This window comes from Enterobacter cloacae complex sp. HYC080_NIDB (genome assembly GCF_056673325.1).
In genome coordinates this window covers 1,838,116-1,895,786 of record NZ_CP114212.1, presented here as the reverse complement: position 1 = coordinate 1,895,786, position 57,671 = coordinate 1,838,116, and the positions used below count along the sequence as shown (strand labels likewise).

Sequence of the window (57,671 nt, the reverse complement as noted above, 5' to 3'; positions counted from 1 at the left end):
CCGGGATCCTCGCCCGTCTGGCTGACGTGGTGGCGGCATTGATTGTTCGGGGCTGGGTTGAAGCAGGCTGTGGTAAAGCGACGGGCTGGGTGCAGGTCTTACGTGATCCGCGTCTGAGCCGGGCCATCTACGCCATGCACCAGCAGCCGGGCCTGAACTGGAGCGTGGCGGATCTGGCGAAAGAAGCGGGCACCTCCCGCTCCGTGTTCGCTGAACGGTTTCTGGCGGCGACGGGGACGACGCCGGCAAAATATCTCAGCGAGCTCAGAATGCGACTGGCTATTCAGTATATTCGCCATGAAAATCAACCGATTGAAACCGTCGCGCTGCGGCTCGGTTACGGGTCTCTGGCGGCGTTTAGCCGGGCATTTAAGCGCATCATCGGCCATGCGCCGGGCACGCTTCGGGAAGTCAGCCAGACCCCGGAAGAGGTCTGACCGACTGACAGGACATCAGAAATAGTATTTAAAGCGCACGCGACCACCGTAGCGATCGTCATTTTTATTGTCACCCTCTTTCGGGGAGGCATTGACCCATGACGCATACGCGCCCAGATAGATGTTGAAGTTTTTCATCTTCATGACGTTCGGGATCAGGTACGAGGTATGAATAGTATGGATGTCATACTCGCCCGGGTCGGTTATCCAGCAGTCGTTTTCACACTCTGCGTCAAACGTTGAGGTATTAAACTCGTCGATTTCGTTATGGGCATAGATGTAACCCAACTCAAAATTACGCCAGAGGGCATTAATAGCTGAGGTAAAGTCGGTTTCGCCCGTCGCGTCCAGATAAGCCGTGTTGAGATTCATGACCACTCCGTTTTCCGGATCGGTTTTGAGCCCGTCCCAGGTCATCGTGAACCCGTAGCCCGTTCTCTCTGACTGGTCTACCCAGCGCCCGGCATCGTCGCGATAGCCATAAGCGTTGTTGACCAGGTTGGTCTCCATGGCAACCGCGCTGGAAAACGGCCCATTCTGCCACGAGATGACCGGGCGCACGTAGGCCACATTTTTGTCGTTCTCAAGTTCTGCACCGTGATAACGCTGGTCGACATACAAATCGCTGCCGTCTTTAAACAGGGTATTCAGCTCAAAATACCAGTTATCCAGCGTCTTGTTCATCAGGAAGTTGCCCCCGCTGTCGGTTCGCCCGCGCCCCTCCTTCAGCATATAGATATAGCCATAGCCGTCGCTGTAGAGATCGTCTGCGGTATTCCCGGAGTATTCCACAAACGTATCCTGATTGAGCGGGAACATGTCATAGGCCTCAAAGCGTCCGACTTTTATTTCCCAGTCATTCTCAGTGCCAAAGAAGAATACCGCATCATCCAGGTACATTTTCCCGGCGAGGTCGCCGAGCGGCTGGACGGAGAACCCGGCGAAATTGCCGTTATCCATTTTACGATAACCATCAAAGCCTAATAAAATACGCCCATTAATATCCCAGCGTTCTTTATCGCCCGGCGCCCAGTCACTATTAGCACTTTGCTTAACAGACGTGAGGCTACCCGTTTTACTGGCGGCATCCATATTAAATTCCACATCACCGTAAAATTTAATATCACCAAACCCTGAGAGCGTCAGTTTTGGCGGAGCGGTTTTGCTCACCGGCTCTTCCGACTGCACCACAACGGCTGGCGAAGCCTGCTTCGCGACGGCCTGCTGCTGTTTAAGTTGCTGAATTTGCGCTTCCAGTTGCGCCAGCTTTTCTTCCACGTTCATCGAGGGTTGTGCCGCCAAAAGTGCGCCGGAATAGAATGCGCTTATCAGAATTACCGTTTTCTTTAATTGCATAGAATCCATCCTGATTATAAAAGTGAATACCCAAATATCGAGCACAGCCATTTCCACCAAATACCCTCAACGGTGCTATTATGTTTTTTCACAACGTAATTATGATTTTTAACTTGTGTGATCGGCACAGAGAAAACTTGCGGTAATGAAGAGAAGAAAGACCACCCGCTTCACACTCTTATTTCATTAGGTTTATGTATATTTTAACGTGCAATATATATGATTATTTAAAGGCATAATTCTTTTAATTTCATTTGCACAACAAATTTCTCCCGACAGGCCTGGACGGGCGAAGCGGTAAATTGTCTGGTTCTGCGCAAAATGGGATATTGAACACGCGAAGCGGGCGATATTCGTCTAAGGTTTTCAGGTGATTGATAACAGCGGTCACGCTGCTGAGCGAATACAGGAGACGAACAGATGATAAGACCTCGCACTTTACGCCCTGCTCTTTTGCACCTCGCGCTGGAAGGCGCGCTGCTCGGTGCGACGACATTGAGTTATGCTGATGAACAGCCTGCGTTCCAGAAAAATTCCCCCGATATTTTACTTGGCCCTCTCTTTAATGATGTGCAAAGTGCCAAACTGTTTCCCGATCAGAAAACCTTCGCTGATGCCGTCCCCAAAAGCGATCCGCTGATGATCCTGGCGGATTACCGGATGCAGCACACCCAGTCCAGCTTTGATCTGCGCCACTTTGTAGAGATGAACTTCACGCTGCCTGCGGAAGGCGAAAAGTATGTTCCGCCCGCAGGACAAAGTTTACGCGAGCATATTGACGACCTCTGGCCCGTACTGACGCGTACCACCGATAAAGCCAGTAATAAATGGGATTCCTTGCTGCCGTTACCGAAGCCTTACGTTGTGCCCGGCGGACGCTTCCGCGAGGTCTACTACTGGGACAGCTATTTCACCATGCTGGGTCTCGCGGAAAGCGGCCACTGGGACAAAATCAGCGATATGGTGGATAACTTCGCCTGGGAGATTGATACCTTTGGACATATCCCCAACGGCAACCGCAGCTACTACCTGAGCCGCTCCCAGCCGCCGTTCTTCTCCATGATGGTGGAACTGCTGGCGACGCACGACAGCGATGCGCTAAAGAAATATCGCCCGCAGATGGAAAAAGAGTACGCCTACTGGATGGAGGGCGTGGATTCTCTTCAGCCAGGGCAAGCTAACCAGCGCGTGGTGAAGCTGGATGACGGTTCGGTGCTCAACCGCTACTGGGATGACCGCGATACTCCGCGCCCCGAGTCCTGGCTTGACGACGTCAATACCGCCAAAAACAACCCTAACCGACCCGCGACTGAGATCTACCGTGATTTGCGCTCCGCAGCGGCTTCGGGCTGGGACTTTAGCTCCCGCTGGATGGACGATCCGCAAAAACTCGGCACGATCCGCACCACCAGCATCGTGCCCGTCGATCTGAACGCACTGATGTTTAAAATGGAAAAACTGCTCGCGCGGGCAAGCCAGGATTCAGGCGACAGCGCCGCGGCGAGTCAATACGAGGCGCTGGCAACCGCGCGTCAGAAAGCCATCGAGAACCACCTGTGGAATGATAAAGAGGGCTGGTATGCCGATTACGACCTCAAGAGTAAGAAGGTGCGTAATCAGCTTACCGCGGCCGCTCTCTTCCCGCTCTACGTGAAGGCGGCGTCGCAGGAGCGTGCCGATAAAGTTGCCGCGGCGACCTCCGCGCGCCTGTTGAAACCGGGCGGCATTACCACCACCACGATCAACAGCGGACAGCAGTGGGATGCGCCAAACGGCTGGGCTCCGCTGCAGTGGGTGGCGACGGAAGGGTTGCAGAATTACGGGCAGAATAAGGTGGCGATGGATGTCACCTGGCGCTTCCTGAAGAACGTGCAGCACACTTACGACCGCGAGAAGAAACTGGTGGAGAAATATGACGTATCAACAACCGGTACGGGCGGCGGCGGTGGCGAGTACCCGCTGCAGGATGGGTTCGGCTGGAGTAATGGCGTGACGCTGAAAATGCTGGATCTGGTCTGTCCGAAAGAGAAACCGTGTGACAGCGTACCGGAAAATCAGCCTGCGGCGAATGACGAGGCGGCGCCGGTAAAAGCTGCGGCGCAGTAAGGGAGTATTGCCGGGTGGCGGCTACGCCTTACCCGGCCTACGTTGGGTTTGTAGGCCCGGTAAGCGCAGCGCCACCGGGCAGTCAGAAGCTGTAGCTCGCTCCTAGCTGATACGTCCTGTCACGCCCAATCCAGCAGTTGGTTGCGTCGTAGCAGGTCAGCGTCTCTTTATTGGTGATGTTCTGCATACTCGCCTTAAGCGTCAGTCCCGCCAGCGAAGGCATGATTTCGCCCATCCGGTACGAGGCCGCCAGATCGTACTGCGTGGTGCCGCCCAGCTTACCCGCATCGTTAGCCGGTGAAATTTCCATAGGACCGGTGTAGCGTGCCCCAGCCCCCAGCATCAGCCCTTTCAGCGGCGTACTCTCGAAAGTGTAGTCCCCCCACAGATTGAAAGCGTTCTCCGGCACCTGAGTTGGACGTTTACCCTGGTATTTATCATCTTCGGTATTGATCGCATGGGTGTAGGCATAGTTGGCAATCAGCGTCAGGTTGTCCGTCGGCCGGCTGATGGCGGAGAGCTCTGCCCCTTTGGATTCCACTTCCCCGGTCTGACGATAATTCAGGAAGCCCGGATCGGAGGTGACAACGTTTTTCTGCCGGATGTTAAACACCGAGGAGGTAAAGGTGGTGGCGTATTCAGCCAGCAGATATTTTACCCCGCCTTCCACCTGCTTGCTGGTGGTCGGTTTGACGTCTTTTGCCGTGAGCGTTCCCTGCGGTGACACCGGTGCAAAACCTTCGGAATAACTGATAAACGGTGAAATACCGTTATCGAAGGCGTAAAGTGCGCCCAGACGTTTGGTGACGCGGTCCTGCGATACCCAGGCTTTATCCCCGTTTTTCAGGTAATCGGTGGTGACGGAGCGGTAATCGTCGTAGCGCAGGCTACCCAACAGATTTAAGCCACCGAATTCCACCTGATCCTGCAGGTAGTAACCGTTCTGCTGATAGCTGAGGCGATTCTTCTGGGCAGTGTAGAGCCCCAGTGCGCCTTCGCTGATTTGCGCATAGTCAGGATCGCGCATATCCATGCCTGGCGTGGCCGACGCGTAACGGTAGTGGAAATGCGAGTTCATCTTCTGATAGTCAAACCCGGCCAGCAGATGGTGCTGCCATTCACCCAGCGCAACGGTTTTCGTCACCTGGTTGTCGATGTTGAAGCTCTTAAGATCTTCATCGGTGGTGTAAGCAAAGCGGTTGAGCTGATAAACCTCACTCCCCGTTCCTGTCGCATAGACGCTGCGCTGGTGGGTATCGACGTCAAAATAGCGCGCTTTCTGGTTAAAGCCCCAGCCGCTGTCAAACTCGTGTTCAAAGCTATAGCCCAGCATCCACTGGCGCTGCTTAAACCCACTCCATTCATCTCCGGCGTAATCACGGCGATCGGCATATTTCGAGCGCAGATAAGACAGCGGGAGCGGATTTGACGGCGTCAGGCTCGGGGAGTTTTGCGCCAGCGCATCCAGCGTGAGACGGGTTTTGCTGTCGGGCTGCCAGGTGACGGACGGGGCGACCAGGTAATTTTCATACCGGGTGGTGTGCGGCTGATCGTCATTCTCCGTCGCCTTGCCCAGCAGACGGTAATTCCAGTCGCTGTCGGCTATCTGCCCCGTTGAGTCGAGATAACCCTCTTTCAGGTTGCGGTTACCGGTATTAAAACCGACCTCCGTTCGCGCTTCCCGCTGCGGTTTTTTACTTTGAATATTCACCAGCCCGCCCGGCGAACCACCGCCGTAAAGCACCGATGAAGGCCCTTTCAGGATATCGACGCTGTCAATCAACAGCGGATCGATACGAGCCTTGGTATTGCCGGTGACGTTATAGGGCAACTGCAATCCGTTATAGAACTCCTGATCGACGGTAAAGCCACGAATTTTGTATTCGCTCATGTAGGAGGTATTACCGCGCACCTCGGTTGAGACGCCCGGGGCATAGCGCAGGATTTCATTCACGGAGTTCGCATGACGCTTTTCAATTTCCGGGGCAGAAAGCGTATTGATGACCTGGGGCGTTTTACTTTCGGCAACGGCCGATTTCGTGGCGCTGTTCGTCCAGGCCGGCAGCGCGCTGCCCTGCTCTGAGCCCGTGACGACGATGGTAGATTCTTCGGCGAAAGCCTGGACCTGCAATGCCAGCGTGACGGCACCGGCCAGAGCGCATAACGTAAAACGTGAGGAGTTCATAATGTCGTCTTGTTGTTAGATGCAATACGGAACGACAATTATTATCATTTCGATTAACAAATCAAGATTCAGGCAAAAAAAACGGCCCTCCGCAGAGAGCCGCTATGTCATTTTAGGCTCGTCGCAGTAACCTGAATATGCCCAGCACAACAATGGCGCCGACGACAGCAACGAGGAAACTGTGCATGTCAAAACCACTGATGTTGCCTCCAAAGCCAAACATCGTCGCCAGCCAGCCGCCCACAACCGCACCAACAACCCCGAGAACACAGGTCAAAATGAAGCCGCCGCCATCGTTTCCCGGCATGATGAGTTTAGCGATAGCGCCAGCGATAAGACCAAAGATAATCCAGGCGATGATACCCATAGCGATGCCCTCTTTCAGGTTTAACGCATGTGCAGAAAACCTTCTGCGCAGCTAAGGTAAGTATAGGTCATCAGCATAAAATCATTTTCCTCTCACCGACTTATCTTGCGTGCAGCAATAAAAAAAACTCACCGGTTTGTATTAAGTTTGAGTGTGGATTGCCGATAACGCTCAGACAGTCTGTCATTAATCAAGGAGCCATCCGGCGTGAGTCATTACAGTGAGCAGTTCCTCAAGCAAAATCCGCTGGCTGTATTAGGGGTATTACGCGACCTGCAAAAAGGCGAAGTGCCGTTGCGCATCAGCTGGTCAAATAATCAGTTTATCAGCAAGATCCTTGACGTTTCGCAGGAGCGACTGATTGTAGACCTGGGCAGCCAGGAGTATGAAAACCGCGCTGCGCTCAGAGCGGAACATATTGCGGTGATGGCCGAAACCCATGGAGCCAAAGTGGAGTTTGTCCTGCCGCGACTGGAACTGAGCGAATATCAGGGACTTCCCGCTTTTGTGACCCCTCTTCCGGGCAACCTCTGGTTTGTCCAGCGTCGTGAATACTTCCGCATCAGCGCCCCGCTTCACCCTGCCTATTTTTGTAAGGCCAAAATGCCGGACAAAAAAGAGCTTCGTTTCCGTCTCTTTGACCTGTCGCTGGGCGGAATGGGTGCGTTGCTGGATTCAGCGAAACCGGACGGACTGGTAGAAGGCATGCGTTTTACCCAAATTGAGCTCGATATGGGCGGCTGGGGTCGCTTTTATTTCGATGCACAGCTGATTGCCATCAGCGAGCGCACGGTGGTGGACAGCAAAAACGAAACGATTACCACGCCGCGTCTGAGCTTCCGTTTCCTGAACATCGGGCCAGGCGCTGAACGCGAGCTGCAGCGTATTATCTACTCGCTGGAGCGTGAAGCACGGGAACGTGCAAATAAAGTCCTGTGAAAAAATCGGGCAGCGCAACCGCCGCCCGTTTGCGGCATTACATGGCATCCATCGCTTTCTGTACTTTCCAGATATAACGAGGCGCCTGTGGTGCCGGATGATTCTTCGCGACATGCTCGACGAACTCATCTTTGTCCATGCCGTTGATCTCGTCTATCGCCTCTTTGCGGTCAGAGGAGAAAGTTCTGAGCAGCGCCCCTGCACCGTTCACGTATGAGACCACCAGCGCGTATTGCATCACTTCCGGATCCTCGATGCCCTTCAGCACGCCATGTTCCAGAATGCTCAGATACGCGGTACCCATGGAAATGTTGCGTTCCGGGTTCTTCAGCTCGCTGGTCGACGGCTGTCCGCTCCAGCCCATGTAGCGGTAGACCTCTCTCCCCGCCGTTGAAGCCTTAAGCTGCATCAGTCCCACCGCGTTGGATTTGCTGACGAGCGTAGGATTACCGCCGGACTCCACCGCAATAATCGCGGTGATCAGACGCGGGCTCACGCCCCAGGCCTTCCCGGCTTGTTCACTGATTGGCATCCACTGCATAGCCCGTTTCACCGGCACTTCCGGGTTCCAGGGCGGGTTTTGATAATCATGTTTTGAACTACAGCCAGCCAGCAGCACAATCAAAAAAGCAAACCATCTCAATTTCACGTCATCTATCCTTATAGCCGGTCATCGCGGTGCGCCGCCCTTGAAGCAGGCAGCGTATACGCGGCATGATATAGACAATTAGTTTCTCATTCAGCAAGGAATTGCCATGTCTCAGTTTCATCTCATCGCGCCGTCGGGCTACTGCATTAACCAGGACGCGGCACAGCGGGGCGTTCAGCGCTTACTGGAATCTGGTCATCAGGTAGAAAATCAGACAATTATCCCCCGCCGCCAGCAGCGTTTTGCCGGAACGGAAGCGCAGAGGCTGAATGATATCAATAGCCTGGTGAGTCTGAAGGGTAAGGATCGCATCGTCCTTGCCGTGCGCGGCGGCTACGGGGCGAGCAGGCTGCTGGAGAGCATTGACTGGCAGGGTCTGGCGCAGCGCCAGCAGCAGGATCCGCTGCTGATTTGCGGCCACAGCGATTTCACCGTCATCCAGCTAGGTCTTCTGGCCCTGCACAATGTCATCACGTTTAGCGGCCCAATGCTGGCCGGTAACTTCGGCGCGCCAGAGCTGGATGCGTTTACCATGGAACACTTCTGGCGCGCGCTGCGTAATCCTGCCTACAGCGTGGAGTGGCAAGGCAACGGACCGCACTGGGAGTGTGAAGGTCAGCTCTGGGGCGGAAACCTGGCGATGCTGGTCTCGCTCATCGGCACGCCGTGGATGCCGGACATCGAAGACGGCATTCTGGTGCTGGAAGATATCAACGAACATCCGTTCCGCGTCGAGCGCATGCTATTGCAGCTTTATCATGCCGGTATTCTTGCGCGTCAGTCCGCGATTGTGCTGGGCAGCTTTAGCGGCGCTGCCCCCAATGACTATGACGCGGGCTACTCGCTGGAAACGATGGTCGATTTCATTCGCTCCCGGCTGGACATTCCCGTCATCACCGGGCTGGATTTCGGCCATGAGCAGCAAACCGTCACTCTTGCGCTGGGGGCGCACGCCAGGCTGAAGCATGATGATGGCGGAAGCCAGCTCACCATCAGCGGCCATCCGGTCATAAAGGGGTAAAAAATCCGTTAAACCGCCTTAATAAAACGCTGTTACCGACGTTAATATGTTAGGGTTTTAGTAACAGCGTTAACATTGAGGTGGGAGTAAGAGAACATTGGATGCCGCAGCGATAATCAGCCTTTTCATTTTGGGTTCTGTCCTTGTAACCAGCAGTATTTTATTAAGTTCATTTTCATCGCGTCTCGGCATACCTATTCTTGTTATTTTCCTTGCTATCGGCATGCTGGCTGGCATTGATGGCATCGGCGGTATCCCATTCGATAACTACCCTTTTGCCTACATGGTGAGTAACCTCGCCCTGGCGGTGATACTGCTTGACGGCGGCATGCGTACGCAGGCGAGCTCCTTCCGCGTGGCCCTGGGGCCTGCGCTTTCACTTGCCACGGTCGGCGTGTTAATTACCTCTGGCCTCACCGGGATGATGGCTGCGTGGCTTTTTCATCTGAATATCATGGAAGGTTTGCTGATTGGCGCGATTGTCGGCTCAACCGACGCGGCAGCCGTATTTTCCCTGCTCGGTGGAAAAGGGCTTAACGAACGTGTCGGCTCAACGCTTGAGATTGAATCCGGCAGTAACGACCCGATGGCGGTGTTCCTGACCATCACGCTGATCGAGATGATCCAGCAGCACGAGACCGGGCTGAGCTGGATGTTCGCGTGGCATATCCTGCAGCAGTTCGGCCTGGGGATACTGATAGGTCTGGCGGGGGGATACCTGTTACAGCAGATGATTAACCGCATCTCGCTCCCCTCGGGGCTGTATCCACTGCTGGCGCTGAGCGGCGGGATCCTGATTTTTGCCGTCACCACCGCTCTGGACGGCAGCGGTATTCTCGCGGTCTACCTCTGCGGATTCCTGATGGGTAACCGCCCTATCCGCAACCGTCACGCTATTTTGCAAAACTTCGACGGTCTTGCCTGGCTGGCACAAATCGGCATGTTCCTGGTGCTGGGCCTGCTGGTTACGCCCTCGGATCTGCTGCCGATTGCCATTCCGGCGCTGCTGCTGTCTGCGTGGATGATCTTCTTCGCCCGTCCGCTGTCGGTGTTTGCCGGTCTGCTGCCGTTTCGCGGCTTCAACCTGCGCGAGCGTGTCTTTATCAGCTGGGTGGGCCTGCGTGGCGCGGTGCCGATCATCCTTGCCGTCTTCCCGATGATGGCCGGGCTGGATAACGCACGACTTTTCTTTAACGTGGCGTTCTTCGTGGTGCTGATTTCACTGCTGTTCCAGGGGACGTCGCTCGGATGGGCGGCGAAAAAAGCCAAAGTAGTGGTCCCGCCCGTGGGCTGGCCGGTGTCCCGCGTGGGGCTTGATATTCATCCGGAGAACCCGTGGGAACAGTTCGTCTATCAACTGAGTGCCGACAAGTGGTGCGTAGGGGCATCGCTGCGCGATTTGCACATGCCGGCCGAAACGCGGATTGCCGCGCTGTTTCGCGATAATGTCCTGCAACACCCTACCGGCAGCACCCGGCTTCGCGAAGGGGATATTTTGTGTGTGATTGGCCGCGAGCGCGATCTGCCCGCGCTGGGCAAGTTGTTCAGCCAGTCGCCTCCGGTGGCGTTGGACCAGCGTTTCTTCGGCGATTTTATTCTGGAAGCCAGCGCCAAATTTGCGGATGTGGCGCTGATTTACGGTCTGGATGAAGGTGCTGAAGACGGTGATAACCAGCAAACGCTGGGCGAAATCATCCAGCAACGACTTGGCGCTGCGCCGGTCGTCGGCGATCAGGTGGAATTTGCCGGGATGATCTGGACCGTTGCCGAAAAAGAAGATAACGCGGTGCGGAAAGTCGGTTTGCGGCCGATGGAAGAGGACGCAGAGTAGCGGGTTTATGCCGGGTGGCGGCTTCGCCTTACCCGGCATAAGAACACGTTACACCGTTACAACTGGCACTCTAGGCGCCAGGGCGCACATCAATTCATACCCCACCGTTCCCGCCGCCGCGGCCACGTCATCAATTTTGACTTCATTGCCCCACAGCTCAACCGGTGAACCGATGCCCGCCTGCGGACACGGCGTGAGGTCAACCGCCAGCATATCCATTGACACGGTCCCCACCGTGCCCGTACGGACGCCGTCCACCCAGACAGGCGTACCGGTTGGCGCGATGCGCGGATAGCCGTCGGCATACCCGCCTGCCACAATACCAATTCGCTGTTCGCCCTGCGCCCGGTAGCGGCTGCCATAGCCCACCGTGTCGCCCGCCTTCAGCGTCTGCACGCCGATTATCTCACTGCGCAGGGACATCACCGGCTTCAGGCCGCTGTTGGCGATATCCTGCCATTGACCGGACGGGGATGCACCATACAGAACGATCCCCGGACGCACCCAGTTATAATGCGCTTCGGGATGCCAAAGCGTCGCCGCAGAATTCGACAGCGAGCGCGGACAGTCCAGCCCTTCTGCCGCCTGCTCAATGCGGACCATGGCATCGGCAATGCCGTCCGGTTTTTCCGCATCGGCAAAGTGCGCCATCAGCGTCATTTCGCCCACATTTTTCAGGGCGCGCAGCTGTTGCCAGACCGTATGCACCCGCTCAGGCTGAAAGCCCAGTCGGTTCATGCCGCTGTTTACCTTGAGATAGATATCCAGCGGCGCGTGGAGTTTTGCATCCTGAATCGCTTTAATCTGCCAGTTGCTGTGAACGCTGGTGGTCAGACGATACTTATCCAGCAAGGGCAGATCCTCGGGGTGGAAGAACCCTTCCAGCAGCAAAATCGGCCCTTTCCAGCCGCGTTCGCGCAGCAGGATAGCCTCTTCCAGATTGAGCAACGCAAAACCGTCGGTGGCGCTGAGCGCGCTCCAGATACGGTCAATACCGTGGCCGTAGGCATTCGCTTTGACTACCGACCAGACGCGCGAACCAGGTGCTGCCCGGCGAACAATTTGCAGGTTTTCCTTCAGGGCCTGCAGATCCAGCTGAGCCAGAACAGGACGGGACATGACAACTCCTTAGTTATGCGCGCCGTGCAGATGCTGTGGACGCGATGGCGTGAACCCTGATTGATAGCGCGCCGCACTTAAATCGTCAAATGGAATGGCTGGCGTGCGCCCGGAAATCAGGTCGCTCAGCAGCTGACCGGATCCGCAGGCCATCGTCCAGCCCAGCGTGCCGTGTCCGGTATTGGTCCACAAATTTTTAAACGGCGTACGGCCAACAATCGGCGTACCGTCCGGGGTCATAGGACGCAGACCGGTCCAGAATGTCGCCTGCTCAACAAAGCCCCCGCGCGGGAACAGGTCCCCCACCACCATCTCCAGCGTTTCACGACGCGGCTGCAGGAGGTCGGTGTTGAAGCCGACAATTTCCGCCATGCCGCCCACGCGGATGCGGTTATCGAAGCGGGTAATGGCGATTTTGTAGGTTTCATCCAGGATGGTTGATACCGGGGCGCCGCTCTCTTCTTTCACCGGAATGGTCAGCGAGTAGCCCTTCAGCGGATAAACAGGAATATCGAGAATGCCTTTCAGCATGGCGGTGGAGTACGAGCCAAACGCCATCACGTAAGCATCCGCTTTGATCACCTCGTCGCCACACTTCACGCCGTAAATTTTTTCCCCTTCCGACAGCAGCTTGTCGACAGCGGTGTTAAAGCGGAATTTCACCCCCGCCTGCTCGCACATGTGCGCCAGACGCTGGGTAAAGAGCTGACAGTCGCCGGTTTCGTCATTAGGAAGACGCAGGCCGCCCGTCAGTTTATGCGCCACTTCCGCCAGGGCAGGCTCCACCTGCCCCAGCTGGCTGGCCTCCAGCAGTTGGTAAGGTACGCCGGCATCTTCCAGCACGGCGATATCGCGGGTGGCGTTTTCATACTGTTGCGCGGTGCGGAACAGCTGCAGCGTGCCGCCCTGACGGCCTTCGTACTCAATGCCGGTCGACGCGCGCAGGGTCTTAAGACAGTCACGGCTGTATTCCGCCAGGCGCACCATGCGCCCTTTGTTTTCCATGTAATGGCGGGTATCGCAGTTGCGCAGCATCTGCCACATCCACTTCAGCTGGAACGGCGTGCCGTCAAGGCTGATGGCCAGGGGCGCATGGCGCTGGAACATCCATTTGATCGCCTTCAGCGGTACGCCAGGGGCTGCCCACGGCGCCGCATACCCCGGAGAGATTTGCCCGGCATTCGCCGCACTGGTTTCAAGCGCCGGGCCGGATTCACGATCGATAACGGTAACCTCATGTCCTGCCTGACTTAAATACCAGGCGCTGGTTACGCCAACGACACCACTTCCCAGTATGACAACACGCATAGCCACTCCATAATGTGCAAAAGAACAATCTTCTAATTACAGATTGATAACCTAGTTGAAAATATTATTCAACATACGACTTTTTTATGGTGACTTGCCTCACACATCCCCCAGTATCAGGGGATGGTGCTAATTTGGGATCTCATGCTGAGCTTTATTTTTAACCAGCATAAAATGCTGAAGGAGTCGCTTATTTTGCCGTATCAAAAACGGGAAATCGCAAAGAAAAAATTTCTTGTCGGGCACGCTTTTTAACACGTTGATCTATGCTTGAAAGGAGGCTCTCCAGACAGAGAGAGCACCCACAACGAGGGCGCGCTAATGGCTACTATTGATTCCCTGAACAAGGACAACACACGTCTGAGCGATGGACCCGACTGGACCTTCGAGCTGCTGGATGTCTACCTCGCCGAAATCGACCGGGTGGCAAAACTGTATCGCCTGGATACTTATCCCCATCAAATTGAGGTGATTACCTCTGAACAGATGATGGACGCTTACTCCAGCGTCGGGATGCCGATCAACTATCCGCACTGGTCGTTTGGTAAAAAATTCATTGAAACGGAGCGCCTGTATAAACACGGTCAGCAGGGGCTGGCGTATGAGATTGTGATTAACTCCAATCCGTGTATTGCGTATTTAATGGAAGAGAACACCATTACCATGCAGGCGCTGGTGATGGCCCACGCCTGTTACGGCCATAACTCGTTTTTCAAAAATAACTATCTCTTCCGCAGCTGGACGGATGCCAGCTCCATCGTTGATTACCTGATCTTCGCGCGTAAATACATCACCGACTGCGAAGAGCGTTATGGCGTGGATGAGGTGGAGAAACTGCTCGACTCCTGCCACGCCCTGATGAACTACGGCGTGGACCGCTACAAACGGCCGCAGAAAATCTCCCTGCAGGAGGAGAAAGCCCGACAGAAAAGCCGCGAAGAGTATCTGCAAAGCCAGGTGAACATGCTGTGGCGCACCCTGCCGAAGCGTGAGGAAGAGAAAGCCGTCGCCGAGACGCGTCGTTATCCCTCCGAGCCACAGGAAAACCTGCTCTACTTTATGGAGAAAAACGCCCCGCTGCTGGAGCCGTGGCAGCGTGAGATCCTGCGCATCGTGCGCAAGGTCAGCCAGTATTTCTATCCGCAGAAACAGACGCAGGTGATGAACGAAGGCTGGGCGACATTCTGGCACTACACCATCCTCAACCATCTGTATGACGAGGGGAAAGTGACCGAGCGGTTCATGATGGAGTTTCTCCACAGCCATACCAACGTCGTGTTTCAGCCGCCTTACAACAGCCCGTGGTACAGCGGGATTAACCCGTATGCGCTTGGCTTTGCGATGTTCCAGGATATTAAGCGTATCTGTCAGTCGCCAACGGAAGAAGACAAGTACTGGTTCCCGGATATCGCCGGTTCAGACTGGCTTGAAACGCTGCATTTTGCGATGCGCGATTTTAAGGACGAGAGCTTTATCAGCCAGTTTATGTCGCCGAAGATCATGCGTGATTTCCGCTTCTTCACCGTACTGGACGATGATCGTAACAACTACCTGGAGATTTCTGCGATTCATAACGAAGAGGGGTACCGCGAGATCCGCTCACGGCTCTCTTCTCAGTACAACCTGAGCAATCTTGAGCCCAATATTCAGGTCTGGAACGTCGATTTACGCGGTGACCGTTCTCTGACGCTGCGTTATATCCCGCACAACCGCGCGCCTCTGGATAAAGGACGTAAAGAGGTGCTGAAGCATGTTCACCGCCTGTGGGGCTTTGACGTGCAGCTGGAACAGCAGAATGAGGACGGCAGCGTAGAACTGCTGGAACGTTGCCCGGCGCGGTTGAATACGTTGTAATGTTTTTTGCCGGGTGGCGGCTACGCCTTACCCGGCCTACGGGTTTGTAGGCCCGGTAAGCGAAGCGCCACCGGGCGAAAAAAAACCTCTCACTTGAGAGGTTTTTCTTTCAGCGACTCTGAATCGCTAAATCGCCCGGCAGCGTTTTTTGCATGCGATGCCAGATTTCACCGGAATCATGACCGTAGCGACGCACGGTTTCATAAACCTGATCGTGCAGCCCTTCAGTGCAGAGCTTGCTGAGCTTATGGTAGAAACCCAGTGCCAGACTGCGCGCTTCGGGATTGGCAAAGTAGTGACGACCAATGCGGGTATAGAGCCCTTTCATCCCGTTGAGGATAAGACCGTAAATCGGGTTGCCGGAGGCAAACGCCAGACCGCGGAAGACGTTGTAATCGAGGGTGGCAAAGGCATCGGCATGATCTTCGACCTCGTTTGCGCTGGCCAGCACTGCAAGCGCATCTTCCGGGTGCTGACGGAAAGCGGTACGAATAAAGATCGTCGCGATGTTGGTACGCACTGAGAGCAGATTATCAATGAGCTGCGGTACGCTTTCGTGGTCGAGGCGCGCCAGCGTTTCAAGAATGTTCAGCCCCGAGGTTTCCCAGAAGTTGTTTACTTTTGTTGGCTTGCCGTGCTGGATCGTCAACCATCCATCACGCGCCAGTCGCTGAAGCACTTCACGCAGCGTGGTGCGAGTGACGCCAATCAGTTCAGAGAGTTCGCGTTCAGCCGGAAGAATGGACCCTGCAGGGAAGCGATTATTCCAGATGCTTTCAATGATGTATTCTTCCGCGAAACCCGCCGGGCTCTGCGCCTTAATGACCATAGTGAGATTTCCATTACACAGCTTTAGCAAATTGCACTCATCATACCAGAGGCATGCAGCGGCAGGTAGCGCGGTAAAGAGAGAAAAGAGGGATCGCCGTTTCATTTTTATGAAATTTACAATGCTCGCTTATCCGCCGCCGGGCCGCAATTTTGCGTATACTGATGTTTTGTTTTACGTGACGGGGAAGGACGTCTGTTGTGGAAATTTCTTTTGGGCGCGCGCTGTGGCGCAATTTTTTAGGTCAGTCTCCTGACTGGTACAAACTGATACTGCTGGTTTTCCTGGTCGTTAACCCCCTTATTTTTAGCGTGAACCCGTTTATCGCCGGATGGCTGCTGGTGGCGGAGTTTATCTTCACCCTGGCAATGGCGCTAAAATGTTACCCTCTGCTGCCTGGCGGTCTGCTGGCTTTTGAAGCAGTGGTCATCGGGATGACGTCTGCTGAGCATGTAAAAGCAGAGCTGGCGTCAAATCTGGAAGTGCTCCTGCTGCTGATATTTATGGTGGCCGGGATCTACTTTATGAAACAGCTGCTGCTGTTTATCTTCACTCGCCTGTTGCTCAGCATTCCGTCTAAAACGGTATTGTCGCTGGCGTTTTGCCTTGCTGCTGCCTTTCTTTCGGCCTTCCTGGATGCCCTGACCGTTGTTGCGGTGGTGATCAGCGTCGCCGTCGGGTTTTACGGGATTTATCACCGCGTGGCCTCGTCCCGCCCGGGCGAAGACTTGCAGGATGACAGCCACGTTGAGGCGCATAACCGTGAGGTGCTGGAGCAGTTCCGCGCGTTTCTGCGCAGTCTGATGATGCATGCTGGCGTAGGGACTGCATTGGGCGGCGTGATGACCATGGTGGGTGAGCCGCAAAACCTGATCATCGCCAAAGCGGCTGAATGGCATTTTGGCGAGTTTTTCCTGCGCATGGCCCCCGTGAGCGTGCCTGTCCTTATCTGCGGGTTAGCAACCTGCATTCTGGTCGAAAAGTTCAGGGTATTCGGCTACGGCGCGCAACTGCCTGAGCCGGTCCGCAGTGAGCTGCATAAATTTGACGAGCAGAGCCGCAAACAGCGCACGCGGCAAGAGACGCTGCGTCTGATTGCGCAGGGTATCATTGGCGTCTGGCTTATCGTCGCGCTGGCATTGCATCTTGCAGAGGTGGGGTTGATTGGCCTCTCCGTTATTATTCTTGCGACCACCTTTAGCGGCGTAACGGATGAGCATGCTATTGGCAAAGCGTTTACGGAAGCCCTGCCATTTACCGCGCTGCTGGCCGTCTTCTTCGCGGTTGTGGCGGTGATTATCGACCAGCATCTGTTTGCCCCCATAATTACCTTTGTGCTGCAGGCTGCACCAGACGCGCAGCTTACGCTCTTCTATCTGTTCAACGGCCTCCTGTCGTCCATCTCCGATAACGTCTTTGTCGGGACGGTCTACATCAACGAAGCCAAATCCGCGATGGAAGAAGGCATTATTAACGCAGGACAGTTTGAGCTGCTGGCCGTGGCCATCAATACCGGCACTAACCTGCCGTCGGTAGCGACGCCAAATGGACAAGCCGCCTTCCTGTTCTTGCTGACCTCTGCCCTTGCGCCACTCATACGTCTTTCTTATGGAAGAATGGTCTGGATGGCGCTGCCCTATACGCTGGCACTCACAATTGTGGGATTGCTTTGCGTCAAAATTACCCTCATTCCCTGTACGCAATGGCTGATACAAGCGGGTATACTTGCGGCGCACTAAATGAGGCCTCTCGGGCAGTTCGCTGCCCGTTTGCCTTTTCGCACGATAAACATCCGATTACGTTTTATTTCGTCAGGTACAGGTGGCGCGAAAAACGAATTCGTTTACACTGCGCTTTCTAAGCATGTTCCAGGGAAATGATTATGTTGAGATTTTTAAACCAGTGCTCTCGCGGTCGCGGAGCGTGGTTGTTGATGGCCCTGACCGCCTTTGCGCTGGAAATGGTCGCGCTGTGGTTCCAGCACGTGATGGGGCTGAAACCCTGCGTGCTCTGTATCTACGAGCGCTGCGCCCTGTTTGGCATTATGGGTGCGGGCCTGGTAGGCGCCATCGCCCCGAAATCGCCGTTGCGCTACGCGGGTATTGCAATCTGGCTGTACAGCGCCTGGAAAGGAATTGAACTCTCCTGGCAGCACACCATGATGCAGCTGCATCCGTCACCGTTTATGACCTGTGATTTTGCCGCCCGCTTCCCGAGCTGGCTGCCGCTGGATAAATGGCTGCCGCAGGTGTTTGTCGCATCCGGTGACTGCTCTGTCCGTCAGTGGGAATTCCTGACGCTGGAGATGCCACAGTGGCTGGTGGGGATTTTTGTCGCCTACTTCATCGTGGCGTTGCTGGTGCTGATTGCCCAGCCGTTCAAGCCGAAGAAACGTGATTTGTTCGGAAGGTAAAAGCAAAACGGCAACGTCAGTTTTGTAGGTCGGGTAAGCGCAGCGCCACCCGACACAACAGCGCATAATAAAAAACCCGCCGAGGCGGGTTTTTTATTATCACCGATTAGGGTGATTCATAATATGGTCTTCCCAGTCCCGCACCTCGGACTCTTTCACGGCGATGTGGCGCACCGAAATGCGCTCGCCGTGCATCGCCGCTTTCGAACCGGTCAGCAACGGATGCCAGTCTGGTAACCCTTTCCCTTCCGCCAGCAGGCGATACGCGCAGGTATGCGGCAGCCATTCAAAGGTGGGCAGATTATCACGGGTTAATTTGATGCAGTCCGGCTCAAATTCGAACCGACGTTCATAGTTGCGGCACTGGCAGGTTTTGATGTTCAACTGCTTGCAGGCCACGTTGGTGAAGTAGATTTCGTCCGTATCTTCATCCATCAGCTTATGCAGGCAGCACTGCCCGCAGCCGTCGCACAATGATTCCCATTCCGCGTCAGTCATGTCGTCAAGAGTTTTGCTTTGCCAGAAAGGGATGTCGTTCATCAGGATGTCCACACGTCAAAAGAAAGCGCACCTTATAACGAGTCTGGCACGTTGTTGCAAGTTTTGCCGCCCTCTTCAGGCGGCAAGATGTGGTTACAGCACGCGGGTTTTCAGCGACAGGCCGTTAAAACCGACCTCCAGTTCATCGCCGCTGAGGAGCGGGCCAACCCCTTCAGGCGTACCGGTCAGGATCACATCTCCGGGTTTCAGGGTGAAGAAGCGGCTCATGTAGGCGATCAGCGGCACAATCTTATGGATCATGTCTGCCGTGCTGCCCTGCTGGCGGATGTCACCGTTCACCTTCAGGCTGAGCGGCGTGTTCTGTGGATCGGTGGTAAATTCACTGACCGGAATGAATCCCGAAATCGGACACGCGTTGTCAAAGCCTTTGGCTTTTTCCCACGGCTGCCCGGCCTTCTTCATTTTTCCCTGCACATCACGCAGCGTCAGATCCAGCGCGACGCCGTAGCCAGCAATCGCTTTCTGGACATGCTCTTCGGAGGCCTGGCGCAGCGTGGCGCCGATCAGCACCGCGAGCTCAACTTCGTGATGCACTGACCCCAGCCCCTGCGGCAACGCCAGCGGCTGGCGGATATCGCAAAGCGCCGTCTCTGGCTTAATAAACAGAACCGGCTCTTCTGGTGTTGCGCTGCCCATCTCCTGAATATGCTTTGCGTAGTTACTGCCCACGCAGACCACTTTGCTGACGGGATAATCCAGTAACGCACCTTGCCAGTTATGATGTTGATACATGCTCGACCCCTAATCGGTTGATGTGATGCGCCCGAAACAGCTGAGACTATTTTTTCCCGTTCGCCTCAAGGTGCTGTTTTAATAAATTCTCAGGCGGTGGTGGAAGCTGTAAATAATAGCCTTGCTCGGCTAATGCCGTTTTCACTTTATCCAGATCGGCATTGACCAGTTTCTTACGACCATCCAGCGGCAGCAGCATCGCCAGCTGTGGTCGGCCAAAGCTCTTCATTAATTCTTCAGGCACGCGTGAAAAATCGTCTTTCTTTTCGACATAAAGATAGGTCTGGTCACGGCTTGTACTTCTGTAGATCACACAAAACATGTTTTTACTCTGAATTAATGGGTGGTTGCTTGCCTCAATATACTCCTGACTATAACATGCCTGATACTCTTCGGAATATCGCAGCGAATGGTTGCGGTTAATAGCAAATTGAGTAAGGCCAGGATGTCAAACACGCCCATCGAGCTTAAAGGCAGTAGCTTCACCTTATCAGTGGTACATTTGCATGATGCAAAACCCGAGGTTATTCGTCAGGCGTTAGAAGACAAAATCGCGCAGGCTCCCGCTTTTCTGAAACACGCCCCTGTTGTTATCAACGTGAGTGGTCTTGAGGCTCCGGTTAACTGGAAACTTCTCCAGCAGGCCGTCTCCTCTACTGGCCTGCGAATTGTCGGCATCAGTGGCTGTAAAGATAGCGAGCTGAAAGCGGAAATCGACCGTGCCGGGCTGCCCCTTCTTAATGAAGGTAAAGAAAAAGCCCCGCGTGCAGCCTCTGCTGCCGTGCAGGCGCCCCCTCCAGTGGTGCAAAACGTTACTCCCGTCACAAAAACGCGAATGATTGACGTACCGGTTCGTTCCGGTCAGCGCATTTATGCACCAAACTGTGATCTGATTGTTACAAGCCACGTCAGTGCTGGCGCAGAGCTTATTGCAGATGGCAATATTCACGTTTACGGTATGATGCGTGGACGTGCGCTCGCAGGCGCAAGTGGCGATCGGGACGCGCAAATATTTTGTACTCACCTGACGGCGGAACTGGTGTCCATCGCAGGTGAATATTGGCTGAGCGACAAGATCCCAGCCGAATTTTATGGCAAAGCGGCTCGTCTGCGACTGGCAGACGACGCGTTGACCGTTCAACCGTTGAATTGATCCCTTTTTAACAAGGAATTTCTATGGCACGCATTATTGTTGTTACTTCGGGTAAAGGAGGCGTTGGCAAGACCACCTCCAGCGCGGCCATCGCTACTGGTTTGGCCCAGAAGGGAAAGAAAACCGTCGTTATCGACTTCGATATCGGCCTGCGTAACCTCGACCTGATTATGGGATGTGAGCGTCGCGTCGTGTATGACTTCGTCAACGTCATTCAGGGCGATGCCACGCTGAACCAGGCGCTGATTAAAGACAAGCGCACCGAGAACCTCTACATCCTCCCGGCCTCTCAGACGCGTGACAAAGACGCCCTGACCCGTGAAGGTGTCGAAAAGGTACTCGAGGAGCTGAGAAAAATGGAGTTCGACTTCGTTGTCTGTGACTCCCCTGCCGGCATCGAAACTGGTGCCCTAATGGCACTCTACTTTGCTGATGAAGCGATCATCACCACCAACCCTGAAGTCTCATCCGTGCGTGACTCCGACCGTATTCTCGGCATCCTCGCCTCCAAATCCCGTCGTGCGGAAAATGGCGAAGAGCCGATCAAAGAGCACCTGCTGCTGACCCGTTATAACCCGGGTCGCGTCAACAAAGGTGACATGCTGAGCATGGAAGACGTACTGGAGATCCTGCGCATTAAACTGGTGGGCGTCATCCCGGAAGACCAGTCCGTGCTGCGCGCCTCTAACCAGGGCGAGCCCGTGATCCTTGATACGACGGCAGATGCAGGTAAAGCGTATGCTGATACTGTTGACCGTCTGCTGGGAGAAGAACGTCCTTTCCGCTTCATTGAAGAAGAGAAGAAAGGTTTCCTCAAACGCCTGTTCGGAGGATAAGTTATGGCATTACTGGACTTTTTTCTCTCGCGGAAAAAGAACACCGCCAACATCGCAAAAGAACGTCTGCAAATCATCGTTGCGGAGCGTCGTCGTAGCGACGCCGAGCCTCATTACCTGCCGCAGCTGCGTAAGGACATCCTGGAAGTGATCTGTAAGTACGTACAGATTGACCCGGAGATGGTCACGGTGCAGCTGGAGCAAAAAGACGGGGATATTTCGATTCTGGAGCTGAACGTGACGCTTCCGGAAGCGGAAGAGTCGCGCCCGTAGGGTTGTGATTTTGTAGCCCCGGTAAGCGCAGCGCCACCGGGGGAATATGCCGGGTATATCGCCCGGCATTTTTTTTACCGCGGATACCCTTCCAGCAGGGTATTCAGACGATCGGCCATCAATTCCCCACGCCAGCCCGCCATCAGTTCCGGCAGGCCATTCTGCGGTTTCAGCTTCCAGTGCCAGTTCAGCAGCTGGTTAATCTGACGACGCGATGCCAGCAGCTCAGCACTCAGCTTACTTTCAGTGGCGACGTTCTGCACCAGCGCTTTGATATCCTTAAACGCTTTGCGGTAACCCGGCATATCCATCAGATTCAACAGCGGTTCCGGCAGCGCATCTTCCGGCAACGCCTGCGCTTTTGCGACCAACGCCAGCAGGGTTTTACCGTGGAAACGGATCTCACTGCCCGAAAGCCCAATGCTGTCCAGCTCCCCCAGGCTACCCGGCATATAGCGCGCAACTGCCCAGAGATGTTCCTCGCGCACCACAAAGTTAACCGCCAGATCGCGCTCGCGCGCTTTGCGTAAACGCCAGTCCGCTAACAGCTGCAGGCACGCCAGCTGACGCGTACGCAGCTGCCAGGCGTTGCTGATATCACGCCAGGCGTCTTTCGGATCAACCACTTCCTGGCGACGCAGCTGCGTCATACGACACTCGTCCAGCGCGGCAGAGAGCCAGCCGGAGGCCTCCGCCTCTTTCATCAGTTGTCCGGCAATCGGCAGCAGGTAAAACACGTCTGCCGCCGCATATTCCAGCTGACGTTCGGTAAGCGGGCGCGCCAGCCAGTCAGTACGGGATTCACTTTTGTCCAGCGTCAGGCCCGTATACTCCTCCACCATGGCGGCAAAGCCCCAGGAGAGCGGACGACTGCTAAAAGCCGCGAGGATCTGCGTATCGATCAGCGGCTGAGGCATGATGCCAAAGGTATTCAGAAAAACTTCCAGATCTTCACTGCCTGCGTGCAGGTATTTCGTTACTGCCGTATCCAGCAACAGGTCACGCATCGGCGTCCAGTCGGTGATGCCGAGCGGATCGATCAGCGAGACGTGCTTGCCGTCATACATCTGAATCAAACCCAGCTGCGGATAGTACGTCCGGGTACGGACAAACTCGGTATCCAGAGCGATGGCAGGAAAGTCGCGCGTCACTTCGCACAGCGAAGCCAGCTCGTCGTTGGTCGTGATCATCTGGTAATTCAAATCGGATTCTCTTTTGTTTGCGCCCATAAAAAACGCCGGCTTAACCGGCGTCAGGGCGATTAACGTGAAGCTCAGGCCTTATTGTCTACTTTGGCACGGGCTTCGTCACGTAATTCTCGTCGTAATATCTTCCCGACGTTGGATTTCGGCAGCTCATCGCGGAATTCCACCAGCTTCGGCACTTTATAGCCCGTCAGCTGACGACGACAGAACGTTATCAGCGCTTCCTCGGTGAGTGAAGGATCTTTTTTGACCACAAATATCTTCACCGCTTCCCCGCTGCTGCCGGAAGGCACGCCCACCGCCGCAACTTCCAGCACGCCGCTGTGTTGCATGACCACGTCTTCGATTTCGTTCGGATAGACGTTAAAACCGGAGACCAGAATCATATCTTTTTTGCGATCGACGATGCGCAGGAAGCCTTCGTCATCCATCACCGCAATATCGCCGGTATGCAGCCAGCCGTCTTTAATGATTTCGTCTGTTGCATCCGGGCGTTGCCAGTAGCCCAGCATCACCTGCGGCCCTTTCACGCATAGCTCGCCCGGTTCGCCCGGCGCGACTTCGTTATCGTTGTCATCGACCAGTTTGGCCTCCGTGGAGGGAACCGGCAGGCCAATGCTTCCGCTGTGGTAGTCAATGTCATGCGGGTTGACGCTGACCAGCGGTGCGCATTCCGTCAGGCCATAACCTTCCAGCAGATACTGCCCGGTGAGTTTCACCCAGCGCTCGGCGACCGCCTGCTGAACCGGCATACCGCCTCCCGCAGAGAGGTGCAACGTTGAGAAATCCAGCTGCTGAAATTCTTTGTTGTTGAGCAGCGCGTTGAACAAGGTATTTACCCCGGTCATGGCGGTGAAGGGGTATTTTGCCAGCTCTTTCACCAGCCCCGGAATGTCTCGCGGGTTAGTGATCAGGACGTTTTGACCGCCCAGCTCGATAAACAGCAGGCAGTTCATGGTCAGCGCGAAAATGTGATACAGCGGTAGCGCCGTGATCACCAGTTCTTTGCCCGGATGCAGCAGCGGCCCGTAGGTGGCATTGACCTGTTCAAGGTTTGCCAGCATGTTGCGGTGGGTTAGCATCGCCCCTTTGGCCACGCCGGTTGTGCCACCGGTGTATTGCAGAAAAGCGAGGTCCTCAGAGACCACTTCCGGTTTGACGTATTGCATGCGATAGCCCGCATGCAGCGCGCGGCGGAAGGAGATGGCATCCGGCAGATGGTATTTTGGCACCAGGCGCTTGACGTATTTAACCACAAAGTTAACCAGCGTCCCTTTGGCGGTGGACAGCTGATCCCCCATGCGCGTCAGGATGACGTGTTTAACCTGGGTTTTGTCGACCACTTTTTCCAGGGTATGGGCAAAGTTAGAAACAATAACTATCGCCACCGCACCGCTGTCGTTGAGCTGGTGTTCCAGCTCGCGCGGGGTGTAAAGCGGGTTGACGTTGACGACAATCATCCCGGCACGCAGGATGCCGAACAGCGCGACCGGGTATTGCAGCAGGTTCGGCATCATCAGCGCGACGCGGTCTCCTTTTTGCAGCCCAAGCCCTTCCTGCAGATAGGCCGCAAACGCCCGGCTACGCTCCTCAAGCTTACGGAACGTCATTACCTCGCCCATATTCACAAATGCGGGCTGGTCTGCGTAGCGCCTTACCGAGTGTTCAAATAATTCAACCAGGGATTGATAACGGTCAGGATTGATCTCGGCAGGAACATCTGCGGGATAACGGTTAAGCCAAACCTTTTTCAATGCATCACCTCTGAAATGAGTGTTCGTCGTCATCACAACCCCGATAATAAACAGTTTGTTAACATTATATTAACTCAGCGTACCAGTTTATTAATTGTTCAGATTTAAGGTTGCGAAGCGCGTCACTCTTTTTTTTCGTATTATCCGTAAAAAAACAGAGACAGCGGCTAAGCCGCTGTCTCTTTCCTAGCAATAACAGTAAGTTACTCAGTTACGATCGTCTGGACCTGCGCAGGACCGGGGTTATACCAGCCCCAGCCCGGGTAACCATAACGATAAGGATGCGGACCCCACATCCACGGGTCAATCGGCTGAGGCGGCATGATCACCTGCTGTGCCAGACGCCAGCGTTTATACCCATTGACCTGCATGGTCATGAATTTATAAGGCGTGTTGCCGATTTTACCCTGCACGGCGCCGGTTATCGGTCCGACGACGGTCACCAGTTGCCCACGGAAATCAACGGGATCGAGGAAACCACTGACATCCGCATAGATGCGTCCCCGGGAGGCCTCACCAAGTACGGGTCGCACACCGCTGTCCAGCGGCACGGTAGCAATCTCCAGCCGGGTTTTCCCCTGCTGGTTCTGCACCTCGATCACTTTCCCGCCGAAGCGCGCTTCCTGGCCGACGTAAAGCTCAGGCGCATTCATCACCCGAACCAGATCCTGCTGGGGCGTCGGGCTACTGCCCTTGATCGCATCAGGGACGGATACGCATCCGCTCAGTGCTATGGCAACCGCGCCTGCCATAAAAAGGCGTACTACTTTAGTCTGAACCGCCATGATGCGACTCCTTTTTCTCAGTTCCTGTTACTGAGATTCACTCGCGGCCCGGAAGTTTCTTCCACGCGACGGTGTTTCGCAAATAAACCGGCTCCGCGTGTTCAACAGCAACGGTTTTTCCTGCTGCGAGCAGCTGAGTGGCAATCGGAAGCATGTCTTCCGCCGCTGGCAGCAGCATGTTGCCGTCCACCAGCGTCACGCCAGTGTCGTTCGCCATGTCTGGCCATGCCGGCCAGCCCGTCCCCACGGTCGCCCACTCGCCGGACAGTTGCTTAAGACGTTCAGTGACCGCGTCAGGTTTAAGTACCGCTTCCGTCTCTTCGCCGTGCCAGACGCCGTTCTCATCACGGGTATATTCCGCCCAGTAAACTTCCCCCATGCGGGCATCAATGGCAGCCAGCACGCGGGTGGCGCCCGTCATACGCCAGGCCCCCTGCGCCATCGTCGCAAGCGTAGAGACGCCGATCATCGGCAGGTCAGCGCCCAGCGCCAGTCCCTGAGCAATGCCAATACCAATACGGACGCCCGTAAAGCTGCCGGGCCCGCGGCCAAAGGCCAGGGCATCAAGGTCGGTTAAGGCGGTGTTGCCCTGAGTTAAAATGTCTTTTACCAGGGGCAGAATACGTTGGGTGTGTTCCCGTGGGCACTCTTCGAAATGAGCAGAAACAGCACCATCACTCAGCAGAGCAACAGAGCAAGCCTCTGTTGCGGTATCAATAGCCAGAATTCGCATCAGTCGTCGCGCTCTCGCAAGGGTCAGTCACAAAATGGCGCGCATCTTAGCACACTCCGGGGCAAATTACTCCGCCGTTGGGTTTGCCAGAAAACGCACCGCGCGTTTTATATCCCGCGTCCGTGGCGCTGGAGGGAGGCTCGCAAGGAAGGTTGCGCCGTAAGGGCGCATGACCAGCCGGTTATCGCAGATAACCAGCACGCCGCGATCGGTCACGTCGCGGATTAAGCGCCCTACCCCTTGCTTGAGCGTGATGACCGCCTCAGGCAGCTGAACCTCGTCGAACGGATCGCCTCCGCGCAGGCGGCAGTCTTCCATCCGCGCTTTCAACAGCGGGTCATCCGGGGAGGTAAACGGTAGTTTGTCGATAATGACCAGCGAGAGCGTATCGCCACGCACATCCACCCCTTCCCAGAAGCTGCTGGTCGCCACCAGCAGGGCATTACCGGCGCTGACAAACTGCTGGAGCAGTTGTCCTTTGCTGGTTTCCCCCTGCAACAGCACCGGCAGGGTCATGGTGGCACGGAACTGCTCGGCGAGGTCACGCATCATGGCGTGCGACGTGCAAAGCATAAAGCAGCGGCCGTTGTTGGCCTCAATCATGGGCTTTAGCATCGCCGCCAGATGACGCGCCGCACCCGGCTGGTTTGGCAGCGGTAAATTGCGCGGGACGCAGAGCAGCGCCTGCTTTTCATAATCAAACGGGCTTGGCAGCAGCAGCGACTCCGCCTGCTCAATGCCGAGGCGCTCGGTAAAGTGGTGCAGATCGTCATTCACCGACAGGGTTGCCGAGGTAAAGATCCAACTTCCCGGTTTCTGCGCCATCACCTCTTTAAATTTATCGGCCACGGTCAGCGGCGTAAGCGCCAGGGTGAAGTGGCGCGAGGTGCATTCATACCAGTAGCTGTACCCTGGCTGGTTGATTTCTTTCAGCCGTTTCAACCGTCCTCGGTACAACGTGGCGCGTTCGAAGGCGGCATCCAGCAGTGCGGAGCGACCAAGCGACAGCTTCGCGACGTCATAACAGAATTCAAGGGCATCATCGAGCAGCAGCAGCGCGCGCTGGATGTTTTTGTCCGCCAGCAGCTCGCGCAGGTTGCCGCGATAGCCGGGTTCACCAAGCTGTAAACGGAAATCCTGCGCGCTTTGCGCCAGGCGGTCGGCACACTTCTGCAGCTGCTGGGTATCTTTGAGTTCGGTCCGGTAGGCGATGGTGAAATCTTTTGCCAGGTCCTGCAGCTGGCGGCTGGAGAGCGACTGGCCAAAATACTGGCTGGCGATATCCGGAAGCTGGTGGGCTTCATCGAAGATCATGACATCCGCTTCAGGGATCAGCTCACCGAAGCCGCTGTCCTTAACCACCATATCTGCGAGGAACAGATGGTGGTTGACCACCACCACATCGGCATCCATCGCCGTTTTACGCGCTTTCACCACAAAGCAGTCTTTATACAGCGGACAGTCGCTGCCGAGGCAGTTGTCGTTGGTGCTGGTCACCAGTGGCCAGGCAGGAGAGTCTTCCGGCACGCTCGCACAGGTGCTGATATCCCCCTCTTCCGTCTGATTGGCCCAGGCGCGAAGGATAATCACGTCGCTCAGGGTCTGAACCGGCAGATCGCCGCCCGCCAGCGCCTGCTGTTCAAGGCGCTCCAGGCAAAGGTAGTTAGAACGGCCTTTCAGCAGCGCCAGTCGGCCCTTGTATTTCAGCGCTTTCGCCACGGTGGGCAAATCACGGCTGTAGAGCTGATCCTGCAGCGCTTTTGAACCGGTGGAGATAATGACCTTCTTTTTCGCCCGCAGCGCCGGAGCGAGGTACGCGTAGGTTTTCCCCGTGCCGGTACCGGCCTCGACCACCAGCGGCTGCGCCTTATCGATAGCGTGCGCTACGGCATGCGCCATCTGCCGCTGAGGTTCACGCGGTTTGAAGCCGGGAATCGCTTGTGCTAACTGACCTTCAGGGGAAAAATCGTCTGCCACGGTGCTCTCTCACTGTATTTTTGCACAGGGATTATGTCAGTCCCGCCTCTCCAGTGCCACCCCAAATAGTGACGACGCCGGCACAATATGGCAGTCTTGCCGCCTGATGACGAAAAATAACGAGGAAACGTTTATGACGATTAAGCGCATTGATGCCGAAGCCCGCTGGTCTGATGTGGTGATCCACAACCAGACGCTCTACTACACTGGCGTACCGGCTAACCTGGACGCGGATGCCTTCGAGCAAACGGCCAACACGCTGGCGCAAATTGATGCCGTGCTGGAAAAACAGGGCAGCGATAAATCCCGCATTCTGGATGCGACCATTTTTCTGGCCAATAAAGATGATTTTGCGGCGATGAACAAAGCCTGGGATGCATGGGTGGTGGCGGGTCACGCGCCTGTACGCTGCACTGTACAGGCCACGCTGATGAAACCGGAGTATAAGGTCGAAATTAAGATTATCGCGGCGGTTTAAGCCCGATCACTCCTCTTGATCTTCTGGATCATCATCTTCGAATCGCGCCACAATCCGCTCGCCGGAATGACTGGCGCGAATCTCCTGAGCGACGACGGTAATCGCCTGTCCGCTGCTCATTCCCTGGGACATCAGTTCCTGAATTCGCTCAACCGCTTTCTGCTGCTGTTCATGGCTCAGAGAAGGTAAACCTGCAAACATCGTCAACTCCTGCTAAATTATTCGCGCTAATTATTTCACGCTGCCCGGTAGTATGCCACACATGAACATGCGCTTCCCCACTGTATTGACGTTGCCCTGGCGTGCTGACGCCGCGGAGTTCTGGTTTGCCCGCATAAGCCACCTTCCCTTTGCCATGCTGCTGCATTCTGGCCATGCGGATCACCCCTACAGCCGCTTTGATATTCTGGTTGCCGACCCGCTTAAAACGCTGACAACCGATGACCTGGCGCCGACGGACGATCCCCTGATGCAGCTTCAGCAAGCGCTCAACGCGTTAGGCTTATCCGCTACACCAGACCCGGATCTCCCTTTTCAGGGTGGCGCGCTTGGTCTGTTTGGCTACGATTTGGGTCGCCGTTTCGAAACGCTGCCCGAGCATGCGCAGGCTGATATTTCCCTGCCAGACATGGCCGTGGGGCTGTATGACTGGGCGTTAATTGTCGATCACCAGAAAAAAACGGTTTCTCTGCTGAGCCATAGTGACGTGCAGGCACGACTGGCCTGGCTTGAAGCGCAACAGCCCGCCCCGGCCCAGACGTTCAGGCTGACCTCCGGCTGGCGCTCGAATATGAGCGAGACGGAATACGCTGAAAAATTCGCGCGCGTTCAGGCGTATCTGCAAAGCGGCGACTGTTATCAGGTGAACCTTGCCCAGCGTTTCCAGGCGACTTATCACGGAGATGAGTGGCAGGCGTTTTCCCGTCTTAATGCCAGCAACAAGGCGCCGTTCAGCGCATTCGTACGTCTGCCTCAGGGCGCTATCCTCAGCCTGTCGCCAGAGCGCTTTATTCATCTGGCCGAAGGGGTCATTCAAACCCGCCCGATTAAAGGCACACTACCGCGTCTGGCGGACCCCAACGCCGATCGCCAGCAGGCGGAGAAACTCGCCGCATCGCCGAAAGATCGCGCCGAGAACCTGATGATCGTCGACCTGATGCGTAACGATATTGGCCGCGTCGCCGAACCCGGCAGCGTGCGCGTGCCGGAGCTGTTTGTCGTCGAGCCTTTCCCGGCGGTACATCATCTGGTCAGCACCATTACCGCGCGCCTGCCCGCCACGCGCACCGCCTGCGATCTGCTTCGCGCCGCGTTTCCGGGCGGCTCCATCACCGGAGCCCCCAAAATTCGCGCGATGGCGATCATCGACGAACTGGAACCGCACCGCCGCAACGCCTGGTGCGGCAGTATCGGCTATATCAGCCTGTGCGGCACCATGGATACCAGCATCACCATTCGTACCCTGACGGCCTGCGACGGCAATCTGTACTGCTCTGCAGGCGGTGGCATTGTGGCGGATAGCCAGGTCGAGGCGGAATATCAGGAAACCTTTGATAAAGTTAACCGTATCCTGAAACAACTGGAGAACTAACGGTGGAGAAAGAGAACCTGACGCTGGATGATTTTCTGTCGCGCTTTCAGCTTTTGCGACCGCAGGTCAACCGCGCCACGCTGAATCAACGTCAGGCGGCGGTGCTGATCCCGGTGGTGCGCCGGGAGCAGCCGGGGCTGTTGCTGACGCAGCGCTCGCCGCATATGCGTAAACACGCCGGTCAGGTTGCTTTTCCCGGAGGCGCGGTGGACAGCACCGATGCGTCGCTGATCGCCGCCGCGCTGCGGGAAGCCCAGGAAGAAGTGGCCATCCCGCCTGAGGCGGTCGAGGTGATAGGCGTGCTGCCGCCGGTCGACAGCGTGACCGGTTTTCAGGTCACGCCCGTGGTGGGGATTATCCCGCCGGGCCTGCAGTATCACGCCAGCGTCGATGAAGTGTCAGCCGTGTTTGAGATGCCGCTTGAAGAGGCGCTCCGGCTCAGCCGTTATCATCCGCTGGATATTCAGCGTCGTGGGCATGATCATCGGGTCTGGTTGTCCTGGTATCAGCATTATTTTGTCTGGGGCATGACGGCGGGGATCATTCGTGAACTGGCGCTGCAAATCGGCCTGAAACCTTGACTATACTTTACATTCCATCCTTTTTTGCAGGTTTGCGATCCGCGTCGCGCTATTAGCAAAACCCATCGTTAACCATTAGTTTAATTCATGTGAATAGTTAAGCCGAGGTCGGTGTTCCCTCTTACACTATGCGCAGTTATAACATCGTTACTGGAACCCCGGTAACCCTGTCAGGAGTGTGAAAGTGATTAGTATATTCGACATGTTTAAAGTGGGAATTGGCCCTTCGTCTTCCCATACTGTTGGGCCTATGAAGGCCGGTAAACAGTTCGTCGATGATCTGGTCGAAAAAGGATTACTGGAAAGCGTTACCCGTGTCGCCGTAGACGTTTACGGATCACTGTCATTAACGGGTAAAGGCCACCACACCGATATCGCCATTATTATGGGTCTGGCAGGCAATATGCCGGACACTGTTGATATTGATGCCATCCCGGCATTTATCCGCGACGTGGAAACGCGCGGACGCCTGCTGCTGGCTAACGGCCAGCATGAAGTGGATTTCCCGCAGGATGACGGCATGCGTTTTCGCAGCGACAACCTGCCGCTGCATGAAAACGGCATGACCATTCATGCCTGGAGCGGTGAAAAAGAGATTTACAGCAAAACGTACTACTCCATCGGCGGTGGCTTCATCGTGGATGAAGAGCATTTTGGCAAAGACAGCGTTGGCGACGTCAGCGTCCCGTATCCGTTTAAGTCGGCTACCGAGATGTTGGGGTACTGCAAAGAGACCGGTCTTTCCCTGTCCGGTATGGTTATGCAGAACGAACTGGCGCTGCACAGCAAAAAAGAGATTGAAGACTATTTTGCTAACGTGTGGCAAACCATGCGCGCCTGTATTGACCGCGGGATGAACACCGAAGGCGTATTGCCTGGGCCACTGCGCGTGCCGCGTCGTGCCTCTGCCCTGCGCCGTATGCTGGTGACCACGGATAAATTCTCGAATGACCCGATGAACGTGGTCGACTGGGTAAACATGTTTGCCCTGGCGGTTAACGAAGAGAACGCCGCCGGTGGCCGCGTCGTTACGGCGCCAACCAACGGTGCCTGCGGTATCGTTCCAGCGGTACTGGCCTACTACGATCACTTTATTGAGCCTGTCACGCCCGATATCTACATCCGCTATTTCCTCGCGGCAGGGGCCATCGGCGCGCTGTACAAGATGAACGCGTCCATCTCCGGTGCGGAAGTGGGCTGTCAGGGTGAAGTGGGCGTTGCCTGCTCGATGGCTGCCGCCGGTCTGGCTGAACTGTTGGGTGCAAGCCCTGAACAGGTTTGCGTGGCGGCAGAGATTGGTATGGAGCATAACCTCGGTCTGACCTGTGACCCTGTCGCGGGCCAGGTACAGGTACCGTGCATTGAGCGTAACGCGATTGCCTCTGTCAAAGCGATCAACGCCTCACGCATGGCGATGCGCCGTACCAGCGAACCGCGCGTGTCGCTGGATAAGGTCATCGAAACCATGTACGAAACCGGCAAAGACATGAACGCGAAGTACCGTGAGACGTCTCGTGGTGGTCTGGCTATTAAGGTGCAGTGCGACTAATACTCGCTTTCGCCCATCTGCAACGGATGGGCGAATTTTCCCCCTCTTTCTCGTCTCCTTTCGCTTTCCCCACTACACTTTTACTGTTGCGTCCGGCTTTTGGGGCTGGTGGCTTATCAGGCGACCGTTCATGCAAACTGCACAAACGATCATTAAACACTACCGCCGAAAACGCGTTATCGTCTGTGTGACGGTTGCGATCCTTACGCTCATTCTGACCCTGGGCGCTCGCTTTATTTCTCAGCGCAACGTTAACCAGCAGCGGGTACTCGACTTCAGCAGCCATACCGTTCGCTCTCTGGATAATCTTCTCCTTTCGCTGGAAAAACGCCGCAGCGTGTTCCAGCAGCTGGTGGGTCAGCCCTGCCCTCAGGCACATTTGGCCCTGCGAAAACAGGCGGCCATTTTGCAAACGGTACGCTCCATTGCCCTGATTAAAGACGGTATCCTGTATTGCTCCAGTGTTTTCGGCAGCCGTAATATTCCCATCCGCGACTTTCTCCCGGAATTACCCGCCAGCACGCCGAAGCTGATTTTATCGACCGATCGGTGGCTGATGAAGGGCAGTCCGATCTTGATCCAGTGGAACCCGGTGTCCCAGGACGGGGAAGATGGCGTCATTGAGATCATTAATATTGATTTGATCACCAGAATGATACTGGAGCCCGAGCGTCCACTTATTGATGATGTGGCGTTATCCGTGGGCGATCGTTTTTTGCGCTATGGTCAACGGGTCACCGATAGCCTGACTTTCGGAAAGACTGGCGCGCTTGTTCAGCTGTCATCCCCCCACAACCCCTTCTCCATCATCGTCAGCGGGCCAGGTCCAGGAGAGCTGGCCCTGAAGACCCTGCCCGCGCAGCTTCCGTTGGGTCTTATGCTGAGCCTGCTGCTGGGCTATCTCGCCTGGCTGGCGACGGCGAACAGGATGAGTTTCACGTGGGAGATTGATATGGGCATTGCGACCCGGGAATTCGAGCTTTTCTGCCAGCCGCTGGTGAATGCCCGTACGCAGGCGTGCGTCGGCGTTGAAATTCTGCTGCGCTGGAATAACCCGCGACAGGGGTGGATCTCCCCGGAAGTGTTTATTCCTCTGGCGGAAGAACATAATCTGATTGTCCCTCTGACACGCTATGTCCTCGCCGAAACCGTACGTCAGATAGGCTACTTTCCTTCCAGCGCCGGTTTTCACATCGGCATTAACGTCGCAGCCAGCCATTTCCGTCACGCGGTGTTGTTACAGGACCTGAACCGCCTCTGGTTCAGCGCTAACCCGCGTCAGCAGCTGGTGATTGAATTAACGGAACGGGATGCCCTTCCGGATGCGGAATATCGTATTGTGCGCGAACTGCATCGCAAAGGGGTGAAGCTTGCCATCGACGATTTTGGTACCGGAAACAGCTCCCTCTCCTGGCTTGAAAAGCTGCACCCGGACGTACTAAAAATCGACCAGTCGTTTATCACCGCCATTGGCACCGACGCCGTGAATTCAACGGTGACGGATATCATCATTGCACTGGGTCAGCGACTCAATATCGAACTGGTGGCTGAAGGGGTCGAAACAGAGGAGCAGGCGCGATATCTGCGCCGCCATGGTGTATCGGTCCTGCAGGGATTTTACTATGCGCGGCCGATGCCGCTGAGAGACTTTCCACAATGGCTGGCGGGAAGTGCTCCCCCGCCAGCACAGCATAACGGACACATTGTGCCCTTAATGCCCCTGCGTTAAGCAGAGCTATTCTTCTTCATCGTGGACAGATTGTTCTTTAACAATACGGACCATATCAACGCGATAGTCGTTGGCTTCAACAATGGTAATGTGCAGCGGCGGCAACTCAATCACATCCCCGATACGCGGGATTTGCCCGTTCACGGCGATAACCAGACCCGCAACGGTCGCGATGTCTTCTTCATCGTTGACCACGTTTTCCACCCCGAGCGTGTGCGAGAGCGCGTGCAGGTCGGTCGTGCCTTTAACCAGCCAGCCTTCGCCGTCGGCGACGATCTCAGGCGTTTCGTCGGCATCCGGGAACTCACCGGCAATCGCTTCCAGCACGTCCAGCGGCGTGACCAGCCCCTGCACCACACCGAACTCGTTGGTGACGATAACGAAGCTGCCGCGTGCTCGTCGCAACACGCCCAGCAGGTTGATCGGATCCAGCGTTTCCGGCACGACAATCGCAGGCGATGCAGCCGCAATGGCTTCGACGTTGACGCCCTCTTCCAGGGCCACCAGCATCTCTTTCGCGCGCACGACGCCGATGATCTCATCCAGCTCACCGCGACACACCGGGAACAGGCTGTGCGGTGAAGAGAGCAACTGCTGACGAATTTCATCCACGCTCAGGTTCGCATCGACCCAGCTGATTTCCCCGCGCGGGGTCATGATTCCGCGCAGCGAACGGGAAGCAAGGGAGAGCACGCCGTTGATCATATAGCGCTCTTCTTCTACAAACGCCCCTTCCGGAACCGGCACCGGATTACGGTTTTCAGTATCAGACTGAACGTTCACCTGGCGACGACCGCCCATCAGACGCAGAATGGCATCCGCGGTACGGGCACGCAGCGGCTGATTCGACTGCTGCTTAATAAAGTTCCGGCGCGCAATCTGGTTGAACAGTTCAATCAGGATCGAGAAGCCAATTGCGGCGTACAGATAACCTTTCGGAATATGGAAGCCAAAACCTTCCGCTACCAGGCTCAGACCAATCATCAGCAGGAAGCTCAGACAGAGCACAACCACCGTCGGATGTTGGTTGACGAAACGCGTCAGCGGTTTCGACGCCAGCAGCATGACCGCCATGGCAATGACCACAGCCGCCATCATCACCGGGAGATGGTTCACCATGCCGACCGCCGTGATTACCGCATCCAGCGAGAAGACCGCATCCAGCACGACGATCTGCAGCACCACCACCCAGAAACTGGCGTAGCCCTTACCGTGTCCATCGTCGTGCTGACGGTTTTCCAGCCGCTCGTGGAGTTCCGTGGTCGCTTTAAAGAGCAGGAATATCCCCCCGATCAGCATGATTAAATCACGCCCGGAGAAGGTGTAATCCATGACGGAGAACAGCGGTTTTGTCAGCGTGACCATCCAGGAGATGACGGAAAGCAGTCCCAGTCGCATGACCAGCGCCAGCGAGAGGCCAATCAGACGCGCTTTATCACGCTGTTTTGGCGGCAGCTTATCCGCAAGGATGGCGATAAACACCAGGTTATCGATGCCGAGAACGATCTCCAGCACCACCAGCGTGAGCAATCCCACCCAGATTGACGGGTCCATTAAGAATTCCATGACAAGCTCCTGCTAAAGGAATGACGAAACGGTGCCCCACTCAACGTGGGCAAAACAGAGGAAGACAGAGTCGGTACATGGCGAGGATCGCCGGTGAAAAAGGCGCAAATTGGCCTGAAAGATGACTGACGTCGGTGACGGTCCATATAGTGGGCTGTAGCCCTATACTCCTGAACAGGTAAACGGAGGCTAAACATATCAGAGACACCAGGTTTTAAGCAAAGATTTACGTTCTTTTGCAAAAACGCAATAAGACTAAATTTGTGTTGAGAATTTTCTCGATCGGGAAAGCTAAATTACGGATCTTCATCACATAAATTATTTTTTCACTGTCTAAAATAATTCGCGGAAGTCTTAGTTTTTTGAACTCTAACCCTTATCTGAATCGATTCGGTTCGCCAATACGATTCTCAGTACGTCTGCCCGGCAGGCGTATTAATGATAATAAAAGGAGGTAGCAAGTGACCATTGCTATTGTCATAGGCACACATGGTTGGGCTGCTGAGCAGCTACTCAAAACGGCAGAGATGCTGTTGGGCGAGCAGGAAAACGTCGGCTGGATCGATTTCGTTCCCGGTGAAAACGCCGAGACGCTGATTGAGAAGTACAACGCTCAACTCTCGAAGCTGGATACCAGCAAAGGCGTGCTGTTTCTCGTTGATACATGGGGCGGCAGCCCGTTCAATGCTGCCAGCCGTATTGTCGTCGATAAAGAGCATTATGAAGTCGTCGCTGGCGTTAACATTCCCATGCTGGTGGAAACCTTTATGGCGCGCGACGACAACCCGACGTTTGATGAGCTTGTCGCCCTGGCGGTTGAAACGGGCCGTGAAGGCGTGAAAGCCCTGAAAGCACAACCGGTTGAGAAACCCGCTCCCGCGGCAGCAGCACCGAAAGTGGCTACACCGGCAAAACCCATGGGTCCGAATGATTATATGGTCATCGGCCTTGCGCGTATTGATGACCGCTTAATCCACGGCCAGGTGGCAACGCGCTGGACTAAAGAGACCAACGTTCGCCGCATTATCGTCGTCAGCGACGAAGTTGCTGCCGACACCGTACGTAAAACCCTTCTGACTCAGGTTGCTCCTCCTGGCGTCACCGCGCACGTGGTGGATGTCGCCAAGATGATCCGCGTTTACAACAACCCGAAATACGCGGGTGAACGCGTAATGCTGTTGTTTACTAACCCGACTGACGTTGAGCGCATTGTTGAAGGCGGCGTGAAAATCACCTCCGTGAACATTGGGGGTATGGCGTTCCGTCAGGGCAAAACGCAGGTCAACAACGCCATTTCAGTCGATGCGAAAGATATCGAGGCATTCAACAAGCTGAATGCGCGCGGTATTGAGCTGGAAGCCCGTAAAGTTTCCACTGACCAGAAACTGAAAATGATGGATTTGATCGGTAAAGTTGGGAAATAAGCCCGCGCCGGTTTTTCACATAAAGCTTATGTAATAGGAGAAGTACAATGGAGATTACCACTCTTCAGATTGTGCTGGTGTTCGTCGTCGCATGTATTGCGGGTATGGAATCCGTACTTGATGAATTTCAGTTCCACCGTCCTCTGGTGGCCTGTACGTTGATTGGTGCCGTACTGGGTGATATGAAAACCGGTATCATCATCGGGGGTACGCTGGAAATGATCGCCCTCGGCTGGATGAACATCGGTGCTGCCGTTGCGCCAGATGCCGCGCTGGCCTCCATCATTTCGACCGTTCTGGTTATTGCCGGTCATCAGAGTATCGGTGCAGGTATCGCTCTGGCCATTCCTCTGGCCGCAGCAGGCCAGGTTCTGACCATTATCGTACGTACCATCACCGTTGCTTTCCAGCACGCGGCGGATAAGGCGGCCGAAAACGGCAACCTTACGGCACTCTCCTGGATCCACGTTTCATCCCTGTTCCTGCAGGCGATGCGTATCGCCATTCCGGCGGTTATCGTTGCGATCTCAGTCGGTACCAGTGAAGTCCAGAGCATGCTGAACGCCATTCCAGAAGTGGTCACCGGCGGTCTGAACATCGCGGGCGGTATGATCGTGGTCGTTGGTTATGCGATGGTCATTAACATGATGCGCGCAGGCTACCTGATGCCGTTCTTCTACCTCGGCTTCGTGACCGCAGCATTCACCAACTTCAACCTGGTTGCACTGGGTGTCATTGGTGCCGTCATGGCAATTCTCTACATCCAGCTCAGCCCGAAATATAACCGCGTTGCGGGTGCCCCAGCGCAGGCTGCTGGTAACAACGATCTCGATAACGAACTGGACTAACAGGTGAGCGAAATGGTTGATATGACAAAAACTACCACCGAGAAAAAACTCACTCCGGGTGATATTCGTGGCGTGTTCATCCGTTCTAACCTGTTTCAGGGTTCATGGAACTTCGAACGTATGCAGGCGCTAGGCTTCTGCTTCTCCATGGTACCGGCGATCAAGCGCCTGTACCCGGAAAATAACGAAGCACGACGTCAGGCGATTAAGCGTCACCTGGAATTCTTCAACACCCATCCATATGTAGCCGCGCCGGTTCTGGGCGTAACGCTGGCGATGGAAGAGCAGCGTGCCAACGGCGCAGAGATTGACGATGGTGCGATCAACGGTATCAAAGTCGGTCTGATGGGTCCTCTGGCCGGTGTAGGTGACCCTATCTTCTGGGGTACGGTTCGTCCGGTCTTTGCCGCGCTGGGGGCGGGTATCGCCATGAGCGGCAGCCTGCTCGGTCCTCTGCTGTTCTTTATCCTGTTCAACGCAGTGCGACTGCTGACACGTTACTACGGCGTGGCCTACGGCTACCGCAAGGGCGTGGATATTGTTAAGGATATGGGCGGCGGCTTCCTGCAGAAACTGACCGAGGGGGCGTCAATCCTCGGCCTGTTTGTGATGGGGGCACTGGTGAACAAGTGGACGCACGTGAACATCCCGCTGGTGGTATCGACCATCACCGGCCAGGATGGTCAGACCCGCGTCACCACCGTGCAGACTATCCTGGATCAGCTGATGCCGGGCCTGGTACCGCTGCTGTTGACCTTCGCCTGTATGTGGCTGCTGCGTAAGAAGGTGAACCCGCTGTGGATCATCGTTGGCTTCTTCGTCATCGGTATCGCGGGCTACGCTGTCGGCCTGCTGGGTCTGTAAAGCAGTAACGTGAGACGCCGGGGGCTTGCCCCCGGTTTTTTATCGGTTATCCGGAGGATGAATGACTGTCACGGACATCGTACTGGTTTTATTTATTGTTGCCCTTCTGGCTTACGCTATCTATGACGAGTTCATTATGCCTCGCCGCCACGGCGAGACGCTACTGGCCCTTCCCCTCTTACGCCGCGGACGCACTGATGCGTTTATCTTCGCGGGTCTGGTGGTCATTCTGATCTACAATAACGTCACCAGCCACGGTGCAATATTAACCACATGGTTATTATGTGTGCTGGCATTAATGGCGATTTACCTTTTCTGGTTCCGTTCGCCAAAACTCATTTTTAAAAAACACGGATTCTTCTTCGCCAACGTATGGATAGAATATAACCGCATTAAAGAGATGAATTTATCCGAAGACGGTGTGTTAGTGATGCAATTAGAACAACGCCGCCTGCTCATCCGGGTCAAGAATATTGATGACCTTGAGAAAATATACACATTACTCCTTAAAACTCAATGAGTTAAATTTATAGCATCGGCTATATATTACGCTATTTTCTCACCACGAATATAGCCGTTGCTATATCTGCCTTCCTCTTTTTACTTATATTCATTAACGATATTTTCACGCATAAACCTAAATGAAAATCGTTATCAAGAAAGCGAGTAAATTAAGCCTTCCTCGATGTTGTTTTATATTCTCAAAATATGTTAAGGTTGCGCCCGTCGTTGGGGAGTAGCCGATTTCCTGCACGCAGGAAATGTACGTGTCAACATACTCGTTGAAAAACGTGGCACGTACGGATCGCTTTCAGCACGCTTACGGTGCAAAAGAGATCAGGCGAGACCATAGATACATCAACTGCTGTTTACTGGGGGCAGTGATGTGTCATATGGATATCCCCGGTCTGGACGCTGTTATGAATATCTCCGCTACGATCCTTCTCGCTTTTGGCATGTCCATGGACGCTTTTGCTGCCTCCATTGGCAAGGGTGCCACGCTCCACAAACCTAAATTCTCAGAAGCACTGCGTACCGGGCTGATTTTTGGCGCCATCGAAACGCTGACACCGCTCATCGGTTGGGGTCTGGGTATGCTCGCCAGCCAGTTCGTGCTCGAGTGGAATCACTGGATCGCGTTCATTCTGCTGGTGTTTCTCGGTGGCCGAATGGTCATCGAGGGTTTTCGCGGCGGGGATGATGAAGGTGCGGAACCGCAATACCGCCATGGATTCTGGCTGCTGGTGACAACCGCTATCGCCACAAGCCTTGACGCCATGGCCGTCGGGGTGGGTCTGGCTTTCCTGCAGGTTAACATTATCGCCACTGCGCTGGCCATTGGCTGTGCAACACTGATTATGTCCACGCTGGGCATAATGGTCGGACGCTTTATCGGCCCGCTACTGGGTAAACGCGCCGAGATCTTAGGCGGTATCGTTTTGATCGGCATTGGTGCCCAGATCCTCTGGGCACACTTCGCGGGTTAAGCGTCGCGCTGCCAGACATGGATACTGAAATCTGTCTGGCAGCTAAACGTCGTCCGGGCCGCTAGCGCCGCCCAAACTTCCGGTTTTGCCCGCCACGCGAACGGCGTCATCTGCAACAGTGCTACCGCCTCCTGCCCCTCCAGATCCATTTGATACGCCACTGACTGCTCCTGCTTCAGCGTAAAACCTGCCAGCTGTTCAGAATGGGGGGCATGCAGACGCACTTCGTCGTAGATCAGCCCTTTCAGCTCCATCAGATGACGCGGGCCCGGCGTTACGGTGACCACCCATCCGCCCGGCTTCACCACGCGAGCCAGCTCTTCCGCCTTGCAGGGCGCATAAATGCGGATAACAGCATCCATACTGGCATCGTCAAACGGCAGCCGGTGGCTGGATGCCACGCAGAACGTCACGTCCGCGTAACGCTTTGCCGCCGCGCGAATGGCCACTTTCGACACGTCGAGACCGAATGTTACGGCCCCCTTCTCACGCACCACTTCCGCAAACCGCGCGGTGTAGTATCCTTCTCCACAACCGATATCCAGCATGGCGGACGCCGAATCAGGCAACATATCATCCAGCATCTGCGCAACTGTCTCCCGCAGCGGCAGATAGTGTCCGGCATCGAGAAATGCACGGCGTGCCTGCATCATCTCCGCACTATCGCCCGGATCGCGGGAGCGCTTATGCTGCACCGGCAGAAGATTCACATATCCTTCTTTCGCCATATCAAACTGATGTCCCTGCGGACAACGATAACTTTTATCTGAGCGCATCAACGACGCATGACAAAGGGGCAACTGAAGGACATGGCAACTCCGGGGCATAAACCAAAGGGCGAAGTGTACCGCTATTCGCCCCGCTATAAAACGGCTGGATTACCGCATGACGATAAGGTGGTCAGAACCGGCCGGGAGGCCATCAGGTTTTATATTCTCCAGGCGCAGCACGTTGCCCATGATTTCGCTGAAAACCGGCGCTGAAACCGCCCCACCGTAGTACGCCCCGTTTTGAGGATCGTTAATCACCACGACCAGCGCAAAGCGCGGATCGCTCGCAGGCGCGACGCCCGCGGTATAGGCGACATATTTATCGACATATTTGCCGCTGTCATCAATCTTCTTCGCCGTACCGGTTTTTACCGCCACGCGGTAATCACGCACAGCGGCCTTAACGCCACCGCCACCGGGTAGCGCAACGCTCTCCATCATATGCTCCACCTCATGCGCGATCTCCTCCGGCATAACGCGGTGCCCGATAACGGGGGGATCGATGCGGGTGATCGACAGGGGACGCTCCAGTCCAAATCCGCCAATCGTCGCATAGACGTGGGCAAGCTGGAGCGGCGTCACCATCAGGCCATAGCCGAAGGCAAAGGTCGCGCGGTCGAGCTGGCTCCAGTACTTACGCTGTGGCAACAGGCCCGCGCTCTCCCCCGTTAAGCCAAGACCCGTGTTCGTGCCAAAACCAAAGTTCCGGTAGGTATCAAGAAGGTGCTGTATGGGCATCGCCAGCGAGAGCCGGGAGACTCCGGTATCGCTCGATTTCTGCAGGATCCCGGTCATCGTCAGCTCCGGGTAGTAGCCCACGTCGCGAATACGGTGTCCATCAAGTGTATAAGGATGGGTGTCAATCACGCTGTCCGGCTGGACCAGCCCCTGCTGCAGCGCCGTCATCAGCACCAGCGGTTTAACGGTCGAACCGGGTTCGAACGTATCGCTAATAGCCCGGTTACGAAAATCGTTAATTGTCGCGCCTTCCCGGTTATTGGGGTTGAAGTCCGGGTAACTCGCCATGGCGAGTATTTCGCCGGTTGGGATATTGATCAATACCGATGCCCCTGACTCGGCCTTATTCCAGGCCACGGCATTATCCAGCGCGTCTTCGGTAATGGTCTGTAGCCGCTCGTCGATGCTGAGCTGAATGTTATGCGCTGGCGTGGGCGCAACTTCCGTCAGGTTTTCAACCACCCGGCCGTAGCGATCCTCCCTTACCTGTCGGACACCCGCTTTACCCGTCAGCTGAGTATTAAAGCTTTTTTCCACCCCTTCAATGCCCTGCCCGTCAATATTGGTGAAGCCAATCAGATTGGCCGCCACGTGGCCTTCCGGGTAAAAACGGCGCGATTCATCACGCAGGTTAATTCCCGGCAAATTCAGTTTATCAATCCATTTGGCCTGCGCAGGATCAACCTGACGAGCCAGGTAAATGAACCTGCCCCTGGGATTGGCGTTAATGCGCGAAGAGAGGGTATTCAGGGAGAGATGAAGCGCGCTCGCCAGCGCCTGCCAGCGATCGTCAAAACCAACGCCCCCTTTTGCGAGTACCGTTTTAGGGTCGGCCCATACGGCTCTGACGGGCACGCTGACCGCCAGAGGTCGGCCTTCACGATCCGTGATCATCCCTCGTGGAGCATCAATCGTCAGCTGACGCAGCGATCGCATATCTTCCTGCTTCACCAGGTTGTCTGGTTTGATGATTTGTAGCCAGGCAACACGACCCAGTAAAAAAGCCAGACTGCAGAAAATAGCAAAACAGAGCAGCGCAAAACGCGCTGGTGTAAAATTGCCAGCGCTCATAATTAATTTCTTTTTCACCTGAACCCCAGAGCTGTTAAACAACGCTCTGATTTAACGGGAAAAGATGCGCTGAGGGAGGCGAAACTGTGCTTCTAACCTCGCAGCTTTGCAACAAGTTGCTAACGAGACAGAGGATAGTCATATTTTGAAAGATAGGGGCATAAAAAAGCCCCGCATTGTGCGAGGCTTTATGTCTGAGATTGAAGTGCTACGCGCTTCAGTCAGCAGCGGTTCGATCAGATAGCAGTTACGTTAACTGCAGCTGGGCCTTTCTGGCCGTCCTGAATTTCGAACTCAACGTTCTGGCCTTCAGCCAGAGTTTTGAAGCCGTTACCCTGGATTGCAGAGAAGTGTACGAACACGTCTTTGCTGCCGTCAGCAGGAGTAATGAAACCAAAACCTTTAGACTCGTTGAACCACTTAACTTGACCTTTAATCTTTGCCATTTGCAAAATTCCTTAGAGTGTTTTCTTAGCCCGCAGGCATTGACTGAGATAAAACTGAGACATTACTGCATGAGGCACTAATATAAGGTTCGGCAGAGAAGCGGTATTCAACGACAACGTGTTTACTCAGGACTTCTTTACTGAAAATGCCACACATAAACAGAACTGTACCTCGTTTGACCCAAAACGTGTTATCACACACTATGTTTAATATGGCAAGCCATTTTTAAACATGTCTCGATCCGCCGCACAAATTCGAACACTGTCTGTAAGGATTTGCACAATTATGCGCGATACACACAGACAGCTTAACGCTCTTACACAGGCTCTACGGTGCTTTCGCAAGCACTGTAATCTAAGACTTTTTTAACATAGCTCATTCATTACAATGCGTCCAGCAACCGTGAAAAGAAATCTTCGGAATTGATTGAGTTAGAACAAATTGTGAAAACTTATGCTTAAATCATTGCAACGGGGGGCGTATTGTTTCAGGAAAAACTCGATGTTAATAATCCGCACCGAACTGTATTAAAATGCAGCAGGTAATAAGGAGGGTTATGCACCAAAATAATGAAATTTTTATGACGCTGCATCAAAACAAGGCAAGCAAAACGTTTCGATAAAAATAAAACATTTTTGAGCGTAGATACATACAGAATATATGCAACAATTCATCGCTTCGTTTATAAGGATAAATAATCGCCAGTTTTCAGTATCCTGAAAGTACTATTAACTGGTGCTAAATTATCTGCCTTGCCACTTAACGCGTTTTCAGGGAGGGATTACACCTGGACTGAACCAGACCACAGTCCCTCCCGGGACACGGCAATCAGCGCTCAGCCACCAGACGGATAAAATCGTCCTGATCCTGGTTGTTTTCAGCGACAGCCTCTTTTGACTCGTCTTTCCCTTCCGGTTCGTTAGCCTCGCACAGACGACGCAGCAGCGCATTCTGACGCTTTTGCTGATCGAGCAGCGCTTCCAGCAGTTCAATCTGTTCGTTTGTACGGGAACTGGCACGGTTCACGAAAAACCAAATGACCAGACCCACCAGCAGAACAACCAAAGAGATCATCAGGGATGCTACATTCAGCAACCCTGAGTTCAGTAACTCACCCATTTCACCACCTCAATAAAAACGCCTATTTTACCACTGGTGCGAAGGAAGGAAATCACCTTAAGAAAAAATGCGTGCTACCACGGGATAAACTTATTGATTGCGCAAACGCCGCTAAAAAACTGTACATCCTGATCGCACATCACATTGATCGTCTGCGTCCATAACACCACGCACGCTATCAGTACGACAATCAGAATCACCCAGCGTATTTTTTTCACTCCACACTCCGTCTAAAGACCTGATACAACCAGGTTATCACGGTGACCTTAAACAAGGACTAACTGTACCAACATCAGGTCTTTTTCAGAATCCTGCACTTGTTTCATTACGTAAACCGTTTAGGCTAGCATCATGATAACAACGATAAAAGAGGTAACAATGCGCGTAATCATTCGAACGATTATAGTACTGGCGATACTCTGGATTGGACTTTTGTTAACCGGCTACGGTGTGCTTGTGGGAAGCACCGAAAATGCAGCAGGCTTAGGTATTCAGTGTAAGTACGTAACAGCACAAGGCGTAAGCACGGCGCAGTATCTCCATTCTGATAGCGGCATCATTGGTTTAACCAACTGCCCGGTACTGAGAAAGATGTCCGTCGTGGTTGATAATGGCTAACTGGCCTGGTTAACCACTGACGAAAAACGCCGCAGAAGATGCGGCGTTTTTTTATGCTAAAACGCGTTAAAAGGGATAGTCGTGATAGCCCATCTGCTCGGAAATCTTACGCGCGGCAGTGTGCAGAATAGCCACATACTCGTGCAGACGCTCTTCTGAGAAGCGCAGGGTTGGGAAAGAGATACTTAAACCCGCGATCACCACGCCAAAACGGTCAAACACCGGAACGCCGATGCAGCGCAGCCCTTCTTCCTGCTCTTCGTTATCTTCGCCGTATCCTTGTTCACGCACCTTGTCGAGTACCGTTAACAGTTCATCAGTATTGGTAATGGTTCGTTCCGTACTGCGTTTATATTCCACGCCATCAAGGATCTGCTTCACCTCTTCGCGATCGCGCCACGCCAGCAGAACCTTGCCAATTGCCGTGCTATAAAGCGGGTTGCGGCGGCCAATGCGCGAATACATACGCAGGTTGTACATGGAGTCGATTTTATGGATGTAAACAATGCTGTCTTCATCCAGTGCACCCAGGTGGATGGTCTCTTTGGTCAGACGGGAGATCTCACGCATCTGAATGTCCGCGCTGCGGATCAAATCAACGTTTTGCAGCGCCCGGGCCCCCAGTTCGAACAGCTTTAGCGTCAGAGAGTATTTTTCAGACTCTCCTTCCTGCGCTACATAACCCAGTGACTTCATGGTTTGCAAAAAGCGGTAAACGGTGCTTTTCGACATCATCACACGCTGCGACAACTCTGTAATACCAATTTCACGCTCTTCTCCGAGCGCCTGTAAGATGCCAAACACCTTCAGCACGGAAGAAACAGAATCTGGCTGCTTATCCAAATCCGCAATTGCCATTTACCACCTCATAGAGAGTGTTTTATAAAAATCAGAACCGGTTTTTATTATAAATTCCTGTGATGTTACCTGCAATCAATGCGCGTTTGTTTCGTTACAAATCTGCGACATATAACGGCGTTAACAGTGCTAAAATCGTTACCCTGAGAATAATTTCACCCTGAGCTTTTTATCCCCGATGGAAAAGAACCTTTCCGATGGTCTGCCTTTGCCCCTGCGGTATGGCGCCATTGCTACGATTATTATTGGGATCTCAATGGCCGTCCTCGATGGCGCGATTGCGAACGTTGCCCTGCCCACTATCGCCAGCGACCTGCAGGCCTCCCCGGCCAGCTCGATATGGATTGTTAACGCCTATCAGATTGCGATTGTGATTTCCCTGCTCTCCTTCTCTTTCCTCGGCGACATGTTCGGCCACCGTCGGGTCTATCAGTGCGGCCTGGTAGTGTTCACCTTTACCTCGCTGTTATGCGCCCTGTCTGACTCATTGCACACGCTGACGCTGGCGCGCATAGCGCAGGGCTTTGGCGGTGCGGCGCTGATGAGTGTAAATACGGCATTGATCCGCTTGATCTATCCGCAACGCCACCTTGGACGCGGGATGGGGATAAACTCGTTTATTGTCGCGGTTTCCTCCGCCGCCGGACCAACAATTGCAGCAGCCATACTTTCTGTTGCCTCATGGCAATGGCTCTTTGCCATAAACGTGCCGCTGGGTATCGTGGCTATCTTCTTTGCCCTGCGTTTTCTTCCTGCTAACGGCCCCAAAAGTACCATGCCGCGTTTTGACGTCCCCAGCGCAGTGATGAATGCACTGACCTTTGGTCTGCTGATTACAGCCCTGAGCGGCTTTGCTCAGGGGCAATCCATGGCGCTTACCGGCATCGAGCTTATCGCCCTGCTGGTAACAGGATTCTTCTTTGTTCGCCGTCAGCTCGCCCTGCCCGTTCCTTTGCTGCCGGTAGATCTGCTGCGTATCCCCCTCTTTTCGCTCTCCATCTGTACGTCCATTTGCTCGTTCTGCGCTCAGATGCTGGCGCTGGTTTCTCTGCCCTTCTTTCTGCAAAGCGTGGTAGGACGTTCGGAGGTGGAGACCGGGCTGCTGCTAACGCCCTGGCCACTGGCGACGATGGTGATGGCGCCGCTGGCGGGTTACTTAATTGAACGTATCCATGCCGGTTTGTTGGGTGCGGTGGGACTGGCCGTCATGGCAACCGGCCTTTTCGCGCTGGCACTGTTACCGTCATCACCCAGCGATCTGGACATCGTCTGGCGCATGATCCTCTGTGGTGCGGGGTTCGGCCTGTTTCAGTCCCCCAATAATCACACCATCATCACCTCTGCGCCCCGTCACCGCAGTGGCGGCGCCAGCGGGATGTTGGGAACTGCGCGCCTTCTGGGGCAAAGCAGCGGCGCGGCGCTGGTTGCCCTGATGTTTAACCTTGCCGGGCAAAACGGTAACCACGTTGCGCTGCTCACCGCCGGCGCGCTTGCCACCCTCGCGGCCATCGTCAGCGGTCTGCGCGTTACCCAGCCCAGGGTTCAGGCATAAAAAAAGCCGGGCGGAGAATACGCCTGCCCGGCTTATTGTGACGCTTCGCGTTACTTCAGGTATTCCCCACTGCGCAGCGCTTCAATACGTTTATCCAGCGGCGGGTGAGACATAAACAGCTCACTGAGCGACTTTGATTTACCGTTGATGCAGAAGGCCATCATGCTGTTCGCTTCCTGCGGCTCGTAGCTGGTTTTCAGGCGCTGCAGGGCAGCAATCATCTTCTCGCGTCCCACCAGTTTCGCAGAGCCGGCATCCGCGTGGAATTCACGGTGGCGCGAGAACCACATGGTGATAATACTCGCCAGAATACCGAACACCAGTTCCAGCACCATCGACACGGCGAAGTAGATCAGCGGGTTACCGTTGCTCTCTTCACCTTCATCACGGTTGCCACCCATAAAGCCCGCCGCAATCTGCGCCAGGATACGGGAGATAAAGATAACGAAGGTGTTCACCACTCCCTGAATCAGCGTCATGGTCACCATGTCGCCGTTGGCAATATGGCTGATTTCGTGAGCGATGACCGCTTCGGCTTCGTCACGGCTCATGTTTTGCAGCAACCCGGTGCTGACAGCAACCAGCGATGCATCACGACGGGCACCCGTGGCAAACGCGTTAATATCGGGCGCATGGTAAATGGCCACCTGCGGCATGGCGATCCCGGCCTGACGGGATTGCTGAGCCACCGTATTCATCAGCCACTGTTCCATATCGTTACGCGGCTGCTCAATCACCTCACCGCCGACGGATTTCAGCGCCATCCACTTTGACATCAGCAGGGAAATGAACGAGCCACCAAAACCAAACAGCAGCGCCATAATCAACAGACCCTGAACGCTGCTCGACTGAATTCCTGTCAGGCTTAGCACGAGCCCGAAAACCACCATCACCGCCAGGTTGGTGAGCAGGAAGAGCGCGATTCGCATCATAATTTTCTTTTAACCTCAGTTTAACAAAGCGCACTATGCGATTACCCACATCGTATGGGTATTGCGGCTATTTTCAAGCATCCGGAGGGCGTAAGTCACCAGAAAGACACAACTTTACACAATTGGAAATCTGCCTGACGGAAGGATGCGGAACAAAAAGAAACAGGCACAATTTCTTGTGCCTGTTGGGGGATTATTTCGCCGGAGCGGGTTGCTCAGCAGGCTTATCTTTTTCCAGATTCGCCAGGTCGAGGGCGATATGCACCGTCTCGTCCAGGTAAGGATCCGGCTCCTGGTAATCTTTTGGCAGATCGTCCAGTTTCTTGAGCAGAGGCTTACCTTCACGCTTGAAGCGGTCGTTGATACGGGCCAGACGCGTGGCATCGTCTTCGTTGTTCTCTTTCTCACGCTGGGCGTAGTTCAGAGAAACAATATTCCGTTTATCCTTCAGGGCATTGAAACGCGCAATGTCCTTCATGATGTACTGGAATTCCGGATCTTTCGCGATGCGGTCGTTATGCGCTTTCAGCAGCTCAGGGCCAAATTGCGTCATATCACCCGCTTTCACGTAGGTCGCAGCATTGATGCTGTCCCACGGTAACGCGTTATCTTCAAACTTCTCGCCCGTTTCGGTCTCTTCCGTTCCTGTCGGCATCATGATGTCCGGCGTGACACCTTTACGCTGCGTACTGCCGCCGTTGACGCGGTAGAACTTCTGAATGGTGTACTGCACTGAACCCAGCGCAGGCCATTCCGGACGCAGCATCTGATCGTAGATACGGTTCAGCGATCGATACTGCTGAACGGTGCCTTTACCAAAGGTTGGCTCACCCACGATCAGCGCACGGCCGTAGTCCTGCATTGCCGCGGCAAAGATCTCAGACGCGGACGCACTGAAGCGGTCGACCAGCACGACCAGCGGGCCTTTGTAGTAGACCACACCGTCGTTGTCGGCATCTTCACGGACTTTACCGTTGTTATCACGCACCTGAACCACAGGGCCAGACGGGATGAAGAGGCCAGAGAGCGATACCGCTTCTGTCAGCGCACCACCGCCGTTGCTGCGCAGGTCAATGATGACGCTGCTGACGTTCTGTTTCTCAAGTTTCTGCAGCTGAACCTTCACATCGTCGGTCAGCCCTACGTAGAAGCCTGGGATATCCAGGACACCCACCTTCTCTTTACCCACGGTTTTCACCGACATTTTCACCGCGCGGTCTTCCAGACGGATACGCTCACGGGTCAGGGTAACGATACGGGTTTTAGTGCCTTTACCCGCTGGCAGAATTTCCAGACGAACTTTGCTGCCTTTCGGACCTTTAATCAGCGCAACCACGTCGTCAAGACGCCAGCCAATGACATCGACCATGCCTTTACCGGTTTGTCCGACCCCGACAATGCGGTCACCTACGCTGATCGCTTTGCTTTTGGAGGCCGGGCCACCCGCCACCATGGAATTGATCACGGTGTAATCATCGTCCATCTGCAGTACCGCACCGATACCTTCCAGAGACAGGCTCATTTCGGTATTGAACTGTTCGGTGTTGCGAGGGGAGAGATAGTTGGTGTGCGGATCGATTTCGTGCGCAAAGGCCGTCATTGCCAGAGAGAAGACATCCTCACTGTTGGTCTGCGCCAGACGACGAATGGCAAATTTATAACGACGCGTCAGCGTGTCACGGATCTCTTTTTCATCTTTGCCGGTCAGCTTGAGACTCAGTTCGTCGTATTTGACCTTTCCGTCCCACAGCGCATTCAACTCGGCTTCATCTTTCGGCCACGGCGCTTTGCTGCGATCAAGATTAAAATTGTCGTTGCCGGTGAAGTCCATCGGACGTTCGAGCACTTTCAGGGCGTACTGATAGCGTTCAAAGCGGCGCTTTTGCGACAGGTTGTAGAGGTCGTAGAAAAGATCCAGCTTGCCTGACCGCAACTCATCACCCACCTCGGATTTGCGCTTAGCGAACTGCTCGACATCACTGGCGAGCAAAACGTTATGGCTGTAATCCAGCAAGTTCAGATAGCGGTCAAAGATTTTGGCCGAAAAGGCCTGATCGAGATCGAACTGACGATAGTGCGAGCGGGTGAAACGAGACGTCACGCGCTCGCTCACCGTCGCGTGCTGCGTCTCTTCCTTGAGTACCGGAATTTGATCAACACGCGTGATATCGTCCACTGCGAAAGCATGGCCTGTTATAGCAAACAGACCCGCCAGCGCGGTGAGCTTAAAAAAAGTGTTCATGCCAGGCTTGGCCTCCGTTTCAGAACAACAAGTGTTCTGCGCGTACAATCATTGACATACCAGAAGTCAGCTGTACACGAACGCCATCTTTGGTGATTTCCAGTACGGTGGCGTCCATAGCATTGTTGCCCGCTTTGACCTTCAGCGCCTGACCCACGCTCAGCGAGTTGATGTCAGAAACCGGGGTATGGCGCGGCTCTTCACGAGGCGCACGTGGGGCTTTTGCTGCTGGTTTGTCTGCACGCGGTTTGCGATCGTTATTATCGTGACGACGCGGCGCAGGGCGCGGTTTACGCTCACGACGAGGCGCTTCTTCCTGGCCGTTTGCCGCTGCGGCTTCGCGTTTTTTCGCTTGCTGTTCTGCACGTTGTGCCTGAACGCGTGCTTTGGCTTCTTCAAGCTGCTTGCGTGCGTGTTCAACGTGCTGCTCGTCCAGCTCACCACAAGGGTTGCCGTCGAGATCCACGCGAGTCGCGCCCGGTTTGATACCGTACAGGTAACGCCAGCTCGAAGTATAAAGACGTAAGGCAGAACGCAACTGAGTTTTGCTGAGGTTCATTTCCCCCTCAACGCGCGCTACCAGATCCTGAAAAATACCGACTTTCAGGGGACGAGCTTCACCTTCCGCGCTGAAGCACTGCGGGAAACGCTCGGCCAGAAATGCGATAACTTCTTTACTGCTATTCAACTTAGGTTGATTTTCCATGAAATTTCCTGATTACAACGGACGTTGCCAACAAGCGCAGGCATGAACAGGCGTCATTATAATGACGCTATCAGTAAATGCTACGTTATCCGTTGATTATCCTGCGACGCTCGCAAAGAATTTTTGATAATCGGTGCCGGCAAGGACGTTTTCCAGATTCGCCACCAGCTCGCGCAGCCCTTGCTCGTCCTCGGTTGTGAAGCGACTGAAGACGGAGCTGTCGATATCCAAAACGCCAATAATCTGATTTCTTACCACCAGCGGCAGTACGATCTCAGAATTACTGGCGGCATCACAGGCGATATGCCCGTCAAACGCATGAACATCTTCCACACGCTGTACCTGATTCTCGGCCACCGCAGTACCGCATACACCGCGCCCGACCGGAATACGCACGCAAGCCAGTTTGCCCTGGAACGGGCCAAGTACCAGCGTGTCACCTTCCAGGAGGTAAAAGCCAGCCCAGTTCACGTCAGAGAGACGTTCGAACAACAATGCGCTAGTATTTGCCAGAGTGGCTAAGAAGCTGGTCTCACCCGCCATCAATGCCTTAAAATCGCGGTTCAGATCCGCGTAGAATTCTGTTTTGTTCATTATTCAATCACTTAGTTGTCTTACAAAATTACCGCATAGCCTATTAAAATAAGCATTAAATGCGCTCATGCTCAAGATGAATCCGTTCATGAGTTAATATAACGTTCAACAATACTTATTTGTGCGCAGCTGATGGCCTTAAAAACAACCAAAATTACGCCGACAAAAAAGATAACGGTCCATACGGTAAGAGACGCTTTGCCTCGTGCACATTATCAGCGTTGCCCCCAGTGCGATACGCTTTTTATGTTGCCGAAGATGAAATCGCACCAAAGTGCCTTTTGCCCCCGATGTGACGCGAAAATTCGTGACGGCCGAGACTGGTCGTTAACCCGTCTGGCCGCCATGGCCGTCACCATGCTGCTGCTGATGCCCTTCGCCTGGACCGAGCCCCTGCTGAAGCTCTACCTGCTTGGCGTACGCATTGATGCCAACGTGCTGCAGGGGATCTGGCAGATGACCCGCCAGGGCGATCCGATTACCGCTGCCATGGTGCTGTTTTGCACCGTTGGCGCGCCACTGGTGCTGGTTGCAGCCATTGCCTATCTGTGGTTTGGCAACATCCTGGGGATGAATCTTCGCCCGGTGCTGCTGATGCTGGATAAACTCAAAGAGTGGGTGATGCTGGATATCTATCTTGTCGGTGTGGGTGTGGCATCAATTAAAGTGCAGGATTATGCTTTTCTGCAGCCGGGCGTCGGGCTTTTTGCCTTTATCTGCCTGGTGCTGCTCAGCATCCTGACGCTGATCCACCTGAACGTTGAGCAACTCTGGGAGCGTTTTTACCCTCAGCGCCCTGCCACCCGTCCGGATGAGAATCTCCGCGTCTGTCTGGGATGCCATTACACCGGGTTGCCCGATCCCCGGGGGCGCTGTCCGCGCTGCCACATACCCTTGCTGCATCGACGCAATAACAGTCTGCAAAAATGCTGGGCGGCGCTGATTGCCTCCCTGGTGTTCTTGATCCCCGCCAATATGCTGCCGATTTCCATCATTTACGTGAATGGTGCCCGTCAGGAGGATACAATCCTCTCCGGCATTATCTCCCTGGCACACAGCAACGTTGGGGTGGCGGCCATCGTCTTTATCGCCAGTATCCTGGTTCCTTTTACCAAAGTCGTGGTGATGTTCACCCTGCTCATCAGCATTCACTTTAAGTGTGAACAAGGATTACGAACCCGAATACTGCTTCTGCGATTTGTCACCTGGATTGGCCGCTGGTCCATGTTGGATCTGTTTGTGATTTCGCTGATGATGTCGCTAATAAATCGCGACCAGTTACTTGCTTTTACTATGGGACCCGCAGCTTTTTATTTCGGCTCTGCGGTGATATTGACTATTCTTGCTGTGGAATGGCTGGATAGCCGCTTACTTTGGGATGCACATGAGTCAGGAAACCCCCGCTTCGCCGACTGAAGCGAGAATTAAAACTAAACGCCGCATTTCGCCATTCTGGTTGCTGCCTGTCATCGCCCTGATGATTGCAGGCTGGCTTATCTGGACGAGCTATGAAGATCGCGGAAGTACCGTCACCATTGATTTCCAGACCGCCGACGGCATCGTCGCCGGACGAACCCCCGTTCGTTTTCAGGGGGTTGAAGTCGGTACGGTTCAGGACATCTCACTCGGAAAAGGGCTGAACAAAATTCAGGTGCGGGTCAGCATTAAATCGGACATGCAGGACGCGCTGCGCAGCGAAACGCAGTTCTGGCTGGTCACGCCGAAGGCGTCTCTGGCGGGTGTCTCGGGGCTGGATGCGCTGGTTGGTGGTAACTACATCGGTATGATGCCAGGCAAAGGCGAACCGCAGGATCACTTTGTCGCGCTGGATACGCAGCCAAAATACCGTCTCAATAACGGCGATCTGATGATCCATCTGCAGGCGCCGGATCTCGGCTCACTGAACAGTGGCTCGCTGGTCTATTTCCGAAAAATTCCGGTGGGTCGCGTTTACGATTACGCCATCAATCCGAACAAACAGGGCGTGACCATCGATGTGCTGATCGAACGCCGATTCACCAACCTGGTGAAAAAAGGCAGCCGCTTCTGGAACGTGTCTGGCGTAGATGCCGACCTCAGCCTGAGCGGTGCTAAAGTGAAGCTGGAGAGCCTGGCCGCGCTGGTAAACGGGGCGATTGCCTTTGACTCCCCGGAGAACTCCAGCCCTGCTGCTGCCGATGATACGTTCGGGTTGTACGCTGATCTGGCGCACAGCCAGCGAGGGGTGATCGTCAAACTTGTTCTGCCCGATGCGAAAGGTCTGAAAGCCGGATCAACACCGCTGATGTATCAGGGTCTGCAGGTAGGTCAGCTCACCAAAATGACGCTCAACCCTGGCGGCTCGGTGACGGGCGAAATGACCGTCGACCCCAGCGTGGTCGATCTCCTGCGCGAGAAAACGCGTATCGAGATGCGCAGTCCGAAGCTCTCTCTTAACGATGCCAGTCTCAGCACTTTGCTGACCGGCAACACGTTTGAACTGATCCCCGGTGAAGGAAAGCCAAGCAACAACTTCGTGATCGCCCCGGCGGATAAAGCCCTGCTGCAAAAACCGGGCGTTGTGACGGTTACGCTAAACGCACCCGAAAGTTATGGTATTGAAGCCGGTCAGCCGCTGATCCTCCACGGTGTCCAGGTGGGTCAGGTTCTGGAGCGAACGCTTTCCGAAAACGGCGTGAGCTTCTCGGTAGCGATCGATCCGCAATACAGCAACCTCGTCCATGGCGACAGTAAATTCGTGGTGAACAGCCGCGTCGATGTGAAGGTAGGCCTGGACGGCGTAGAGTTCCTTGGTGCCAGTGCCAGCGAATGGGTTAACGGCGGCATTCGCATTTTGCCGGGCGATAAAGGCCCCATCCGCGAAAATTACCCGCTGTATGCCAACCTGGACAAAGCGATTGAAAACAGCCTGAGCGATCTGCCGACGACCACGCTGACCTTGAGCGCCGAGACGCTACCGGACGTCCAGGCAGGTTCTGTTGTGCTGTATCGCAAGTTTGAAGTCGGGGAAGTGATCGCCGTTCGCCCGCGTGCGGACGCGTTTGATATCGAACTGCATATCAAGCCGGAGTATCGCAAGCTGCTGACGCCAAACAGCGTCTTCTGGGCCGAAGGCGGCGGGAAAGTTCAGCTTAACGGTAACGGGCTGACCGTGCAGGCCTCCCCGCTCTCACGCGCGCTGCGCGGCGCCATTAGCTTCGATAACCTCAGCGGTGCAGGCGCAAACCTGCGTAAGGGCGATAAGCGTATTCTCTTCCCGTCCGAAACCGCCGCGCGTGCCGTGGGTGGGCAGATTACCCTGCATGCGTTTGATGCCGGTAAGCTGGCGGAAGGCATGCCGATTCGCTACCTGGGCATTGATATCGGCCAGATCCAGAAGCTGACGCTGATCACCTCCCGCAACGAGGTACAGGCCACCGCGGTGCTCTACCCGGAATATGTGCAGACCTTCGCCCGCACCGGTTCCCGCTTCTCGGTGGTGACGCCGCAGATTTCGGCCGCAGGCGTTGAACATCTCGACACTATTCTGCAGCCCTATATCAACGTCGAACCCGGCCAGGGAAATGCACGGCGTGATTTCGAACTGCAGGAAGCCACCATCACCGATTCGCGCTACCTCGGTGGCCTGAGCATTGTGGTGGAAGTCCCGGAAGCAGGCTCACTAGGCATCGGCACGCCGGTTCTGTTCCGCGGTATTGAGGTGGGTACGGTAACGGGTCTGACGCTTGGAACGCTCTCCGATCGTGTGATGGTGGCGTTACGTATCAGCGACCGTTACCAGCACCTGGTACGAAATAACTCGGTATTCTGGCTGGCATCTGGCTACTCGCTGGACTTCGGCCTGACGGGGGGCGTGGTGAAAACCGGTACCTTCAACCAGTTCATCCGTGGCGGTATTGCGTTTGCCACCCCGCCGGGCACGCCACTGGCGCCAAAAGCGCAGTCGGGGAAACACTTCCTGCTGCTCGAAAGCGAACCGAAAGAATGGCGTGAATGGGGAACGGCCCTGCCGCGTTAATCTGAAAGGCTCCGGTGTCAACGCGCCGGAGCCTTTATGTTACACTGCGCACCTGAACTTTTCCCTGTGGTGTGCACGTGGCTCAAAACTCCGTATTTCTTCCTGAACAATTCCTTGCGCAAATGCGCGAGGCGCTTCCCTCTCACCTGTCGTTAGATGATTTTATCGCCGCCTGCCAGCGTCCGTTACGCCGGAGCATTCGCGTCAACACGCTGAAAATCAGCGTCGATGATTTTCTGACGCTGGTTTCCCCCTACAACTGGCAGCTTATGCCGGTGCCCTGGTGTGCAGAGGGGTTTTGGATCGAGCGCGATGACGAAGATGCCGTGCCGCTGGGAAGTACCGCAGAACATCTGAGCGGTCTGTTTTATATTCAGGAAGCCAGTTCGATGCTGCCGGTTGCCGCCCTGTTCGCAGAAGGCAACACACCTGAACGCGTGATGGACGTTGCCGCCGCGCCCGGCTCGAAAACCACACAAATTGCCGCCCGGATGGGTAATCACGGGGCGATTCTTGCCAACGAATTTTCCGCCAGCCGCGTGAAAGTCTTGCATGCCAACATCAGCCGCTGCGGTATCCAGAATGTCGCCCTGACGCATTTTGACGGACGCGTGTTTGGCGCCGCCTTGCCGGAAGCGTTCGATGCCATTCTGCTCGACGCCCCCTGCTCCGGCGAGGGGGTGGTGCGTAAAGATCCCGATGCGTTAAAGAACTGGTCTGTGGAAAGCAATCTTGAGATCGCTGCCACGCAGCGCGAACTGATCGACAGCGCCTTTCACGCCCTGCGCCCCGGCGGCACGCTGGTGTACTCCACCTGTACCCTCAACCGCGATGAAAACGAAGACGTCTGTCTGTGGTTGAAAGCGCAATACCCGGATGCCGTTGAGTTCCTGCCACTTAACGATCTGTTTGCCACGGCAGATGAGGCCGCCACGCCGGAAGGTTTCCTGCACGTGTTCCCACAGATTTACGACTGCGAAGGGTTCTTTGTGGCTCGTCTGCGCAAAACTCAGGCGGTGGCTCCCCTGCCAGCCCCGAAATTTAAGGTCGGCAATTTCCCGTTCGCCCCGCTGAAAGGCCGCGATGCTGTGCAACTTAAAGCCGCCGCCAATAAGGTTGGGCTGATCTGGGATGAGAATCTGCACCTCTGGATGCGTGATAAAGAGATATGGCTGTTCCCGGCACCCATTGAGCCGCTTATTGGTAAAGTCCGTTTTTCACGTATCGGGATCCGCCTGGCGGAAGTGCATAATAAAGGGTACCGCTGGCAGCACGAAGCGGTCATCGCCCTGGCGGACAGCGATAACACGTTTGAACTGACGCATCAGGAAGCCGAAGAGTGGTATCGTGGTCGCGACGTTTACCCGGAAACTACCCCGTCTCAGGATGAGGTTATTGTGACGTATCAGGGCTTCCCGTTGGGTCTGGCGAAAAAGGTCGGCTCGCGGCTGAAAAATAGTTATCCG

At 54.8% G+C, this 57,671-nt stretch carries 51 protein-coding genes, 4 pseudogenes and 1 riboswitch (2 of these 56 only partly in view); of the genes and pseudogenes, 26 read left to right on the top strand and 29 right to left on the bottom strand.

Annotated elements, in window-relative coordinates:
* Positions 1-437, top strand: partial view of an AraC family transcriptional regulator gene (locus O1723_RS08985; protein WP_023337412.1) — the 3' end only. 520 nt of this gene lie to the left of the window's left edge; the window shows 437 of its 957 coding nt (coding positions 521-957); its start codon lies off the left edge, out of view; it ends in the stop codon at positions 435-437.
* A 15-nt stretch (positions 438-452) separates the two neighbouring features.
* Here O1723_RS08985 and O1723_RS08980 read toward each other — a convergent pair whose 3' ends face one another.
* Positions 453-1,793, bottom strand: coding sequence for a carbohydrate porin (locus tag O1723_RS08980; RefSeq protein ID WP_325824664.1), 1,341 nt, complete (start codon positions 1,791-1,793; stop codon positions 453-455).
* 420 nt (positions 1,794-2,213) lie between these two features.
* Between O1723_RS08980 and O1723_RS08975 the strand changes: the two genes are divergently transcribed.
* Complete coding sequence (locus O1723_RS08975) at positions 2,214-3,899, top strand: alpha,alpha-trehalase (protein WP_248190985.1); 1,686 nt, start codon at positions 2,214-2,216, stop codon at positions 3,897-3,899.
* Between the two features lie 82 nt (positions 3,900-3,981).
* Here O1723_RS08975 and O1723_RS08970 read toward each other — a convergent pair whose 3' ends face one another.
* On the bottom strand, positions 3,982-6,084 hold the full coding sequence (locus tag O1723_RS08970; RefSeq protein WP_248190983.1) for a TonB-dependent siderophore receptor: 2,103 nt from the start codon (positions 6,082-6,084) through the stop codon (positions 3,982-3,984).
* Between the two features lie 112 nt (positions 6,085-6,196).
* On the bottom strand, positions 6,197-6,451 hold the full coding sequence (locus tag O1723_RS08965; RefSeq protein ID WP_014884251.1) for a GlsB/YeaQ/YmgE family stress response membrane protein: 255 nt from the start codon (positions 6,449-6,451) through the stop codon (positions 6,197-6,199).
* Between the two features lie 207 nt (positions 6,452-6,658).
* Here O1723_RS08965 and ycgR point away from each other — a divergent pair, with 207 nt between their 5' ends.
* Positions 6,659-7,390 (top strand): flagellar brake protein YcgR, encoded by a 732-nt coding sequence (ycgR, locus tag O1723_RS08960; protein WP_248190981.1) that lies wholly within the window; start codon positions 6,659-6,661, stop codon positions 7,388-7,390.
* Between the two features lie 37 nt (positions 7,391-7,427).
* Here ycgR and emtA read toward each other — a convergent pair whose 3' ends face one another.
* Complete coding sequence (emtA, locus tag O1723_RS08955) at positions 7,428-8,039, bottom strand: membrane-bound lytic murein transglycosylase EmtA (RefSeq protein ID WP_014884253.1); 612 nt, start codon at positions 8,037-8,039, stop codon at positions 7,428-7,430.
* 106 nt (positions 8,040-8,145) lie between these two features.
* Between emtA and ldcA the strand changes: the two genes are divergently transcribed.
* Together ldcA and O1723_RS08945 are read left to right on the top strand one after the other, a co-directional pair.
* Positions 8,146-9,060 carry a muramoyltetrapeptide carboxypeptidase gene (gene ldcA / locus O1723_RS08950; protein ID WP_014884254.1) on the top strand — a complete coding sequence of 305 codons (915 nt, stop codon included), beginning with the start codon at positions 8,146-8,148 and terminating at the stop codon, positions 9,058-9,060.
* 97 nt (positions 9,061-9,157) lie between these two features.
* A pseudogene (locus O1723_RS08945) lies at positions 9,158-10,825 on the top strand (potassium/proton antiporter); the annotation flags it as partial.
* A 3-nt stretch (positions 10,826-10,828) separates the two neighbouring features.
* Here the strand turns inward: O1723_RS08945 and O1723_RS08940 are convergent.
* The 3 genes and pseudogenes from O1723_RS08940 to O1723_RS08930 form a co-directional block, all read right to left on the bottom strand.
* A pseudogene (locus O1723_RS08940) lies at positions 10,829-10,930 on the bottom strand (hypothetical protein); the annotation flags it as partial.
* Between the two features lie 9 nt (positions 10,931-10,939).
* The gene (gene dadX, locus O1723_RS08935; RefSeq protein WP_014884256.1) at positions 10,940-12,010 is read right to left on the bottom strand and encodes a catabolic alanine racemase DadX; all 1,071 of its coding nucleotides are present in this window, start codon (positions 12,008-12,010) and stop codon (positions 10,940-10,942) included.
* Between the two features lie 9 nt (positions 12,011-12,019).
* Positions 12,020-13,318 (bottom strand): D-amino acid dehydrogenase, encoded by a 1,299-nt coding sequence (locus O1723_RS08930; RefSeq protein ID WP_014884257.1) that lies wholly within the window; start codon positions 13,316-13,318, stop codon positions 12,020-12,022.
* Positions 13,319-13,639: 321 nt separating this feature from the next.
* Here O1723_RS08930 and O1723_RS08925 point away from each other — a divergent pair, with 321 nt between their 5' ends.
* A complete protein-coding gene (locus tag O1723_RS08925; protein ID WP_014884258.1) occupies positions 13,640-15,172 on the top strand; it encodes a SpoVR family protein in 1,533 nt (510 codons plus the stop codon).
* Positions 15,173-15,281: 109 nt separating this feature from the next.
* Here the strand turns inward: O1723_RS08925 and fadR are convergent, their stop codons facing one another.
* Positions 15,282-16,001 (bottom strand): fatty acid metabolism transcriptional regulator FadR, encoded by a 720-nt coding sequence (gene fadR / locus O1723_RS08920; RefSeq protein ID WP_014884259.1) that lies wholly within the window; start codon positions 15,999-16,001, stop codon positions 15,282-15,284.
* 200 nt (positions 16,002-16,201) lie between these two features.
* Here fadR and nhaB point away from each other — a divergent pair, with 200 nt between their 5' ends.
* On the top strand, positions 16,202-17,740 hold the full coding sequence (nhaB, locus tag O1723_RS08915) for a Na(+)/H(+) antiporter NhaB (RefSeq protein WP_014884260.1): 1,539 nt from the start codon (positions 16,202-16,204) through the stop codon (positions 17,738-17,740).
* 143 nt (positions 17,741-17,883) lie between these two features.
* A complete protein-coding gene (dsbB, locus tag O1723_RS08910; protein WP_014884261.1) occupies positions 17,884-18,414 on the top strand; it encodes a disulfide bond formation protein DsbB in 531 nt (176 codons plus the stop codon).
* Positions 18,415-18,513: 99 nt separating this feature from the next.
* Here dsbB and O1723_RS08905 read toward each other — a convergent pair whose 3' ends face one another.
* The 3 genes from O1723_RS08905 to O1723_RS08895 form a co-directional block, all read right to left on the bottom strand.
* Positions 18,514-18,954: a YcgN family cysteine cluster protein gene (locus O1723_RS08905; protein ID WP_014884262.1), complete on the bottom strand. Its 441-nt coding sequence runs from the start codon at positions 18,952-18,954 to the stop codon at positions 18,514-18,516.
* A gap of 93 nt (positions 18,955-19,047) precedes the next feature.
* Positions 19,048-19,707 carry a fumarylacetoacetate hydrolase family protein gene (locus O1723_RS08900; RefSeq protein ID WP_014884263.1) on the bottom strand — a complete coding sequence of 220 codons (660 nt, stop codon included), beginning with the start codon at positions 19,705-19,707 and terminating at the stop codon, positions 19,048-19,050.
* Positions 19,708-19,753: 46 nt separating this feature from the next.
* Positions 19,754-20,029, bottom strand: a complete 276-nt coding sequence (locus O1723_RS08895) for a YcgL domain-containing protein (RefSeq protein ID WP_014884264.1) — start codon at positions 20,027-20,029, stop codon at positions 19,754-19,756.
* A gap of 123 nt (positions 20,030-20,152) precedes the next feature.
* On the opposite strand from O1723_RS08895, the gene minC reads away from it, so the two are divergent.
* Genes minC through minE form a run of 3 tightly spaced genes read left to right on the top strand, consistent with a single transcriptional unit; the run spans position 20,153 to position 21,969 of the window.
* Positions 20,153-20,860 carry a septum site-determining protein MinC gene (gene minC / locus O1723_RS08890; protein WP_014884265.1) on the top strand — a complete coding sequence of 236 codons (708 nt, stop codon included), beginning with the start codon at positions 20,153-20,155 and terminating at the stop codon, positions 20,858-20,860.
* A gap of 23 nt (positions 20,861-20,883) precedes the next feature.
* Entirely contained in the window at positions 20,884-21,696 is an 813-nt protein-coding gene (minD, locus tag O1723_RS08885; RefSeq protein WP_014884266.1) for a septum site-determining protein MinD, read from the top strand.
* A 3-nt stretch (positions 21,697-21,699) separates the two neighbouring features.
* Positions 21,700-21,969 carry a cell division topological specificity factor MinE gene (gene minE / locus O1723_RS08880; RefSeq protein WP_008500504.1) on the top strand — a complete coding sequence of 90 codons (270 nt, stop codon included), beginning with the start codon at positions 21,700-21,702 and terminating at the stop codon, positions 21,967-21,969.
* Positions 21,970-22,043: 74 nt separating this feature from the next.
* Here the strand turns inward: minE and rnd are convergent, their stop codons facing one another.
* From rnd to yoaA, 5 genes are all read right to left on the bottom strand, one after another.
* Complete coding sequence (gene rnd / locus O1723_RS08875) at positions 22,044-23,159, bottom strand: ribonuclease D (RefSeq protein ID WP_162197106.1); 1,116 nt, start codon at positions 23,157-23,159, stop codon at positions 22,044-22,046.
* Positions 23,160-23,242: 83 nt separating this feature from the next.
* Positions 23,243-24,928, bottom strand: a complete 1,686-nt coding sequence (gene fadD / locus O1723_RS08870; protein ID WP_014884268.1) for a long-chain-fatty-acid--CoA ligase FadD — start codon at positions 24,926-24,928, stop codon at positions 23,243-23,245.
* Between the two features lie 203 nt (positions 24,929-25,131).
* Positions 25,132-25,713: a Slp family lipoprotein gene (locus tag O1723_RS08865; RefSeq protein WP_248190979.1), complete on the bottom strand. Its 582-nt coding sequence runs from the start codon at positions 25,711-25,713 to the stop codon at positions 25,132-25,134.
* A gap of 37 nt (positions 25,714-25,750) precedes the next feature.
* Positions 25,751-26,446, bottom strand: coding sequence for a tRNA (adenosine(37)-N6)-threonylcarbamoyltransferase complex dimerization subunit type 1 TsaB (tsaB, locus tag O1723_RS08860; RefSeq protein ID WP_014884270.1), 696 nt, complete (start codon positions 26,444-26,446; stop codon positions 25,751-25,753).
* Positions 26,447-26,512: 66 nt separating this feature from the next.
* The gene (gene yoaA / locus O1723_RS08855; protein WP_014884271.1) at positions 26,513-28,423 is read right to left on the bottom strand and encodes a DNA repair helicase YoaA; all 1,911 of its coding nucleotides are present in this window, start codon (positions 28,421-28,423) and stop codon (positions 26,513-26,515) included.
* A gap of 133 nt (positions 28,424-28,556) precedes the next feature.
* Between yoaA and O1723_RS08850 the strand changes: the two genes are divergently transcribed.
* On the top strand, positions 28,557-28,901 hold the full coding sequence (locus O1723_RS08850; RefSeq protein ID WP_014884272.1) for a RidA family protein: 345 nt from the start codon (positions 28,557-28,559) through the stop codon (positions 28,899-28,901).
* Between the two features lie 6 nt (positions 28,902-28,907).
* Here O1723_RS08850 and O1723_RS08845 read toward each other — a convergent pair whose 3' ends face one another.
* Positions 28,908-29,102, bottom strand: coding sequence for a YoaH family protein (locus tag O1723_RS08845; protein ID WP_014884273.1), 195 nt, complete (start codon positions 29,100-29,102; stop codon positions 28,908-28,910).
* 61 nt (positions 29,103-29,163) lie between these two features.
* Between O1723_RS08845 and pabB the strand changes: the two genes are divergently transcribed.
* The 4 genes from pabB (at position 29,164) to O1723_RS08825 (ending at position 34,351) form a co-directional block, all read left to right on the top strand.
* A complete protein-coding gene (gene pabB / locus O1723_RS08840) occupies positions 29,164-30,492 on the top strand; it encodes an aminodeoxychorismate synthase component 1 (protein ID WP_014884274.1) in 1,329 nt (442 codons plus the stop codon).
* Between the two features lie 2 nt (positions 30,493-30,494).
* Positions 30,495-31,073: a CoA pyrophosphatase gene (locus O1723_RS08835; protein ID WP_014884275.1), complete on the top strand. Its 579-nt coding sequence runs from the start codon at positions 30,495-30,497 to the stop codon at positions 31,071-31,073.
* A 184-nt stretch (positions 31,074-31,257) separates the two neighbouring features.
* Complete coding sequence (sdaA, locus tag O1723_RS08830) at positions 31,258-32,622, top strand: L-serine ammonia-lyase (protein ID WP_023330634.1); 1,365 nt, start codon at positions 31,258-31,260, stop codon at positions 32,620-32,622.
* Positions 32,623-32,752: 130 nt separating this feature from the next.
* A complete protein-coding gene (locus O1723_RS08825) occupies positions 32,753-34,351 on the top strand; it encodes an EAL domain-containing protein (protein ID WP_014884277.1) in 1,599 nt (532 codons plus the stop codon).
* A gap of 6 nt (positions 34,352-34,357) precedes the next feature.
* Here O1723_RS08825 and yoaE read toward each other — a convergent pair whose 3' ends face one another.
* Positions 34,358-35,917, bottom strand: coding sequence for a CNNM family cation transport protein YoaE (gene yoaE, locus O1723_RS08820; protein ID WP_014884278.1), 1,560 nt, complete (start codon positions 35,915-35,917; stop codon positions 34,358-34,360).
* Between the two features lie 461 nt (positions 35,918-36,378).
* Here yoaE and manX point away from each other — a divergent pair, with 461 nt between their 5' ends.
* The 5 genes from manX to mntP all read left to right on the top strand — a co-directional run bounded on the left by manX (position 36,379) and on the right by mntP (position 40,540).
* Entirely contained in the window at positions 36,379-37,341 is a 963-nt protein-coding gene (manX, locus tag O1723_RS08815) for a PTS mannose transporter subunit IIAB (RefSeq protein WP_014884279.1), read from the top strand.
* A 47-nt stretch (positions 37,342-37,388) separates the two neighbouring features.
* A complete protein-coding gene (gene manY, locus O1723_RS08810; RefSeq protein ID WP_008500490.1) occupies positions 37,389-38,189 on the top strand; it encodes a PTS mannose transporter subunit IIC in 801 nt (266 codons plus the stop codon).
* Positions 38,190-38,201: 12 nt separating this feature from the next.
* Entirely contained in the window at positions 38,202-39,053 is an 852-nt protein-coding gene (locus O1723_RS08805; RefSeq protein WP_006810994.1) for a PTS mannose transporter subunit IID, read from the top strand.
* 61 nt (positions 39,054-39,114) lie between these two features.
* A complete protein-coding gene (locus O1723_RS08800) occupies positions 39,115-39,573 on the top strand; it encodes a DUF986 family protein (RefSeq protein WP_248190976.1) in 459 nt (152 codons plus the stop codon).
* Between the two features lie 199 nt (positions 39,574-39,772).
* A riboswitch (yybP-ykoY riboswitch) is annotated at positions 39,773-39,963 on the top strand.
* Positions 39,964-39,973: 10 nt separating this feature from the next.
* Complete coding sequence (gene mntP / locus O1723_RS08795) at positions 39,974-40,540, top strand: manganese efflux pump MntP (protein ID WP_248190975.1); 567 nt, start codon at positions 39,974-39,976, stop codon at positions 40,538-40,540.
* Here mntP and rlmA read toward each other — a convergent pair.
* The 6 genes and pseudogenes from rlmA to mgrB all read right to left on the bottom strand — a co-directional run bounded on the left by rlmA (position 40,537) and on the right by mgrB (position 44,903).
* Positions 40,537-41,351 (bottom strand): annotated as a pseudogene (gene rlmA, locus O1723_RS08790) (23S rRNA (guanine(745)-N(1))-methyltransferase). The gene mntP and the pseudogene rlmA sit on opposite strands and share 4 nt — an antisense overlap.
* Positions 41,352-41,418: 67 nt before the next feature.
* Positions 41,419-43,119 (bottom strand): peptidoglycan glycosyltransferase FtsI, encoded by a 1,701-nt coding sequence (gene ftsI / locus O1723_RS08785; protein ID WP_248190971.1) that lies wholly within the window; start codon positions 43,117-43,119, stop codon positions 41,419-41,421.
* A 236-nt stretch (positions 43,120-43,355) separates the two neighbouring features.
* Positions 43,356-43,565 (bottom strand): transcription antiterminator/RNA stability regulator CspE, encoded by a 210-nt coding sequence (cspE, locus tag O1723_RS08780; protein ID WP_001062678.1) that lies wholly within the window; start codon positions 43,563-43,565, stop codon positions 43,356-43,358.
* Between the two features lie 12 nt (positions 43,566-43,577).
* Positions 43,578-43,722: pseudogene (locus O1723_RS08775) on the bottom strand (DUF2627 domain-containing protein).
* A 672-nt stretch (positions 43,723-44,394) separates the two neighbouring features.
* Entirely contained in the window at positions 44,395-44,685 is a 291-nt protein-coding gene (locus O1723_RS08770; RefSeq protein ID WP_014884285.1) for a YebO family protein, read from the bottom strand.
* Between the two features lie 74 nt (positions 44,686-44,759).
* Positions 44,760-44,903, bottom strand: a complete 144-nt coding sequence (mgrB, locus tag O1723_RS08765) for a PhoP/PhoQ regulatory lipoprotein MgrB (RefSeq protein WP_014884286.1) — start codon at positions 44,901-44,903, stop codon at positions 44,760-44,762.
* 160 nt (positions 44,904-45,063) lie between these two features.
* Between mgrB and O1723_RS08760 the strand changes: the two genes are divergently transcribed.
* Positions 45,064-45,303, top strand: coding sequence for a YobH family protein (locus tag O1723_RS08760; protein WP_014884287.1), 240 nt, complete (start codon positions 45,064-45,066; stop codon positions 45,301-45,303).
* 66 nt (positions 45,304-45,369) lie between these two features.
* Here the strand turns inward: O1723_RS08760 and kdgR are convergent, their stop codons facing one another.
* The gene (kdgR, locus tag O1723_RS08755; protein ID WP_014884288.1) at positions 45,370-46,161 is read right to left on the bottom strand and encodes a DNA-binding transcriptional regulator KdgR; all 792 of its coding nucleotides are present in this window, start codon (positions 46,159-46,161) and stop codon (positions 45,370-45,372) included.
* Between the two features lie 178 nt (positions 46,162-46,339).
* Here kdgR and O1723_RS08750 point away from each other — a divergent pair, with 178 nt between their 5' ends.
* Positions 46,340-47,713 carry an MFS transporter gene (locus tag O1723_RS08750; RefSeq protein ID WP_014884289.1) on the top strand — a complete coding sequence of 458 codons (1,374 nt, stop codon included), beginning with the start codon at positions 46,340-46,342 and terminating at the stop codon, positions 47,711-47,713.
* 50 nt (positions 47,714-47,763) lie between these two features.
* Here the strand turns inward: O1723_RS08750 and htpX are convergent, their stop codons facing one another.
* The 4 genes from htpX to O1723_RS08730 all read right to left on the bottom strand — a co-directional run bounded on the left by htpX (position 47,764) and on the right by O1723_RS08730 (position 52,187).
* A complete protein-coding gene (gene htpX / locus O1723_RS08745; RefSeq protein ID WP_014884290.1) occupies positions 47,764-48,645 on the bottom strand; it encodes a protease HtpX in 882 nt (293 codons plus the stop codon).
* 193 nt (positions 48,646-48,838) lie between these two features.
* Positions 48,839-50,887, bottom strand: a complete 2,049-nt coding sequence (gene prc / locus O1723_RS08740) for a carboxy terminal-processing peptidase (protein WP_014884291.1) — start codon at positions 50,885-50,887, stop codon at positions 48,839-48,841.
* 19 nt (positions 50,888-50,906) lie between these two features.
* Entirely contained in the window at positions 50,907-51,593 is a 687-nt protein-coding gene (proQ, locus tag O1723_RS08735) for an RNA chaperone ProQ (RefSeq protein WP_248190969.1), read from the bottom strand.
* A 96-nt stretch (positions 51,594-51,689) separates the two neighbouring features.
* Positions 51,690-52,187, bottom strand: a complete 498-nt coding sequence (locus O1723_RS08730; protein ID WP_023337424.1) for a GAF domain-containing protein — start codon at positions 52,185-52,187, stop codon at positions 51,690-51,692.
* A 132-nt stretch (positions 52,188-52,319) separates the two neighbouring features.
* Here O1723_RS08730 and yebS point away from each other — a divergent pair, with 132 nt between their 5' ends.
* From yebS to rsmF, 3 genes are all read left to right on the top strand, one after another.
* Complete coding sequence (gene yebS / locus O1723_RS08725; protein WP_023337425.1) at positions 52,320-53,603, top strand: membrane integrity lipid transport subunit YebS; 1,284 nt, start codon at positions 52,320-52,322, stop codon at positions 53,601-53,603.
* Positions 53,572-56,205, top strand: coding sequence for a PqiB family protein (locus tag O1723_RS08720; protein ID WP_248190966.1), 2,634 nt, complete (start codon positions 53,572-53,574; stop codon positions 56,203-56,205). Before yebS ends, O1723_RS08720 begins: the two co-directional genes overlap by 32 nt.
* Positions 56,206-56,327: 122 nt before the next feature.
* Positions 56,328-57,671, top strand: the 5' portion of a protein-coding gene (gene rsmF, locus O1723_RS08715) for a 16S rRNA (cytosine(1407)-C(5))-methyltransferase RsmF (protein WP_023337426.1). It continues 54 nt past the right edge of the window; only the first 1,344 of its 1,398 coding nucleotides appear in the window; the start codon lies at positions 56,328-56,330; the stop codon falls past the right edge of the window.

Coding starts and splice junctions, on each gene's coding strand:
- O1723_RS08980 (WP_325824664.1), bottom strand. CDS start 1,793: ATGCAATTAAAGAAAACGGTAATTCTGATAAGCGCATTCTATTCCGGC.
- O1723_RS08975 (WP_248190985.1), top strand. CDS start 2,214: ATGATAAGACCTCGCACTTTACGCCCTGCTCTTTTGCACCTCGCGCTG.
- O1723_RS08970 (WP_248190983.1), bottom strand. CDS start 6,084: ATGAACTCCTCACGTTTTACGTTATGCGCTCTGGCCGGTGCCGTCACG.
- O1723_RS08965 (WP_014884251.1), bottom strand. CDS start 6,451: ATGGGTATCATCGCCTGGATTATCTTTGGTCTTATCGCTGGCGCTATC.
- ldcA (WP_014884254.1), top strand. CDS start 8,146: ATGTCTCAGTTTCATCTCATCGCGCCGTCGGGCTACTGCATTAACCAG.
- dadX (WP_014884256.1), bottom strand. CDS start 12,010: ATGTCCCGTCCTGTTCTGGCTCAGCTGGATCTGCAGGCCCTGAAGGAA.
- O1723_RS08930 (WP_014884257.1), bottom strand. CDS start 13,318: ATGCGTGTTGTCATACTGGGAAGTGGTGTCGTTGGCGTAACCAGCGCC.
- O1723_RS08925 (WP_014884258.1), top strand. CDS start 13,640: ATGGCTACTATTGATTCCCTGAACAAGGACAACACACGTCTGAGCGAT.
- fadR (WP_014884259.1), bottom strand. CDS start 16,001: ATGGTCATTAAGGCGCAGAGCCCGGCGGGTTTCGCGGAAGAATACATC.
- dsbB (WP_014884261.1), top strand. CDS start 17,884: ATGTTGAGATTTTTAAACCAGTGCTCTCGCGGTCGCGGAGCGTGGTTG.
- O1723_RS08905 (WP_014884262.1), bottom strand. CDS start 18,954: ATGAACGACATCCCTTTCTGGCAAAGCAAAACTCTTGACGACATGACT.
- O1723_RS08900 (WP_014884263.1), bottom strand. CDS start 19,707: ATGTATCAACATCATAACTGGCAAGGTGCGTTACTGGATTATCCCGTC.
- O1723_RS08895 (WP_014884264.1), bottom strand. CDS start 20,029: ATGTTTTGTGTGATCTACAGAAGTACAAGCCGTGACCAGACCTATCTT.
- minC (WP_014884265.1), top strand. CDS start 20,153: ATGTCAAACACGCCCATCGAGCTTAAAGGCAGTAGCTTCACCTTATCA.
- minD (WP_014884266.1), top strand. CDS start 20,884: ATGGCACGCATTATTGTTGTTACTTCGGGTAAAGGAGGCGTTGGCAAG.
- minE (WP_008500504.1), top strand. CDS start 21,700: ATGGCATTACTGGACTTTTTTCTCTCGCGGAAAAAGAACACCGCCAAC.
- rnd (WP_162197106.1), bottom strand. CDS start 23,159: ATGATCACGACCAACGACGAGCTGGCTTCGCTGTGCGAAGTGACGCGC.
- O1723_RS08865 (WP_248190979.1), bottom strand. CDS start 25,713: ATGGCGGTTCAGACTAAAGTAGTACGCCTTTTTATGGCAGGCGCGGTT.
- tsaB (WP_014884270.1), bottom strand. CDS start 26,446: ATGCGAATTCTGGCTATTGATACCGCAACAGAGGCTTGCTCTGTTGCT.
- O1723_RS08850 (WP_014884272.1), top strand. CDS start 28,557: ATGACGATTAAGCGCATTGATGCCGAAGCCCGCTGGTCTGATGTGGTG.
- O1723_RS08845 (WP_014884273.1), bottom strand. CDS start 29,102: ATGTTTGCAGGTTTACCTTCTCTGAGCCATGAACAGCAGCAGAAAGCG.
- pabB (WP_014884274.1), top strand. CDS start 29,164: ATGAACATGCGCTTCCCCACTGTATTGACGTTGCCCTGGCGTGCTGAC.
- O1723_RS08825 (WP_014884277.1), top strand. CDS start 32,753: ATGCAAACTGCACAAACGATCATTAAACACTACCGCCGAAAACGCGTT.
- yoaE (WP_014884278.1), bottom strand. CDS start 35,917: ATGGAATTCTTAATGGACCCGTCAATCTGGGTGGGATTGCTCACGCTG.
- manY (WP_008500490.1), top strand. CDS start 37,389: ATGGAGATTACCACTCTTCAGATTGTGCTGGTGTTCGTCGTCGCATGT.
- O1723_RS08805 (WP_006810994.1), top strand. CDS start 38,202: ATGGTTGATATGACAAAAACTACCACCGAGAAAAAACTCACTCCGGGT.
- O1723_RS08800 (WP_248190976.1), top strand. CDS start 39,115: ATGACTGTCACGGACATCGTACTGGTTTTATTTATTGTTGCCCTTCTG.
- mntP (WP_248190975.1), top strand. CDS start 39,974: ATGAATATCTCCGCTACGATCCTTCTCGCTTTTGGCATGTCCATGGAC.
- ftsI (WP_248190971.1), bottom strand. CDS start 43,119: ATGAGCGCTGGCAATTTTACACCAGCGCGTTTTGCGCTGCTCTGTTTT.
- cspE (WP_001062678.1), bottom strand. CDS start 43,565: ATGGCAAAGATTAAAGGTCAAGTTAAGTGGTTCAACGAGTCTAAAGGT.
- O1723_RS08770 (WP_014884285.1), bottom strand. CDS start 44,685: ATGGGTGAGTTACTGAACTCAGGGTTGCTGAATGTAGCATCCCTGATG.
- O1723_RS08760 (WP_014884287.1), top strand. CDS start 45,064: ATGCGCGTAATCATTCGAACGATTATAGTACTGGCGATACTCTGGATT.
- kdgR (WP_014884288.1), bottom strand. CDS start 46,161: ATGGCAATTGCGGATTTGGATAAGCAGCCAGATTCTGTTTCTTCCGTG.
- O1723_RS08750 (WP_014884289.1), top strand. CDS start 46,340: ATGGAAAAGAACCTTTCCGATGGTCTGCCTTTGCCCCTGCGGTATGGC.
- htpX (WP_014884290.1), bottom strand. CDS start 48,645: ATGATGCGAATCGCGCTCTTCCTGCTCACCAACCTGGCGGTGATGGTG.
- prc (WP_014884291.1), bottom strand. CDS start 50,887: ATGAACACTTTTTTTAAGCTCACCGCGCTGGCGGGTCTGTTTGCTATA.
- proQ (WP_248190969.1), bottom strand. CDS start 51,593: ATGGAAAATCAACCTAAGTTGAATAGCAGTAAAGAAGTTATCGCATTT.
- O1723_RS08730 (WP_023337424.1), bottom strand. CDS start 52,187: ATGAACAAAACAGAATTCTACGCGGATCTGAACCGCGATTTTAAGGCA.
- yebS (WP_023337425.1), top strand. CDS start 52,320: ATGGCCTTAAAAACAACCAAAATTACGCCGACAAAAAAGATAACGGTC.
- O1723_RS08720 (WP_248190966.1), top strand. CDS start 53,572: ATGAGTCAGGAAACCCCCGCTTCGCCGACTGAAGCGAGAATTAAAACT.